This is a genomic window from Centipeda noxia ATCC 43541, from assembly GCF_000160555.1.
GTDB classification, from domain to species: domain Bacteria; phylum Bacillota; class Negativicutes; order Selenomonadales; family Selenomonadaceae; genus Centipeda; species Centipeda noxia.
In genome coordinates, this window is the sequence record NZ_GG749278.1 from 216337 (window position 1) to 268656 (window position 52320).

The 52320-nt window shown below is 57.9% G+C and carries 47 protein-coding genes and 1 pseudogene (1 of these 48 only partly in view); 10 read left to right on the forward strand and 38 right to left on the reverse strand.

The annotated features are described in order from the left end of the window. The 9 genes and pseudogenes from HMPREF7545_RS01110 to HMPREF7545_RS01150 form a co-directional block, all read right to left on the reverse strand. On the reverse strand, positions 1–350 hold the 5' portion of the coding sequence (locus HMPREF7545_RS01110) for a glycosyltransferase family 2 protein (protein ID WP_006693815.1). Its footprint begins 601 nt before the window's first position; 350 of the gene's 951 nt are visible here — the first part of the coding sequence; its start codon is at positions 348–350; its stop codon lies off the left edge, out of view. A gap of 22 nt (positions 351–372) precedes the next feature. Further along, entirely contained in the window at positions 373–1689 is a 1317-nt protein-coding gene (locus tag HMPREF7545_RS01115; protein WP_006693816.1) for a hypothetical protein, read from the reverse strand. Continuing rightward, on the reverse strand, positions 1689–3641 hold the full coding sequence (locus HMPREF7545_RS01120; protein WP_006693817.1) for a BamA/OMP85 family outer membrane protein: 1953 nt from the start codon (positions 3639–3641) through the stop codon (positions 1689–1691). The genes HMPREF7545_RS01115 and HMPREF7545_RS01120 overlap by 1 nt, the downstream gene beginning before the upstream one ends. Before the next feature lie 88 nt (positions 3642–3729). Then, a complete protein-coding gene (locus HMPREF7545_RS01125; RefSeq protein WP_006693818.1) occupies positions 3730–4275 on the reverse strand; it encodes a hypothetical protein in 546 nt (181 codons plus the stop codon). Between the two features lie 94 nt (positions 4276–4369). Then, positions 4370–5002: a sigma-70 family RNA polymerase sigma factor gene (locus tag HMPREF7545_RS01130; RefSeq protein ID WP_040571081.1), complete on the reverse strand. Its 633-nt coding sequence runs from the start codon at positions 5000–5002 to the stop codon at positions 4370–4372. 34 nt (positions 5003–5036) lie between these two features. Further along, positions 5037–9370, reverse strand: a pseudogene (locus HMPREF7545_RS01135) (translocation/assembly module TamB domain-containing protein). A 39-nt stretch (positions 9371–9409) separates the two neighbouring features. Beyond that, positions 9410–10945, reverse strand: coding sequence for a TolC family protein (locus HMPREF7545_RS01140; protein ID WP_040571082.1), 1536 nt, complete (start codon positions 10943–10945; stop codon positions 9410–9412). A 327-nt stretch (positions 10946–11272) separates the two neighbouring features. After that, on the reverse strand, positions 11273–12847 hold the full coding sequence (locus HMPREF7545_RS01145; protein ID WP_040571083.1) for a flagellar hook protein FlgE: 1575 nt from the start codon (positions 12845–12847) through the stop codon (positions 11273–11275). A 22-nt stretch (positions 12848–12869) separates the two neighbouring features. Continuing rightward, on the reverse strand, positions 12870–13244 hold the full coding sequence (locus HMPREF7545_RS01150; protein WP_006693824.1) for a TIGR02530 family flagellar biosynthesis protein: 375 nt from the start codon (positions 13242–13244) through the stop codon (positions 12870–12872). A gap of 165 nt (positions 13245–13409) precedes the next feature. On the opposite strand from HMPREF7545_RS01150, the gene HMPREF7545_RS01155 reads away from it, so the two are divergent. The 4 genes from HMPREF7545_RS01155 to HMPREF7545_RS01170 are packed head-to-tail and all read left to right on the forward strand — an operon-like array spanning position 13410 to position 15062. Further along, on the forward strand, positions 13410–13604 hold the full coding sequence (locus HMPREF7545_RS01155) for a ribbon-helix-helix protein, CopG family (protein ID WP_006693826.1): 195 nt from the start codon (positions 13410–13412) through the stop codon (positions 13602–13604). Positions 13605–13660: 56 nt separating this feature from the next. Further along, on the forward strand, positions 13661–13906 hold the full coding sequence (locus HMPREF7545_RS01160; RefSeq protein WP_040571084.1) for a toxin HicA: 246 nt from the start codon (positions 13661–13663) through the stop codon (positions 13904–13906). Position 13907: 1 nt separating this feature from the next. Further along, on the forward strand, positions 13908–14276 hold the full coding sequence (locus HMPREF7545_RS01165) for a type II toxin-antitoxin system HicB family antitoxin (protein WP_006693828.1): 369 nt from the start codon (positions 13908–13910) through the stop codon (positions 14274–14276). A gap of 12 nt (positions 14277–14288) precedes the next feature. Beyond that, on the forward strand, positions 14289–15062 hold the full coding sequence (locus HMPREF7545_RS01170; RefSeq protein ID WP_006693829.1) for an enoyl-CoA hydratase/isomerase family protein: 774 nt from the start codon (positions 14289–14291) through the stop codon (positions 15060–15062). 77 nt (positions 15063–15139) lie between these two features. Here the strand turns inward: HMPREF7545_RS01170 and HMPREF7545_RS01175 are convergent, their stop codons facing one another. From HMPREF7545_RS01175 to serS, 8 genes are all read right to left on the reverse strand, one after another. Further along, positions 15140–16435 (reverse strand): aspartate aminotransferase family protein, encoded by a 1296-nt coding sequence (locus HMPREF7545_RS01175; protein ID WP_006693830.1) that lies wholly within the window; start codon positions 16433–16435, stop codon positions 15140–15142. Positions 16436–16515: 80 nt separating this feature from the next. Further along, on the reverse strand, positions 16516–17796 hold the full coding sequence (locus HMPREF7545_RS01180; protein WP_006693831.1) for an MlaD family protein: 1281 nt from the start codon (positions 17794–17796) through the stop codon (positions 16516–16518). Beyond that, a complete protein-coding gene (locus HMPREF7545_RS01185) occupies positions 17793–18539 on the reverse strand; it encodes an ABC transporter ATP-binding protein (protein WP_006693832.1) in 747 nt (248 codons plus the stop codon). Before HMPREF7545_RS01185 ends, HMPREF7545_RS01180 begins: the two co-directional genes overlap by 4 nt. Positions 18540–18551: 12 nt before the next feature. Continuing rightward, positions 18552–19319, reverse strand: a complete 768-nt coding sequence (locus HMPREF7545_RS01190; protein WP_040571085.1) for an MlaE family ABC transporter permease — start codon at positions 19317–19319, stop codon at positions 18552–18554. Between the two features lie 124 nt (positions 19320–19443). Beyond that, on the reverse strand, positions 19444–20115 hold the full coding sequence (gene rnhA, locus HMPREF7545_RS01195) for a ribonuclease HI (RefSeq protein ID WP_006693834.1): 672 nt from the start codon (positions 20113–20115) through the stop codon (positions 19444–19446). Positions 20116–20126: 11 nt separating this feature from the next. Next, the gene (locus tag HMPREF7545_RS01200; RefSeq protein ID WP_006693835.1) at positions 20127–20828 is read right to left on the reverse strand and encodes an acyloxyacyl hydrolase; all 702 of its coding nucleotides are present in this window, start codon (positions 20826–20828) and stop codon (positions 20127–20129) included. Between the two features lie 2 nt (positions 20829–20830). After that, on the reverse strand, positions 20831–21385 hold the full coding sequence (locus HMPREF7545_RS01205) for a UbiX family flavin prenyltransferase (protein ID WP_006693836.1): 555 nt from the start codon (positions 21383–21385) through the stop codon (positions 20831–20833). Further along, the gene (gene serS / locus HMPREF7545_RS01210; RefSeq protein WP_006693837.1) at positions 21382–22653 is read right to left on the reverse strand and encodes a serine--tRNA ligase; all 1272 of its coding nucleotides are present in this window, start codon (positions 22651–22653) and stop codon (positions 21382–21384) included. Before serS ends, HMPREF7545_RS01205 begins: the two co-directional genes overlap by 4 nt. A 135-nt stretch (positions 22654–22788) precedes the next feature. On the opposite strand from serS, the gene HMPREF7545_RS01215 reads away from it, so the two are divergent. After that, a complete protein-coding gene (locus HMPREF7545_RS01215) occupies positions 22789–23895 on the forward strand; it encodes an A/G-specific adenine glycosylase (RefSeq protein WP_006693838.1) in 1107 nt (368 codons plus the stop codon). Between the two features lie 109 nt (positions 23896–24004). On the opposite strand, the gene hutW is transcribed toward HMPREF7545_RS01215, so the two are convergent. Next, complete coding sequence (gene hutW, locus HMPREF7545_RS01220; protein WP_006693839.1) at positions 24005–25660, reverse strand: heme anaerobic degradation radical SAM methyltransferase ChuW/HutW; 1656 nt, start codon at positions 25658–25660, stop codon at positions 24005–24007. Beyond that, positions 25657–26157: a flavodoxin family protein gene (locus HMPREF7545_RS01225; RefSeq protein WP_006693840.1), complete on the reverse strand. Its 501-nt coding sequence runs from the start codon at positions 26155–26157 to the stop codon at positions 25657–25659. The genes hutW and HMPREF7545_RS01225 overlap by 4 nt, the downstream gene beginning before the upstream one ends. A gap of 422 nt (positions 26158–26579) precedes the next feature. Between HMPREF7545_RS01225 and HMPREF7545_RS01230 the strand changes: the two genes are divergently transcribed. After that, positions 26580–26774: a hypothetical protein gene (locus HMPREF7545_RS01230; protein WP_006693842.1), complete on the forward strand. Its 195-nt coding sequence runs from the start codon at positions 26580–26582 to the stop codon at positions 26772–26774. 93 nt (positions 26775–26867) lie between these two features. On the opposite strand, the gene HMPREF7545_RS01235 is transcribed toward HMPREF7545_RS01230, so the two are convergent. Continuing rightward, the gene (locus HMPREF7545_RS01235; protein ID WP_006693843.1) at positions 26868–28136 is read right to left on the reverse strand and encodes a class I SAM-dependent methyltransferase; all 1269 of its coding nucleotides are present in this window, start codon (positions 28134–28136) and stop codon (positions 26868–26870) included. Positions 28137–28367: 231 nt separating this feature from the next. Here HMPREF7545_RS01235 and HMPREF7545_RS01240 point away from each other — a divergent pair, with 231 nt between their 5' ends. Continuing rightward, positions 28368–28721, forward strand: a complete 354-nt coding sequence (locus tag HMPREF7545_RS01240) for a hypothetical protein (RefSeq protein ID WP_006693844.1) — start codon at positions 28368–28370, stop codon at positions 28719–28721. Between the two features lie 58 nt (positions 28722–28779). Here HMPREF7545_RS01240 and HMPREF7545_RS01245 read toward each other — a convergent pair whose 3' ends face one another. Beyond that, entirely contained in the window at positions 28780–30777 is a 1998-nt protein-coding gene (locus HMPREF7545_RS01245; protein WP_006693845.1) for a methyl-accepting chemotaxis protein, read from the reverse strand. A 279-nt stretch (positions 30778–31056) separates the two neighbouring features. On the opposite strand from HMPREF7545_RS01245, the gene HMPREF7545_RS01250 reads away from it, so the two are divergent. Further along, the gene (locus HMPREF7545_RS01250; RefSeq protein WP_006693846.1) at positions 31057–31794 is read left to right on the forward strand and encodes a hypothetical protein; all 738 of its coding nucleotides are present in this window, start codon (positions 31057–31059) and stop codon (positions 31792–31794) included. 86 nt (positions 31795–31880) lie between these two features. Here HMPREF7545_RS01250 and HMPREF7545_RS01255 read toward each other — a convergent pair whose 3' ends face one another. From HMPREF7545_RS01255 to HMPREF7545_RS01275, 5 genes are read right to left on the reverse strand one after another with little or no spacing between them, the layout of a single operon-like run. Continuing rightward, the gene (locus tag HMPREF7545_RS01255) at positions 31881–32645 is read right to left on the reverse strand and encodes an amino acid ABC transporter ATP-binding protein (protein ID WP_006693847.1); all 765 of its coding nucleotides are present in this window, start codon (positions 32643–32645) and stop codon (positions 31881–31883) included. Positions 32646–32664: 19 nt separating this feature from the next. Next, positions 32665–33372, reverse strand: coding sequence for an amino acid ABC transporter permease (locus HMPREF7545_RS01260; protein WP_006693848.1), 708 nt, complete (start codon positions 33370–33372; stop codon positions 32665–32667). Continuing rightward, positions 33356–34126, reverse strand: coding sequence for an amino acid ABC transporter permease (locus HMPREF7545_RS01265; protein WP_040571086.1), 771 nt, complete (start codon positions 34124–34126; stop codon positions 33356–33358). The genes HMPREF7545_RS01260 and HMPREF7545_RS01265 overlap by 17 nt, the downstream gene beginning before the upstream one ends. A gap of 24 nt (positions 34127–34150) precedes the next feature. Next, positions 34151–35017 (reverse strand): transporter substrate-binding domain-containing protein, encoded by an 867-nt coding sequence (locus HMPREF7545_RS01270; protein WP_006693850.1) that lies wholly within the window; start codon positions 35015–35017, stop codon positions 34151–34153. Positions 35018–35032: 15 nt separating this feature from the next. Further along, positions 35033–36037: a uroporphyrinogen decarboxylase family protein gene (locus tag HMPREF7545_RS01275; RefSeq protein WP_006693851.1), complete on the reverse strand. Its 1005-nt coding sequence runs from the start codon at positions 36035–36037 to the stop codon at positions 35033–35035. A gap of 187 nt (positions 36038–36224) precedes the next feature. On the opposite strand from HMPREF7545_RS01275, the gene HMPREF7545_RS01280 reads away from it, so the two are divergent. Next, positions 36225–37379: a trans-sulfuration enzyme family protein gene (locus HMPREF7545_RS01280; protein ID WP_006693852.1), complete on the forward strand. Its 1155-nt coding sequence runs from the start codon at positions 36225–36227 to the stop codon at positions 37377–37379. Between the two features lie 5 nt (positions 37380–37384). Further along, positions 37385–38554, forward strand: coding sequence for a MalY/PatB family protein (locus HMPREF7545_RS01285; protein WP_006693853.1), 1170 nt, complete (start codon positions 37385–37387; stop codon positions 38552–38554). A gap of 96 nt (positions 38555–38650) precedes the next feature. Here HMPREF7545_RS01285 and cysK read toward each other — a convergent pair whose 3' ends face one another. The 12 genes from cysK to fdnG form a co-directional block, all read right to left on the reverse strand. Continuing rightward, positions 38651–39586: a cysteine synthase A gene (gene cysK / locus HMPREF7545_RS01290; RefSeq protein WP_006693854.1), complete on the reverse strand. Its 936-nt coding sequence runs from the start codon at positions 39584–39586 to the stop codon at positions 38651–38653. A 119-nt stretch (positions 39587–39705) separates the two neighbouring features. After that, on the reverse strand, positions 39706–40572 hold the full coding sequence (locus HMPREF7545_RS01295) for a MurR/RpiR family transcriptional regulator (protein WP_040571087.1): 867 nt from the start codon (positions 40570–40572) through the stop codon (positions 39706–39708). A gap of 39 nt (positions 40573–40611) precedes the next feature. Next, positions 40612–41859, reverse strand: coding sequence for a zinc-binding dehydrogenase (locus HMPREF7545_RS01300; RefSeq protein ID WP_006693856.1), 1248 nt, complete (start codon positions 41857–41859; stop codon positions 40612–40614). Positions 41860–41891: 32 nt separating this feature from the next. Then, on the reverse strand, positions 41892–42716 hold the full coding sequence (gene manZ / locus HMPREF7545_RS01305) for a PTS mannose transporter subunit IID (protein ID WP_040571088.1): 825 nt from the start codon (positions 42714–42716) through the stop codon (positions 41892–41894). A 13-nt stretch (positions 42717–42729) separates the two neighbouring features. Continuing rightward, a complete protein-coding gene (locus HMPREF7545_RS01310; protein WP_006693858.1) occupies positions 42730–43527 on the reverse strand; it encodes a PTS mannose/fructose/sorbose transporter subunit IIC in 798 nt (265 codons plus the stop codon). Positions 43528–43560: 33 nt separating this feature from the next. Next, on the reverse strand, positions 43561–44034 hold the full coding sequence (locus HMPREF7545_RS01315; protein WP_006693859.1) for a mannose/fructose/sorbose PTS transporter subunit IIB: 474 nt from the start codon (positions 44032–44034) through the stop codon (positions 43561–43563). A gap of 155 nt (positions 44035–44189) precedes the next feature. Next, on the reverse strand, positions 44190–44633 hold the full coding sequence (locus tag HMPREF7545_RS01320) for a PTS sugar transporter subunit IIA (protein ID WP_040571089.1): 444 nt from the start codon (positions 44631–44633) through the stop codon (positions 44190–44192). Positions 44634–44799: 166 nt separating this feature from the next. After that, on the reverse strand, positions 44800–46797 hold the full coding sequence (locus tag HMPREF7545_RS01325) for a penicillin-binding protein (RefSeq protein WP_040571090.1): 1998 nt from the start codon (positions 46795–46797) through the stop codon (positions 44800–44802). Between the two features lie 121 nt (positions 46798–46918). After that, entirely contained in the window at positions 46919–47614 is a 696-nt protein-coding gene (locus HMPREF7545_RS01330) for a formate dehydrogenase subunit gamma (RefSeq protein ID WP_006693862.1), read from the reverse strand. A 5-nt stretch (positions 47615–47619) separates the two neighbouring features. After that, positions 47620–48441 (reverse strand): 4Fe-4S dicluster domain-containing protein, encoded by an 822-nt coding sequence (locus tag HMPREF7545_RS01335; RefSeq protein WP_006693863.1) that lies wholly within the window; start codon positions 48439–48441, stop codon positions 47620–47622. 31 nt (positions 48442–48472) lie between these two features. Beyond that, a complete protein-coding gene (locus HMPREF7545_RS01340) occupies positions 48473–49345 on the reverse strand; it encodes a formate dehydrogenase accessory protein FdhE (RefSeq protein WP_006693864.1) in 873 nt (290 codons plus the stop codon). Between the two features lie 91 nt (positions 49346–49436). Then, positions 49437–52320, reverse strand: a 2884-nt coding sequence (fdnG, locus tag HMPREF7545_RS10210) for a formate dehydrogenase-N subunit alpha (RefSeq protein ID WP_006693865.1), incomplete at its 5' end; no start/stop codon positions are given.

Genomic DNA, 52320 nt, shown 5'->3' on the forward strand with positions numbered 1-52320 from the left:
ACAATCTCGAAGCCCTCTTCCCACTTTTCGAGCAATGCCGGCAAAAGCTCCGGCGGGTGCTGCATATCGCCATCCATTGTAATGACCGCATCGCCGTCTGCGTGATCGATCCCGCAGGTCAGCGCCAGCTGATGTCCGAAGTTGCGCGCGAGAAAGATGGACTGAACATGAGGGTCAGACGCACCCAGCGCGCGCAGGATTTCTCGGCTGCGGTCGCGCGACCCGTCGTCGACGAAAAGGAGCTCATAGTCATAGGGCAGCTCCGCCATCACCGCAGTCACGCTCTGCACAAAATGCGCAATATTATCCTCTTCGTTATAAACCGGAACGACAATGGAAATCCGCTTCACGATGCCCGTCTCACTCCTCTCGCTAAAAATTCCCGATCAGCCGCAGCCACGCGTCATTTTTATCGACGAGGCCTGCAATGCTGAGGAAGTCATGCAGCTTGTAGCGCAGTTCCCACTCGCCTTGCCCTGTATCCATCCAATGCTCGTAACGCAGCAGCCAGCGCGGGTGGAACGTATAAACGCCCGCAACGGAGAAGCGATCCCCGTACCCATAGCGCAGTTCTCCCGTCAGGCGCGGAAGGAGTGCACGCGCATACCCGACCCGCCAGTCAAAATGCAGATCCTCGGGGGTAACATCCGCCTCTGCATAAAGCTCGTCGCGTGCGCTGAGCATCTGTCCCGCATGCAGTCGCACATGCAGATCCCGCCGCTCCCCATGGGAGCGCTCCGACGATCTGCCGATATCCAGCCATCCCGTGAGGCGCAGGCGATACCGCGTCGTATCGGTACGGCTCATCACAGGCATGCGCTCCCCTGGTGTAATCGTCACCCGCGAGGAGAGGTGGAGGCGCCGAAAATCTCGGCCCGCATCAAGGCGTTCGGCGAGCCGCTGCTCAAACGACAGACGATGGCGCGCGACAAAAGCAACAGGCACACCGACGAGATGATTCACCTCCGCCTCCATCACAGAGCGTCGCGTGAGCAGAGTGACATTTGGGATCGTGTCGGAACGCATCGAGAGATCCACTGTCCGCACAACAGGCAGACGCGGATAGACAATGAGGCGCACCGCTGCCGCAGGCGCCACATCGATATCATAGTCCGCACGGAACTCCGGCAGATGCTCCTCCATATACGATGTCAAGCGGCGTTTCAAGGCACCTGCCGCCCAGTCCGTCGCAGCGACGGGCAGACCAACGAGCGCATCAGAAAAGACACTCTCCGCCCCCGCAAGATCTGCACGGACGAGTTCCTCCACCTCGGGCGGCATCCCCTCAACCGTCGTCTCGACCGTCACACGCTGAATGGTATCTGCCCACGGTGCGAGATGGATCTCCACCTCTGCACGTGTGCCGGGGCGGATCGTAACCCCCGTCACGGTGTAGCCGACGAGCAGTCGATCAAAGACCGCACCGATGATCTCCGCTTCCTCCGATGCAGAGATATCCGACGTATGCCGCCCCTCCATGCGCTCCGCCGCAATCGCTGCCACGGTACGCTCCATGCGTTCGCGGACAATGGCGGGGATCGGCTGATCGCCCACGACAATAGCCGCAGTTTCCTCCACGCGGGAGGCCTCTGCGGCATATGCGGAGGCGGAAAGCCCCCATCCGATAAAAAGTGCAGCCAGAAAAAACGCCAGACGCATCGGGCGTGACAGGGAAATCCCCTGCCGCATCAGAACGTTCCGCCGACGCGGAAATGTACGCGTCCGCCCTGCGATCCCCGCCCGTAGTCAAGACGCAGCGGACCGATCGGCGTATTGAGGCCAAGTCCGATGCCGACGCTCCCGTGCATATTCTCAGGTTTAAATCCGGTATCCCACGCACCGCCGAAGTCGGTGAAGATCGCTCCCGTCACCTTGGAAACAATCGGGAAACGATATTCGAGAGAGGCCAGCGCCATGCGATTGCCGCGGAACTGATCCTCGCGGTAGCCGCGGATCGTATCCTGACCGCCGATGCGGAACTGGTTGTACTCGGAAATAGATCCCTTTCCGATGCCGTACTGTCCGCGCAGAACAAAGACCTGTGCGTGGCCCGCCTTGAAGTAATGCGTGTCGCTGATCGTATACTTCTGAAAAGAGAAGTCCCCGCCAAAGCCGGCAAACTCCGCCGAAAGCGCGGCGCGCGCCCCCGACATCGGCTCATAGACATTATCGCGCGTATCTGTCACATGTTCAAACGTCACGCTGCGCGTCGTTCCGAAATTCTTGCCGAGCCACGCAGCATTGAGGCTGCGGTCGCCTGCATTGCCTGTCTCCGTATGCTTGACATACCGATCCTTGCGGTTGCGGAGCGTGATGAAATTCGTCGAATACTCACTCATGGGCCGGCTGAGCGTGAACTCGCCGCCCGAGTATTTGCGCATAAACGACTCCTTGTGATTGCCGTTGGAATCGTAATCGTCATATTCATAGGTGCGGTTGTAGAGGCGGAGCGTTCCCGCCGTCTCCTTCTTGTCGAGCCACGGCCGGCGGTACATAAACGTATAGCCGCGCGCATCCGTATCGTCGCCGCTCATCTCATAGCTGAAGCTGATCGTGTCGCCCATCCCGCGGAAATTCGTGTCGCTGATGCTCACCATCCCGACCATTCCGTCCGCGCTCGAGTAGCCGGCACCAATGCCGAACGATCCCGTCCGCTTCTCCTTGACGTCAATCTCCATGATGACCGCATTCGGCTCCACACCCGGATTCATCTTGACATTGACGTCCTCGAAGAAACCGAGATTGTAGACACGCTGCATACCGCGGCGCGCCAGATTTGCATTGAAGGGCTCCCCCGGTTTCTGCCGCATCTCGCGCAGAATGACATGCTCCTTCGTCTTCTTGTTGCCCTTGACCTTATATCCTTCGAGCAGGCCCTCACTGATCTTGATCGTCAGTGTCCCGTCCTGCGCGATGTTGAGATCCGTGATCTTTGCGAGAATGTAGCCGTCCGCACGGTACTTCTCCTGAATCGCCTGCACATTCTCCTGCAGGACGCGCGAGTTGAGCAGCTCTCCGTTCTTGACCGTAACGAGCCCCATCAGCGTCTCTGTCGACTCGACCGTATTGCCCTCGATCTTGACTTCCTTCAGAAGCGGATTCTCGAGCACGTGATAGGTCAGCACGACGCCCTCGGGCACCTGTTCAAAGACCGGATACAGATCGTAGAAATACCCCGTCGCATAGATCGCATCGCGATCCTTCACGAGGCCCTCCTCCGTCACAGCATCCCCAACATGCATCGTAAGTGCTGCCCGTGCCGTAGGCTCTGTCGCTGCCGACGCACCGCTGAAATTGATCTCCACAATCGTCTTGCCCACCTGAGCGGCAAGATCATTGGAGATCGCATCCTCTGCGGGACGCTTCGCCGCCCATTCGGCAGCGCGCTGATCCGCGCCGGACGGCGTAGAACCAGTCAACACAGGAGCTCCTTCAGCGGGAGCTGCTGCAGCGTCTGCAGGCGCTGCAGGCGCATCACTCAGGACAGGGGCCGGCGCCGCCGTCCCTGCCATCTCTGCCGCCGTATTCGCTGCTGCGCTGTCCATCTCCTCCGCGGCAAAGCCATGCGGCAGTGCCGATGCAGATACCCCCACGCCGAGGGCGACGGCAAGTGCAAGTCTCTGATATCTGTTGCTGTTCAAAGGCGAAACCTCCTAGACGATATACGCTCATTGCATTGAGCTGTTTCAATCCACGCGTTCCCGCAGGAGCATGGATCGAATTCCTAAACTACTCTCTCAGTATCTTCCCGCCGACCTGCATCAACCGCTGCATATCGGCATTCGGCATACGCGCGGCAGCCTTGCTGCGCGCCGGCTGCTCAGGTTCATTTCGCAGCGCTGCGGGCGCGGCGGCCGCGGTCTCGGGTACCTGCGTCGAAGAAGAGGATGCCGCAGATGGCTCTCCTGTCTCCGCCGCAGATGGCTCGACCGGCGGCGGTGCAGGCGCAGCAGCAACCATCTCCGGCGCAGGCATCTCCGCGCGCTCCTGTGCGGCGCGCACAGGAAACGGTTGTGTCTCCTCCTGCGAAGAGGGCGATTCCCATGCGATCCATGCCCAAACAGCAGCCGCAGCGATCGGCGGCACAAGCCAACCCGCCCACCTGCGCATCCGTGCGCGGCGGTGCGCGGCAATACGCGCAAGTTCCGCACGAGCGAGCATAAGTTTCAGGTCGCCTGCGAGATCATCCTCTCCCGCGAGTGCATCTTCTGCACCCGTCAGCCACGCGCGCGCCGCGCGAATTGATTTTTGTCTCTCCCTGCGTTCCCTGTCCATCACCGTGCCTCCTCTCCGCACAGATACATTTGATTATACTACACTCCATAGGACGGATTCAAGAAGTCCCGGATAAAATGAAGTCCCAAAATGATTAAACCTTCCAATGTTGGATAAAACGTGAAAGCATTCCGCGCACGCGGCGAATGCCCCTCTGCTGCAGGCGATAGATATGGGCAGGCGTAACGCCGAGCGATTCCGCCATCGTCTGCGCCTGCGTGCCGCCGATGGTTACGCCCTCGAGTACGAGCCGCTCGCGCAAGGGCAGCCGCTCCATCACTGCACCAAGTAAGTCGACGAGCGCATGATGCTCCGCAAGCTCCGCAACCGAAGCCCGCTCATCAACGAGAAGTTCCTTCGCCGTCTCCTGCGCCTCGGTCTCCGCCTCAAGGCAGGGCAGATCAACGCTCCCCTCGCGCCGCAGAAAATCGAGAATACGGCCGCGTACCCGATGTACGGCATAGAGACTGAACGCCACGCCGCGCGTCGGGTCGTAACGCTCCACCGCCTCGATGAGCCCGATTGTCCCCTCCTGCACGGCATCCATCACGACGGGCATTGTACGGTAAGGCATAACTTCGCGGAATACCAGCGGCTGATATGCCTCGATGATGCGCCGGCGCGCGGACTCGTCGCCCTCCTCCTTATAAGCGCGCCAAAGCGCATGCTCTTCCTCCGGCGTGAGTTTCCGTACAGCGGAAAGTTTTGTCATGTACTCCGAAAACACAGGCTCACCTCCTCATTTTCATCAAGAACACCTGCTAGAACCGTATGCGCGCCTCGACGCCGATCAGCTGATCAGAGCCCTCGCGGTCATACGAGATGCCGAATTTATCGCTGAAATCATACTGAATGCCATAACGGTGCTTGTCCGACGCGCCGCCGAGCCCCTGCACATACCGCAGGAGCACACGGTCACCGATATACTTGCCCACCTCGACATTGTACTCGTTCTCATTTTTTCGAATCTCCTCATCGTTCTTCGTCTCGAAGAGCGCCCCGCTCCCGCTCGAGAGACGCAGCACGTCAAGATGCAGGAAATTCTTCACGGAATCCTCCACCTCAGAGAGGATGCTCATCTGAAGCCCGATGGACAGGATATCCGCCGCTGTCACGCTGCTCTCTCCATTCCGGTAGGTGCTGCGCAGCGTCAGCATGCGGATGATCTCCTCCTCCGACATCTCAGGTGATGAGGTCAGTCCGAGCTTCATGTGATCGAGCGGCCCCTGCAGGGACAGGAATACGCGCGTATTCGTAAGGCGCGCTTCCGCGTAGAAGCTGATCTCCGGCAGAAACGACTCCATCTGGTTGAATGTCGCCGTCCCCTCGCGGATCTTGAATACGGTCCGCAGATAGCTGACCGTGTCACCGCGCCGCACAGCGATCTGTCCCGTCGTCCTCGGGTGCCGCGTTGTTCCTCCGAAGTGCACATGCCCGGACGGGTGCATATCGTAGAGATTCGAGCTGAAAAAGCGCACATGACGGCCAACGTTCAAATCGACATCCAGAATGATGTTCGGCAGCTCGTCGTCCGTCTCAGGAATCGACGGAATGGAGATAAGGGCACGGTCAATATCAATATGACCCGCGAGCTTTGGCAGCTGCTCGCCCCAGTATTCATCCTCCGTCAGCGTCAGTGAGCCGGTCAAGGGTCCCTCGAAGAAGGAGGTTTTGAGATCGAGTGCATTCATCACAAGGGTAAAATCATATGCCGACGGCCGCATGCCGGCAAGACCCATGCGCCCCGTCAGCAAATAGCTGCCCGTGCCCATGCGTCCCGTACACTCACGCACGGCGATGGAATCGCCGAGCGCGTCGATCTGTATCCGCATATCCGTCAGCGGATGCTCGACACCCTTGAACTTCACCGCGCCGCCGGCAACGCGCAGCGAGCCCTCAAGGCGCGGTGCGGCAAGCGTGCCGTGCAGCTTCAGATTGCCCTCGGTACGCCCGAGCGCCCACTCTACGCTGTTGGAGAATACCGGCAGCAGGGACAGATCGGCGTTGTCAAGCACAAACGTCAAGTCGATCTGCTCATAGGAGCTCAGCGTTTCATCGCTCCGCGCCGTGAGCGCGCGCAGAGGCAGCGTGCCGCGGACACTCGCCATATATGCAGTCCCGTCGATGTATTTCGTCACCGTGAGCTGGTTCAGATAAATGACAGAACCGCGCAGCTGCGCCTCTCCCTCCAGCTGATCGAACGAAGAGCCGCGTATACCGCCGTTCTTTGCCGTGAGATGCACATCCACCTCGGGATTTTGCGTGCGGCCGCCGATATGCACGGTCGCCGACGCCGTTCCCGATACTTTTTCTTCCACTCCGGCAAATCCGGTAAAGATGCCGAGCGCGATATCTGACGCCTCAATGTCTACATTCGCAGTGCCGTTGAAGTCCGCTGTGCCCGAGGCGGAGAACGTACCGTTCTCCTGTCGTCCCGTCAGTGTACGCAGTGTCAGCACACGGTTCTGGAGAGCGACATCGAGCGCGACATCGCTGATCGGATAGGAGGCAAGCGCCCCCTCCTCGATGCGCCCCGTCAGCGCAATGGACGGATTTTCGCGCGTCCCTCCGAGCTGCATGTGACTCGTGATTTTTCCCTCAACGCGATCCTCCTTCTGATTTGCAAGCGCCAGCAGCGCCGCCACATCCATCTGCTCAATATCCAACGTGCCGCGCAGCGCCTCCGTCTGCATATCATAATGCAGACGCGCCGCAACGGAACCGTTCTCCCCTTGGCGGAATCCCGTCCGGTCCATCTCAATGATGCCGTTTTCATAGTGCACGAACCCGCGAATATCCCGCAGCTCCACGCCGTTCATCGTGATCGTATCGGCTCTGAGCTCGCCGCGGAAGATCGGATGCGAAATCACGCCGCCAACCTTTCCGTTAAAGACACCATGCCCGGAGACCTCGTAGGGGAGCTTGTGCTCCAAGCGCTTCATATCGAGATCGCGCACCTCAGCGTCGAGATCGAGCACGCCCTGCGCGCTGATCGTACCGTTCAGCACCATATCCACCATCGGCGAATAGATGTGGAACACCTGCAGGCGAATGATGCCGTTGTCGAGGAAGTAGTCACCGTCCATGCCCGAGAGCAGTGCGCCTGCATAGCTTCCGCGGTAGAAATGGACATAGCCCACCGCATGCGGATTGTCGAGCGTCCCCGTGAACTTGATGATGTTATCAATATTGCCCGTAATCGGCTGATCCGGGGCAACGAGTGCGGCCACGTCCTCCATGCGCGCGCCCATCGTATCAATCTGCAGATCGATGCGGCGCTCGCCGGTGAAACCGATCGTGCCGTTCACCAGCCAGACCTCGCGCCCATTCCGCTCCATCGAGAAATCATGGATGCCAACCCCCGAGAGCGACCCCTCCGCGCGAAAGAGCAGACTGTCAAACGGCTGATGCATCAGTTGTCCCTTTGTTGCCGAGACCTTGATATCCACGTGCGGATCGTTGATGTCGCCGTGCACCTCACCGCTGAAATCCGAACGCCCCGCAAAGCTGAGCCGCTCGTCAAGGCGGTTCAGCAGGGAGAGATCGACATGTCCGCCGTAAAAGCGCAGATCGAGCGCAGAACCGTTCGTAATACTTCCCTCAAGGCCGAGATCCGTATCGTTCGGGAGATTGAGGCTGAGGAAGTCGATGGTCAGATCGTTCCCCTTGCGCATAAAGGACGCGCTCGCGCGCCCACGGGGATATTGCGGTATGTTCCGTTCAGGATATCGGCACTGCCGTAGACCGTGAGCACGGCAGGATCCGCCCCCTGTCCCGCGATGCCGAGATCAGCGTGCAAGGCACCGTCCATCCCCTCGGGCAGCGGCGCATCCGCATCCGTGCGCAGACGCGCAAGCTGCACGCCGTCCGTCACGAGATGCGCCGTATAGGAGCGGTCTCCCGTATCAAAGATCCCCTCGCCCGAGATCGTCCCCCCGAACGCCTTCGCATTCAAATTCTCGAACGAGATCGCACCGCCTGCATAGGAAACATCCGCAGACGCATCCGTAAAGGAAGCGCCGTACGCAGCCCCCTCCGCCGCCGTCAGCTGACCCGCCGCCATGAGATCGGCAAGGGTCCCCGTCACATGAATATCAGCCGTTACAGCCCCCGTATAGGGACTTTCCTTGAGGATTTTATGCACGTCAAAATCTTTCGCACGCACCGTAAGATCGAGATAGGGCGCATCCGTATCCATCCGGATCGTCCCGTCAATGCGCGCCGTTTCGCCCTCCGCCTCGGCCGTCGCCGCAAGGAAAAGCTCACGCTCGCTGAAAGTCAGCGCCGCACTCTCGATCTGCGTCTGCGTTCCGTAGACATCCGCAGCCGCCGTTACGCCTGCGGCGCGCCCCTCTGCGGTAAACGTACCGTCCACCCAGCGCAGAGATGCGTTCACATGCGCCGCGTGAAGTTCCTGAACGCGTACGTCTTCGGAAATTGCCCCCGACGGGAGGAGGTCAAGCAGAGGTGTCAATTCGCTGTCATCCAGCATCAGCTGAAGCTCCCGCGTCCCTCCGACATTCTCGCCGCGCACACGAACAGGAACGCCGGCAAGCGCCGCCGTAAGGTCATAAGAGAGATCGCCGCGGTCGATATCCGCGGTGCCGGTGATATCAGTCAGTTCATAAGAGCGCGCTCCCGTCTCGATCTCCGCCGTCGCATCCGCGAGACGAATGTGTCCCTCGAACGTGCTCGGCTCGGTATCGTCTGCAGCAAGATCGTTGTAGTTCCACGAGCCGTCCGCACGCTGTACAATATGAGCATGTGCTCCCGTGAGCAGGACCTCATCAACGGATGTTTCAGGCGACAAAAGCAGCGAAAGCAGACGAAGCGTCACCCGTGCCTCGTCGGCACGGAGAACGACATCCGCCTGCTTATCATAGACCACAATATCATCAATTGTCAGTTCATGCAGAGAGCGGATCTCCACCGTACCGATGTGCACATCCGTCCCGAGCTTCTGCGCCGCAAAACGCTCTGCCATCCTGCCTGCCTCGGCCATGAATGCCTGGGCCCGCACGATGTGGATGATAGCCGCCGCGCAGATAAGTATTGCTGCGAGTGCCACAACACCGATATACGCCTTCCGTCTCATAGAACTCCCCTTGCAGGAGCACCCCTGCAACACGCCCTGTTACTTTCTCATATCCGTTTCGTAGGCGGCGTGTGCCGTCTGCACACGCTGCACCGCAGCAGCGGCTTCCTCTGCCGCCGGCGCCGGAGATGTCGCACGAACTTCCGCACCTTTCGGCGTCTCAAAGAGGGCGTCGTCATGCAGCTGTGCCGCCTCCCGCGCCGCACGGGCACGCTTGCCGTCCTCCTCCGCCGCACGATAGCGCACGGCATCGAGGTCGACCGGCACGCCCATCGCGTTGTCGAGGTGCGCCTTGCTCGTATTATAGTTGTAGAGCGCCGTCGAGTAATTCATGCGCGCCGTCGTCAGATTATCCGATGCCCGCATTACCTCCAGATTCGTGCCCACACCCGCATTATAGCGAACGCGCGCAATGTTGTAATCCTCCTCCGCCTGCTGCACGGCCTTTTCCGTCGTCTTTATATTCTGCTCTGCCGCGTGCAGATTCAGATATGCCGTATGGACATCAAGGCGGATCTTCTCATCCGTCTCTGCAAGAGTCTCCTCCGCCTTGCGCAGCGTTGCCCTTGCTGCCTTTACCTGTGCCGCCGTCACGCCGTTGTCAAAGATATTCCACGACGCACTGACGCCTGCGGCCCATTGGTTGCTGCTCGTATGGTCGTCCTTAAAAGCACGCTCGCCCGCGATGGAACGCGTTGCTGCCGCATTCACCGTCGGATGATAGCCGGCCTGGGCCGTCCGCACCCCCGCCTCTGCCTGCTTCACCGCATAGGCCGCCGCTGCGCCGTCCGCGCGGTAGAGCAGCCCGTAGGCCGTGCAGTCGGGAAGCGAGAGATCATACCCCGTATAGCGGAGCTCATCATTGATCTCAAGGCTCGTATCCGTCGGCAGGCCGATCACATTGTTCAGCGTCGCGACGGCAACCTCGTAGTTGTTCCGCGCCGTCGTCAGATTCTGCTGCGCGTTCGCAAGCTCAACCTCAGAGGCGAGCACATCCGCGCGCGCCACTGTCCCCACGCGGAACTGCGCGTTGACATCGGCGAGATGCGTCGTCAGCGTCGCCACCGTATCCTCGCGCACCTTGACCAGATTGCGTGCCTGGAGGATGTTGAAATAATCCGTCGTCGCCGTCAGGCGAATCGTCTGCTTTGTCTGTTCAAGCGCAAAGTCGGCAGCGTTCAGCCCATAGCGCGCCGCCTTGCGCTGTGCGTTCAGCGCGGCATTGTAGACCGGCATCGAAACCGTGCCTGTATTGCCGTAGTTATAGTCGTACTTGATCCCCGATGCACGCGCCTGAGCATACGCCTCGCCGCCGATACGGTTCGCCGACGTCTCCCACGTGAGCTTCGGACCCATCGAGCGGTTCGCCTGCGAAAGCGACGCGTGCGCAGCGTCCACATCCGTCAGTGCCTCCTTGATCGTGCGGTTGTTCTCGAGCGCCATCTGCACGCTCTGCGCGAGATTGATCTTCACCGTCTCCGCCGACACGGAACTCGTAAAAAGTCCGACCGCGGCGGTCAGTGCCAGTGCTCGTACAAGGTGTTTGGCAAAACGTCCCCTCTTGTTCAAATCCATTTCCTCCTCGTCCGTTTCAAGGATGCACCCGAACGGCGGGCTGCTCCAAAATAGCGACAGCACAATAAAACTGTATTGACAGGTTCTCTCATTGTACCAGTTGTTGCGGGGTTTTTCAAATAAATTTATCGTTAGCGGTCCTCTGTCCCTGACAAATGATGCGTGCAGCAGTGGATCCTTATTCCTGCTTTATCCGCCCCATTACGATTTCCAACAAGCAATCCGTCTGATCTGTCATAAATAGCGGTATATGTATACGTACCATAAAACGCCCTCCGTCCGACCATAATGATCAGACGAAAGGCGTTTTCATGTTCCTCGGCGAAATTAGCGCTTCATATTGATGAGTGTCTCGAGCATCTCGTCACCGACCGTAATCACCTTTGAATTCGACTGAAAACCACGCTGTGTGATAATCATATCGGAGAATTGGTCAGCAATATCGACATTTGACATCTCGAGTGCAGAAGGCGTAATCTTCGCCCCTGTACTCTCAACTGTCTGCGCTCGAACAACTTTTGAATTGGAATTATTCGATTCTTGGTAAAGGCTTCCCCCTATTTTGGTAAGTCCCGATGGATTGGAAAATTTGGCAACACCGATCTGGGCCTCCGCTCTGCGAACCCCGTTCGTATAAGTTCCCGTAATCACACCGGTGGAGTCAACGGATACGGACGCCAGACTTCCGCTCGCATATCCGTTTGCAGCAGCCTTGACCGTATCATAGCCGGCATATTGTGTCAGCGGTGATTCGTTATTGGCAAACTGAACTGTAATAGACTGCGGGGAGCTCACTGCATTACTGTGTGTTGCTGTAAAAGTTGCATTCTCAATACTATTGGCTGATACAGCTGGAGGAACAGCAGGTGGTGTCACAGGGCTGTCAGTATCGTGTGTCAAGTTTGGACTAGTGCCCCCGAGTACGCCCGCACGCAGTACACCGTTTTCATCAAAAGCAAGCGTTGCAGAAGAAAGCGTGTGGGTCGTCGTCGATCCACCTGTATTGCGTGCCGTAGGATTCCCAACTCTTGCAATCCATGTGCTGGCCCGCTTCGTAACAGAATTCCCATCCGCATCCTGATAGGTTACAGTTCTGGAATCAGCCTTCTCTAAAATAAGAAGCCCTTCATGCTTATTTCCCGACGAATCATAGTATCCGAAGGAGGTTACCTTCGGCATAGAGCGTCCGATCGTATACGTACCGGATGTGACCGTCTGTTTCGTCCCGTCACTCAATGAGAGCGTAACCGGCTGTGCCTGGCTTGCGGTAATATACATACCACTGGTTGTGCGGGCATGTGGTGTGGGCGGTGTTGTACGCGGATCAGAAAAACTATATCCCGTTATTATCGGCGTATTCGCATCCAAGTTCTCAGAATAGGAAACCGTATCCGTCTGCTCCGGGCCCATTATTCTCCCCGCATCTATGACAATGTTCTCTGCAGCACCCTCTGTAGATACTTTGCTGTTATTCGTCGTCTTATTCATCCAACCTTGCACATGAAGCCCGGAGCTCGGCAGGACATAGTTTCCCTTCGCATCAAACTCAAAGGCCCCATTGCGCGTGTAATAAGTCTGATCCCCACGTTTTACAACAAACAGGGCATTGCCCGTGAGGGCCAGATCCGTATTCTTGCCCGTGCTCTGTACAGAGCCGTCACTGAAAATGGTATCAATGCCGCCCACACTCACGCCAAGCCCGACCTGCTTTGGATTCGTACCGCCAATTGTCGTCCCCGGGCTTGCCGCTCCCGAGAGCGTTTGTGAAAGCATGTCCTCGAATGTAACACGGCCGGCTTTGAATCCCGTGGTGTTGACGTTGGCAATGTTGTTGCCGATAACATCCATACGCGTATTATGGCTCTTGAGTCCCGATACCCCCGAAAACAAAGAACGCATCATAATAAATCTCTCCCTCAAAAAATTATAGAATTGCGGCGCTGTCGATATTGGTAAAGATGTTTTCCTTCGCACTTGCCTCGTCGAGCGCTGTGATAACAGTGCGATTCTTCACGCTGACGACCATCGCAAGGCCCCGGCTCATATAGACGAGTGCATCGCGCACGCCCTTAGCCGCCATGCGGTCAACTGCATCGTCCAAGCGCGCAAGATCATCTGCCGTGAGACTGACACCGCGTTTTTCGATGCGCGCTTTTGCGTGCGCCGAGAATTTCGTGCGCCCGCCAACCTCGTCGAGCAGCGCTTGGAAAACATTCTTGGATAGAGACATTCCCTGTCCCCCGCCGACGCGTGCGCTTCCCTGCTCGGCGCCCCCATGTACAGCAGGATGTATCTCCATTCATTCACCCTCTATTTTATATAACATATTTTATAATATATTTTTACATACATTGTATCGTTAATTTTGTATTTTGTCTTAAATATTTTATATATGCTTATGTAATATATCTGTAATATACATGTTTTTTCTATTCTTATATACACTGCAAAAGAGGTGATATATATGAACACAAAACTGATGATTACAAAAAGAAAACGCGGAGAGGACGGGCATAAAATCCTATCCATCCGCGTAAGAGAAGATATTATCAAACGGCTCGACACGCTCGCCGATCAGACCGGACGCTCACGCAATGAACTCATCGGCCTCCTGCTCGACTTCGCCATCGAGAACAGCGAAGTCGTCTCCGAGAGATAATTCGTTCTTGCACCACGGTACTAAATGCGGTACTATTGGATGAGGAGGAGAGTGTTGTGAGCAAGTGGGAGAAACTGCTTAAACGAATTCGCCGCAATCCAAAAGCTGTGCGATTCAACGATGTGGCAAAAATTCTTGAAAGTATGGGCTATGAACAACGGCAGCCAAATCGCGGTTCAAGTCATTGGACATTTCGTAAACACGGCTGTATGCCGATCACGATACCGCGCCAAGAACCGTATGTGAAGGAAACCTATGTTAAAATCATCATAGATATGCTCGGTGAGGAAGAAGGTGTGTGAAATGAAAAAGGATTTACAGTACTATATGTCTCTGCCGTACCGCGAAGTCATCGAAGCCGATCCGAACGGCGGCTTTGTCGGTCATATTGCGGAACTGCCCGGATGCATCACACAGGCAGAAACAAAGAACACACTTCTGGATATGCTGGATGATGCAAAGCAATCGTGGCTCGAAGCGGCGCTTGCGGATGGTATCTCGATTCCGGAACCAGCACGTGAGGAGGATTACAGCGGTCGCTTTAATCTGCGGCTGCCAAAGAGTCTGCATAAGGATTTGGCGTTGACTGCTAAGATGGAAGGGGTCAGTCTGAACCAACTTGCGATGTGCCTCATCGCAGGCGGACTGAAAGCCTCTGGCGTAAAACAGTAAAGGAGGTCTCTCATGTACGAGCACATTAAACTCAGTATCGAGGGCGGCATTGCAACGATTACGATTGACCGTCAGTCCTCGAACAATGCCCTCAACGCGCAGATGTTCCGCGATCTGATCAGCACGGTGGAGCACTGTGATGCGGACGATGCGGTGAAGGTTGTCATCGTTACGGGCGCAGGCAAGAATTTTTCAGCGGGCGGCGACATCAAGGAGATGGCAACGTTCGAGTTCATCAGCTACGAGCTCTCGATGCTGACCGGTCAGGCGGCACTCTCTCTGCGCAAATGTTCAAAGCCCGTCATCGCGATGATCAATGGTGCGGCTGCAGGCGGCGGCTGCGGTATTGCGCTCGGTGCGGACTTCCGCATTATGACGGAGGAGAGTTATCTCCTCACGGCGTTCTCGAATGTCGCACTCCCCGGCGACACCGGCTGCATTTACAACCTCCATCAGATTGTAGGTCTTGCCAAGACGATTGAACTCATGGCATTCAGCAAGCCTATCTACGGCGAGGAGGCGGTTCGTCTGGGACTCGCGACGAGACTCGCGCCCGAGGGGAAGCTGCTTGAGGAGACAACTGCGTTCGCGGCAAAGCTCCTGCGCCGTCCGCTGGGTGCGATCGCGATGCAGAAGCAGCTCTACTATGAGGTCTTCTATCGCGACTATATGACATACAACCGCATTGAGGCGGAGAACCTCGCCAAGGCAGGCGCATCCGCCGATCACCGCGAGGCCGTGACTGCGTTCCTCGAAGGACGGAAGCCGCAGTTTAACCAATCCTGAAAATATTTTCCCGCACGCAAAAACCCCCGACACTTTTGAACCGTGTCGGGGGTTTTTCTATGCATTTGCAAAATTGCTTATCCGCGGACGATTTTCAGCGGTTTTCCCTCCATATAGCTTGCCGGATTGCCGCTCTCAAGCGCCTTTTTATAGACGCGCATCGCGTCTTCAAAGACATTGAGCGTCACGTTCAGATCTTCCTGCGTATGTGTATAGCAGGGGAAAATGCTCCAGCCGAGGAGCACGCCGCGCTTCGCGCACTCCTGCATAAAGATCGAGTTGTAAAGCCAGTCGCGCCGCCCCTCGTAGTCCGTATAGTCAAACTGCATACGGCACGGATAGCCCTTGAGATCGATGGGGACATCGATCTCCTGCGCCAGCTTGCGAAAGGCCCCCTGCAGATACGCCCCTTTCTCCCAGATGCTGCGGATCACCTGACCGGATGCAAGCAGCTGCATCTCAGCGATGGCCGCGGCGAGAGAGAGGCATTCCCCGCCGAACGTCGTGGAGATGAATACCTTCGGATCAACCGTCTCCATCACCTCGCGCCGCCCGGCAACAAAGGAGAGCGGCATGCCATTCGCCGTCGCTTTGCCGAAGGTGGAGAGGTCCGGCGTAACGCCGAAATATTCCTGTGCACCGCCGATGCTGAAGCGGAATCCGTTCACGACTTCGTCGATGACGAGCAGTGCACCGTTCGCATGACAGAGCTCCTTGAGCTGCGCAAGATAGCCTTCCTTGGGAATTTCGGTCAGTACCGCCTCGGTGATGACCGCGGCGACTTCCCCCTTGTGTTCATCAAACAGCCGCTGCACTTCATCCAGATCGCCATAGGCGAACGCATGCACATAGGCACGCGTCTCATCGAGGATACCGCCCTGGCGGACGCCCTCTGCCGCCGCCGTCCACTCATGCCAGCCATGATAGTTGCCGCGCAGGATATGCTTGCGCCCCGTAAAGGCACGCGCGATGCGAATCGCGGCCTCGGTTGCTTCCGATCCGGTCTTGAGGAAGCGCACCATGTCCGCGCTTGGAATATGCTTCACGCAAAGCCGTGCATATTCCACCTCCTCCGGCGCCATAAGGGAAAAGCCCATGCCGCGCTGCATCTGGCGAATCACAGCATCGTCAATGGGCTTGTAGCAATAGCCGAACAGCACGGGGCCGAGGCCCATATCATAGTCGATGTATTCGTTCTCGTCCACATCCCAAACGTGCGCATCCTGTCCGCGCTCGATGTAGATCGGAGAAACGCCCTGGACGTGCGTTTCCGGTCCCTTGCTGTACAGCTGACAGCCGGATAAGATGATCTCCTGCGCCTCCTTCCAAAGAGCATCCGACTGCTGAAGTGTTCTGTTTTGAATTTCTGCCATACTTCGTACTTCTTCCTAACTTACTTTTGTACTGCCGTTCCGCTGTAAAATCGACACCCTCCGCACGGATGCGGCAGGACTTAAAACTCCTGCCGCACGCCCGTGTAGAATGCGCGGTGCCTGCTGTCGTTCACGTCGTTCCACTCACCGAAAAGATACGTTCCGCCGCGCAGCTGATACTGTGCGCGCAGACGGAGGGTCACGTCATTCGGATCGTAGGCGTCAGCGGAGAACTTGAACTTTTCCCCCGCATAGGCGTCAAGTCCGATGCCGGCCGCGCCCGCCACGACGCCCGCACGCGCGCCGAACGATGTGCCGCGCGTACCGACCTGCGCGTTGAACTTGTCTCCGCCGCCGATGTCGTCAACGCCAAACGTTGCATACAGCCCCTTTGCCTCTCCGATGTCGAGGTTAAAGTTCGTCCGCCAGTCATCCGCTTTGCCGCTGTATATCGCGTCTACTTTCGGCGTCACCTTGATATTGCCGAGGCGTCCCATGAGACCGTTCGTCTTATCCGTCATTGTGCGTGCGTTGTGGATGAGCGCACGTGCATCCTCCTGCGTCTTCGGATCGCCGGCGACGGACTCGATTCCCTCGGCAATGCGTGCAATGCGCCCGGATGCCTCGGTGATATTCGCGAGTGTCTTTTTGAGGTTCTCCGCCGTCGCGGGGTCGGCGCCGACGGTCTCGAGGTTCGACACGATGCGCTCGACGCTCGCCGTTGTCTGTGCGAGGTTCGCAGCCATCGTGTTCATCTGTGCGAGCATCCCCTGCAGATTGCCGCGATTCTCCGCCGCCATCTGCTCAAGCGTTGCGGTCAGCCCGTCAAGATGCGCCGTCATATGCTCCATGTTGGACACGAGCTGCACCACCGATGTCTGGAATCCGGGCGCTCCTACGATGGAATTGATGGAGGTGAGCATCTCCTGGACGAGGATAATCATTTTATTCAGCTCGGTGAACATGGCATCCATGCCCATCTCGTCTGCGCCGTAGAGATAGTCACCGTTCCCATAGTAATCCGTCGCGGAGGACGGCGTGATGATGACGAATTTATCCCCCATGATGCCGGGCTGCGCGATGGTGACGGACGAGCCGCGCGGAATCTTCACGCCGTTCTGGATCACCATGGAGACGGTGACGCCTGTGCCGTCGCTCGCGATATCCTCTACGCGCCCGACGGGAACGCCCGCAAGGAGCACCTGGGCCTCGGGATTGAGCCCGATCGCGCGGCCAAAGCCGGCGTACAGCGTATAGTCATGGCTCCCGCTGAAACGCAGTCCGCCGAAGAACACAACAACCGCGATAAGGAGCGCTGCTCCCCCCAGCGTAAAGGCGCCGACCTTTGCCTCAGCACTCATGCTCCTGCCTCCCTTCGGTGATGCAGCGTACGGAAAAATGCCTGTACGCGCTCATCCACTATATTCTGAAAACGCTCGACGGTATCCACCGCTATCAGCTCTCCATCGTAAATCATGGCGATGCGGTCGGCGATGCGGCTCGCGCTGACCATATCATGCGTAACGACAACGGAGGTCACGTCAAGTTTCCTCTGCATGTCGATGATGAGCTCGTCGATCTTCGCCGTCATGATCGGATCGAGCCCCGAACTCGGTTCGTCATAGAAGATGATCTCCGGATCGGTCGCGATCGTCCGCGCGAGCCCGACGCGTTTTTTCATGCCGCCGGAGAGCTCCTGCGGCATCATCTCTTCCACGCCGGGGAGTCCGACAAGTTCCAGCTTTTCCGCGACGATGTGCCGGATCTCATCATCCCCCTTGTCCGTATGCTCACGCAGTCCGAACGCAACATTTTCGCCCACGCTCATCGAGTCAAAGAGCGCAGAGTACTGGAACACCATGCCCATGCGCAGGCGCACGCGGTCGAGCACATTCTCGCTCATCGCAGTGATGTTGTCGCCGCCGATATGGATCTCGCCCCCGCTGGGGCGGTCCAGTCCGATCATCAGACGCAGGAGCGTGGACTTGCCCGAGCCCGAGCCGCCGATGATGGCGATGGTCTCTCCCTTTTCGATCGTCAGGCTGATGTCCTTCAGCGCCACTTTTTCCCCGAAGCGCTTCGAGACATTTTTCAGTCGTATCATAGCGCCCCCTACCTAAAACAGGAAAAACGTCAAAACGGCGTTCAGGATAAAGATGACGATGATGGACGTGACGACAGTATGCATCGTTGCTTTGCCGACGCCCTCCGCGCCGCTCGGCGCGTTCAGCCCGTAGTGGCAGCCGAGAACGGCGATGACATTGCCGAAGAAGATCGCCTTGATGAGGCCGCCCGTCATATCGTAAATCAGCGCAAACTGCGTGATGGAGTTGGTAAAGGTATATGCGGAGATCCCCGAGTAGTACACCGCCGTGAGATAGCCGCCGAGAACACCGATCACGTCGCCGAACACGGTGAGGATCGGTACGACGACCATACACGCAAGCATGCGCGGCACGATGAGATAGTTGACGGGACTGACGGCCATGACGCGCAGCGCATCGATCTGCTCCGTGACCTTCATCGTCGAGACCTCGGCTGTAATCGCCGCGCCCACGCGCCCTGCACAGACAACGCCGACGAGAACGGGGCCGAGCTCGCGCCCGATGCCGATCGCAATGACTGCGCCGACCGTACTCTGCGCACCGTAGCGGATAAACTCATGCGCGATCTGGAGCGTCAGCACGACGCCGGTAAAGAGGAGCGTGAGCCCGACGATAAGGAGGGAGTCCGCGCCGAGATGTGCCATCTGATAGATGATGCTCCGCACGCGCAGACGGCGCGTAACCTGCCGGATCGTCTCCCCATAGAGTAGGGTAACACGCCCGATATTCGCCAAATGCGTGAGAACGAACGCCCCCACTGCCTCTAATATGCGCTGCACCGTCTTCCCTCCTCCCCCAGTTTTTATATATGCCTCGACCGCCGCAGGCAGCTGCCTTCCCTCGTCACTGCAGGGCCTGTACCCGGCAGCGGGCAGAAGCAATGCCCGATAGGGACGCTCAGCATCAGCGTCTGTACTGCTCCGCCTCTGCGCGGGCGAGTGCATCACAGCGCTCGTTGCGCGGATTTCCCGCATGGCCCTTCACCCAATGGAACTGCACATGCCGCTCTGCGAACGCTGCATCAAGCTGCATCCAGAGGTCCTGATTGAGCACGGGTTCGCCGTCCGCTTTTCTCCAACCGCGCTTTTTCCATGCGGGCAGCCAGAACTTCGTGAATGCATTCTTCAGATACTGACTGTCCGTATAGAGCGCGATGCGCGCACCTGCCGGCACGGATGTGACCGCCGTCAGCGCCGCAGTCAGCTCCATGCGGTTGTTCGTCGTCTCCGCCGCGCCGCCGCTCCGCTCCTCGACATCGCCTGTTGCAACCGTCTCAATGACGGCAGCCCAGCCGCCCGGCCCGCCCGGATTGCGCAGGCAGGAGCCGTCCGTGTGGATGATGTAATCCGCATCAAGCGGCCTCGATGTCTCTGCCGCAGCGCTCTTCTTCACGGTGCGCTCACCGGCCGCGGCAGTATTGTCTCCCCCCGCAAGCCAGGCGCGTGCCTCATCCTCTGTCATAAAGCCCTTGTAAACAGCGCCTTGAAAGCCCTGCACCTGCGCCGAGCAGTCTGCCCACGCCGTGAAGATGCCGTTCTTTCGCCCGTGCTTGACCGCATAATATTTCTTTGCCACAAATACGCCCTTTAGTACGAATAGCGATAGCCGATCGAGAGCCCCACGCCGTTGTACCCCGGATTTTTCGTCCGCTGTCCGTTCGACACATGGTGTCCGAGATACGCGATGCTGAGCGCGTTCCGATCATTGAAGTTGTAGGTCAGACGCGGCCCGACACGCCACATAAAGCCGTAGTTCCGCGTATGCGCGGGATGCACCTTGTTGTAGACGAGAACAGCGCCCGTCGCGTCGAAGGACGCCTCCCATTTCTTCCCGAGCGGTTTCGTCCAGCGTACCATATAGGCAGGTCCCGCGCCGACGGCGGACGAGTCGAGCTCGATGTCCGGCCGATCCTTCTCCGCCCACGAACCGACAGGCCGCGAGACCGTCACGCCCCAATGCAGCGACATGCCGTGCATCTCCTTGTACTGGCGGAATACGTGCAGATTGTAAAGATCAATATGCCGGCGCGCACCGCGCTGCTTCAGATAGTCCATCTGGATCTCCGCCTTGCGGTTCTTTTCCTCCGCGGAGCCCATGTGCATCTGCGTTTTCTGCGGCTCTTCCTTTGTCTGCGGCTCTTCCTTTGTCTGCGGCTGCTGCTGTACCGCAGCCGCATGTCCGCCCTCGCCGATACCGACGGTGTTTTCCGCCGCCTCGGTCACAACGGGTATCGAGAGTGCTCCCGCGAGCAGCAGAGCAGCAACATATCCTGTTTTCTTCGTCATCATAGTTACCTCCAGCGTGTAAAGAGTTCCGCCTCTATGCCGAGGCGGTCGAGTATCTTTCCCACCATCATGTTGACGAGATCGTCCAGCGTCTCCGGCCGATGATAAAAGCCCGGTGCGGCCGGCATCACAATCGCGCCCGCACGCGCCAGGCGCAGGAGATTTTCAAGGTGAATCTCGTGCATTGGCGTTTCCCTTGGCACGAGGAGGAGACTGCGCCCCTCCTTGAGTGTTACATCCGCCGCGCGCGTGAGAAGGTCGTCCGTAACCCCGTGCGCGATCGCCCCCGCCGTCTTCATTGAGCAGGGCAGAACGACCATCGCGTCTGTGCGGAACGATCCGCTCGCGAGTGCCGCACCCACATCCTCGTTCGGATAGAGGACTGTGACGCGGCGCGCGAGATCCTCCTCCGTGACGCCGCACTCATAGTCGAGTACCTGCCGCCCGCTTGCCGTCAGAACGGCATGCACCTCCATGCCCAGATCCCTGAGCACGTCAATGAGACGAACGGCGTAGCAGCTGCCGCTTGCGCCCGTGATTCCAACGATCAGCCGCTTCATCGGATGACCGTCACCCCGCCCATATAGGGCACGAGCGCTTTCGGCACCAGAACAGAGCCGTCCGCCTGCTGATTGTTCTCGAGGATCGCCGCCACCGTCCGTCCGACAGCGACGCCCGAACCGTTCAGCGTATGCAGGAAGGCAGGCTTTGCCCCGCGTTCCGGACGGTACTTGATATTCGCGCGGCGCGCCTGGTAGTCCGTACAGTTCGAGCAGGATGAGATCTCGCGGTATTTATTCTGTGCCGGCATCCATACCTCGAGGTCGTAAGTCTTCGCCGAGGTAAAGCTCATATCGCCCGTGCAAAGCTGAATGACGCGGTACGGGAGCTCGAGTATTTTGAGCACATCCTCGGCTGCCTCCACCATACGCTCGAGCTCGTCCCAGCTCGTCTCCGGCGTGACAAATTTGATCAGCTCTACTTTGTTGAACTGGTGCTGGCGAATGAGTCCGCGCGTATCGCGGCCCGCGCTGCCTGCCTCGGCACGAAAACACGCCGTATAGGATGTGTAGTATTCCGGCAGCTGCTCCGCCTCGAGGATCTCATCGCGGTGATAGTTCGTCGTCGGCACCTCCGCCGTCGGCACGAGGTAGTAGTCAAGGCCGTCGAGCTTGAACATATCTTCCGCAAATTTCGGCAGCTGCCCCGTGCCGATCATGCTGTCCTCATTCACGATGTAGGGCGCGAGCATCTCCGTATAGCCGTGCTTTTCCGCATGCAGATCCATCATGAAATTGATGCAGGCGCGCTCAAGGCGCGCGCCGAGGCCCTTGTAGAACATAAAGCGCGCGCCAGTCACCTTGGCCGCGCGCTCCGCATCGAGCACACCAAGTTTTTCCCCGATGTCCCAATGCGCCTGCGGCTCGAAATCAAACGTGCGCGGCGTGCCCCAGCGGCGCACCTCTGGGTTCTCCGTCTCGTCCGCACCGATCGGCACATCCGCCTTCGGCATATTCGGGATCTGGAGCAGGAGTTCACGCAGCTTCAGCTCCACATCGCGCAGATCCTCATCGAGCGCCGCGATCTCATCGCCGAGCTCGCGCATCTCCGCGACCGCTGCATCCGCACTCTCGCCCGCTTTCTTGCGCACGCCGATCTCTTTCGAGACCGCGTTGCGGCGTGCCTTCTTCTCCTCCACATCCTGCAGGATCGCGCGGCGGCGCTCATCGAGTTCCGTAAACGAGGAAAGGTCGAGCGCGTTGCAGCGGTTCTTCAGCATCGTACGCACCGCATCCAAGTTCTCGCGCACAAATTTCATATCCAACATCAGAAATCACTCCATCATGTAGATTTACTATGTGCCATGATAATACAAAGGCCGCCGTTTGTAAAGAAAAGTCCATTTCTTCATTCGCGTTTCACACATCTGTGGTAAAATACATATAAAAAGGAGAGCCTCTGAATGAAAATTCTACCGTGGGCGGAGAACTCCATCTTCCCCGTTCTCTGCAATACACTGCTTGCGTGGCGCAAATCTGCGCCCGACACGCGCGATCTGCCGTGGCGCGATGAGCCGACGCCCTATCATGTCTGGATCTCGGAGATCATGCTCCAGCAGACACGTGCCGCCGTCGTGCGCGCCTACTATCTCCGCTTCCTCGATGCCCTGCCGACGATCGCCGACCTCGCCGCATGCGATGACGATGCACTGATGAAACTCTGGCAGGGACTCGGCTATTACAGCCGCGCGCGCAATCTCAAACGCGCCGCCGAAACGATCGTCCGCGAACACAAGGGGCAGCTGCCCAGCGACTTCGATGCGCTGCTTGCCCTTCCCGGCATCGGCCGCTATACCGCGAGCGCCATCGCGTCCTTTGCCTACGGTCAGCCGCGCCCGGCCGTCGACGGCAACTTTCTGCGCGTCGCTGCGCGCGTCACGGCAAACGGTATCGATATCGCAAAGGACCCAAGCAAGCGCGCTCTCGAAGCGGCGCTCGCTCCCTCCTACCCGACGGGAAGAGATGCAGGATACCTCAACGAAGCCTTTATGGATCTTGGCGCGACGATCTGCCTTCCGAACGGCGCACCGCTCTGTCACACATGCCCGGCCGCCCGCCTCTGCCTTGCGCATGACCGCGGCACGGAGCAGGACTATCCCGTAAAAGCCGCGCTCAAAGCACGCCGCAAGGAAAGCCGAACCGTCCTCATACTCTCCTGCGGCGACCGCATCGCCATACGAAAAAGGCCTGCAAAGGGACTCCTCGCAGGCCTTTGGGAATATCCGAATATCGACGGGAAGCTGACAAAGCGCGCGGTGCGCGAACAGCTCACAGCCGAAGGCTTCCGCGTCCGCAGCATTATGCCGCTTCCTCCCGCGCGCCACATCTTCAGCCATATCGAATGGGAGCTCACCGGCTGGGCGGTCAGCGTCGCGGAGCGAAACGAATCTCCGCTGCTCGCGGCCGAGAGCGATGCAAATGCTCCGTCCGCCCTTCTCTGGGTACGCCGTGAAGAACTCGCCGCGGCGTACAGCATTCCCGCTGCATTCGGCTACTTTACGCCGCAGTGAAATATACGGCAAAATACAGAGATATATTTTCGCATGAAAACAGGTGCTGCGCCTCCCCTTCAGGAGAGACACAGCACCTGTTTTAACGCAATGCGTTTTTTATAATATATTACACAGCTTTTTCCATCTCACGCGCAGAGGTGCGCATGACGGTATTGAGGTCGGGCGCAGAAGCATCACTTGCGGCGCGCTCTTTCTCCCGACTCTTTTCGATGAGATTTTTCAGCATCTGCATATGCGGATGGCTCTCCAGCTCCGGCGTGAGCTTCCCCTGCAGCGCCGCCGCCATCTGCGGAGGCATGCCGTCGGGGAACATTTCCTCGAGCATGGAGCGCACTTCCTTGGGGATCATATCCTGCAGCGCAACATTCTCCTTGCGGAGCTTTACCGCGTCCTCCTGCGTGAGAGCATAGGCCTCGAGAAAACTCTGGATGAGATTGTCATGCCAGAATTCACCCGCGAGGGTCGAACGGAAGCCCGTCGCCGTGCGCATAACAAGGCCGTTCTCCTCCCATGCGGCGAGGAGTGGCGCAAGAGAGGAAAGGAGGTCGACGCCGTATTTCTTTTCGAAATAGGGCGCGTAGAAATAGCCGTGCTCGATCTGATCGCCGATCTCGCTGTGCATGCGGTGCGCATCCGCCTGCTCGCCCATGAACTGGAACGGCTTTGCTCCCTCCTCGACCATCTTTTCATACGCGGCGAGCGCACCGTGGTTGCGCCACATCACGTCCCCGACAAAGCCGCCCCCGCCCGAGCCGAAGGCAAGGACATCATTGCCGCGCTTTGCGAGGGTGTTATAGATGCTGCGCTCGCGGTGATCCGTTGCCCAGTGTGTAATATCAATACGCCGTGCCATCGGGTTTTCTGCAATAATCTCGACGCCGCGCCGGAAATATTCCGACTGCTCCTCCGTCGTCGGGAGGATCGGCAGATCGCCCGACTCGATGCGGCGCGCCAACTCGCTCGCAGGGAATACGTTGAGCTGGTAGAGATCACCGCCCGCAATTCCAATCTCGAACTGCGTGCGCACATCGTTCTCCCAGACCTCCATCGACTGATACGGCAAGCCGTAGATGAGGTCGGCAATGACGACGGCGCCCTGCCGCTCCACCATCCGACGGAGCGTTGCGATAACCGTCTCACGGTCGTCGATGCGTCCGATCGACTGGCGGACGCGCGTGTCAAAGGACTGCACGCCAAGCGAGAACCGGTTGACGCCCGCATGCATCGCCGCCTCCACCTTGCTCTCCGAAAGGTCGTGGATACGACCCTCGAGGGTGATCTCACAGTCGCTCGTGAGCGGCAGGCGTTCGCGTACCGCACGGACAAGGCGCACCAGATCAGCCTCACTGAGCGCCGTCGGGGTGCCGCCGCCAAAGAATACCGCCTGGAAGGGCGCGCCCATAACATAGGGCGTATCTGCCGCGGCATCCAGCTCCTCCAGGAGAACATCAACGTAATGATGCGCCGCCTCCTCCCGTGTGAAGTTTTGGAAAAATCCGCAGTAGCTGCATTTCTTATCGCAGAACGGGATGTGGATGTATACCGCACGCTCATCCGCGGGATCCGGCGCCGCTGCCATGTGCTCCTCCCAGATGCGCGCCTGCTCCGCCTTGTCCATGATCATGCGCTTGCCGCCCGCGCCGGGATGCACAACGCGCTTTTTCGTGAAGGCACAGCCAAGCGGGTTCTCCGACTTCGTTCCGAGCAGCCAGCCGCGCGCCTCTTCCGAGAGGGCGCCGATCTTATCCTGCAGCGTATTCATGCGAGCGCCTCCTTTGCAGCTGCGATCACCTTTGCAAAGTCTGCTGCATCCGGATGACTTTCCGCTGCCGCATAGCGCGCCGCACTCTCCGCGGTATAGGCGTGCACATTGTCCTTCGGCATGCTTTTGAACATTTCGATAAGCGCGGGATCAATCGCGCCCTGCACGAGAATCGCGCCGAGGATCTCATTCGACGGATCGAAGAGTGCGCGGATGTTCGCGATGCACTTTTCCGCATGCTCTGAGTCCGGCTCTGCGCCAAGGGTGCCATAGATGAATACGCGCCGTCCGCGCAGCGTCTCAATGTACTTCTTCGCCGCAGCGTCCGCTGTGCCTCGGTCAACCCACATGCCGACACAGAGATCGGCATTCTCCGGTACACCTGCCGTATCCTTTACGCTGCGGCAGGATGCGCCAAGTGCCTCCGCAAGATGCTCAGCGACTTTCTGCGTGTTCCCCGTACGCGAGGAATAGATCACAGCAATTTCGTTCTTCATAATAATATGCTCCTATATATCAATATGAATATATTCTCTTCTCGATTCACATATATAATATAACAGCTCTTCAAAAAAATCAAGTGTTTTCCATAAAAGTCATAAATAAAAATTATGAACTGCATTCAGTTTTCCAGACGGTATGCTTTTGCATAATATAGACAGATATTCTATATCAATTACATCTCTTTATTTTTCATGATATTGAGTTGGATTTTACTTCCTGCACATACTATTTTCCTTTTGTCAATTATAAATGAATATACAGGCTCTATGTTTCACTCCAATCTTTTATCAATAGTTATAAGTTATTCCATTTACAGATTGTTTTCATCGTGCAGGCGAGATATATGAGCGTGAAGATATTGACACCCATGATAAAATAATTATGGAATGCAGACACATTGATAGGAGGGTACCCTATGAAGAAAATCATTGCCGGTCTGTTCGCCGGCCTCATCCTTGCGGCCGGTGCACAGGCACTCGCATACGCCTGTGAGGACGGCGCATGCACTCTGCCGGAGCGTGAGGACAAGGCATACTGCTATGACAACAGCAGCGCTTACTGCTACGGCGACCGTGCACCACAGGCACGCGGCGGCGGCTGCGGCTGCTGACGCGAAGCGCTGAACGAACGAAAAAACGGTTCTATGTTGAAAGGTTGACACTTTCCAACATAGAACCGTTTTTTTATATTTACAATAATAAGCTCAGCGCTTCACCAATACGACGCTGCCCTTCATGATGGAGACAAGCTCCGTTTCCATGCCGATTTGATTGATATAATCCGCATATAAGCTGTCATCATCGGGGACCTTCCGCGCCGCAATACGCGCAATGCGTGCGCAGACCTCATAGGCATCGAGGGGCGCATCACGATAGGCAGCCTCAAACTGCTCCGGATTCAGCGAGGTCTCCAAGTCCTCCAAAATATAGATGCCGCCGCTCGGCAGCACATCGAACAGGGTAAACAACGCGAGGATCTGATGGCTGGTCATATGAGATGCATCGTCTATGATAATCTGAGGGCGTATATCTTTCAAACGCGAAACTGCATCCGTATTCGAAAGATCCGCCTGCAGAATATGAATCCGTTCATCCGCATATTGACTGCAGTGCTCCTCAATATCGACGCCGAAAATTTCTGCCTGCGGGAAATACTCCTGCCACATCCGAAGGCTTGCGCCCTTGAAAATGCCAAGTTCCAGCAGCCGCAGCGGGCGTGAGCGAAAGCGCTCCAAAAAGGACTCATACTTGCGGAGGTAATTGTGGATCATGCTGCACTTGTCCGTGCGGTATTTGATGCCGACAGCGTCAAGTCCCGAAGCATCGCGGAAATACCCTTGCGGCAAAGCCCCGTTCGGATTGATGCGTCTTTGGCTCCACGCATGGAGCAGGGAACTGCACGAGGTTTCGGCACGTCCCGCGCTGCGCGTAAAGACGGCGGCAGCAATCTCCCCGGCTGCGTCACTTGTCATCATCTCTAAACTGCATCCGGCAAACAACCTGGGAAGGTCATCCGCATCATAACGCCATACATCCTCATACGCATTGATCTCATGCCGTGCAGAGAGTTCCTGCGGAGTTCGTGCCGCCACAAAAATTTTCCCGCCCGGGCGGCACACCTCTTGGAGCTGTCGGACACCTTCGCAGATGTTGCGCGTCTTTTCCATCCCGCCGAGCACAATAATATAGCTATAGCGCGATGTGCCGACCGCCTGCTCTACATCCGTCAAATCGCAGAGCGAGTCCAGATCGTCCGAGTTAAAGAGCACAATATGGTCACATTTCGCAGCCCCTGCCTGCATGAGGCTTTCTTCCACGGCCTGTGCGTAAATCTTTCGCCAAAGTCCAACCCCGCCCATCGCACAGATGACCAGGCACTCTTTTCCTGCGATATCTTCCGGGGACAGTATGCCGCCGGACTGCAGTTTGATAAAAAAGATCTCTTCCGCTAAAAGTTTATCATAGGATTCCATCTGACATTCCCCACCACTTCTTTTGCCGCTGCTGTCCCAATTATTTTATCATCATATGTCCAAAATGCCAATCTCTCTCCTTATATCTGTTGCTGCGGAACAATGTGCCGAAAAACTGTGTGATCATGCAGGGTCTTTTCCGGATCAATGCAGCAGGATATATGCGCCTGACAGCGAATAGCAAAGAGAGAGAACTCTTTTGAATGCACAGTGAAACGGAGGCAGTGAGAAATGCCCGCACAGAAAAAAATCGCCCGGCAAACGTCCGCATCTCGATCAAAACCTCTCGCATGGTGGAAGAAGCTGGTGCTTGCGGTGTTCGGCACGTACATTGCAGCGAAGCTCTTCGGCATTCTCGTACCGGATAACGGCACCGCAGAATTTCCATCGCACACAGACCGGGATCGTCAGCAAAGCATACCGAACGGCCCGGCAGACGAATCCCCCGACGATACATGGGACCTCCCTGCGGATGACCGCTGCGAGGAGGAACACATCCATGAGAACGGCACGCCTCCCGGGTTTCATCTCTATGACGATTGGGATGACTGGGGGGAGGGCTACGACGACGACCATTTCAACTGATATAGAAGCAAAAACAGCTCATCCGTGCGGATGAGCTGTTTTCAGTACCGTATGTGATTTAGTTGAGCTTAAATGTCGCAACAGAGGCCTGCAGCTCATCTGCCATTTCAGAGAGCTTCTTGCTCGCCGAGGCGACCTCATGTACAGATGCGGTCTGCTCCTCGGTCGCAGCGGAGACGGTCTGCGTCTCATCTGCCAGGGAGGCCGCGACGCTCTCGATGCTGTGAACCGATTCGGTAATACGGCGGCTGCCTTCATTCGTCGCCGTAATCGCAGCGGTCGAGTACTCAATCTGCTTCATGAGCTCCGAGATCTGTGCAACGATCTCACGGAATGCGCTGCCCGCTTCGTTCACGGACGCCACGCTGTCAACGGTCATCGCCGTACCCGACTGCATGGAGACGACGGCCTCCTGCGTACGCTTCTGGATCTCGTTGATGATGGTCGTAATGTTCTCTGTCGCGCTGCCGGACTGTTCGGCAAGCTTGCGGACTTCCTCCGCAACGACCGCAAATCCGCGGCCGTGTTCTCCGGCACGTGCCGCCTCGATCGCGGCGTTGAGTGCGAGAAGGTTCGTCTGATCGGCGATACCGGAGATGGTATCGACGATCTCGCCGATCTGCTTTGACTGCTCGCCGAGCGCGCGGATAATGCTCTCGGTCTCCTTGACGGTCTGCTCGAGCTGGCTCATGTTGCCGACCGCATGCTCAACCTTGTCTGCGCCGACAGTTGCCGCGCTGTGCGCCGATTGCGACGCTTCCGTGATGCTCTTGGAGTTGTCGGACAGGATGGTGAGCTGACGGCCCATCTCTTCGACGACACGGATGGTATCCTGGACGGCTTCCTGTTGTTTTACCGTACCCTCTGCCACCTGCATGATCGAGTCTGCAACGAGGTTCGACGCCTGCGAGGTCTGCTCCGAGTTCTCCGTAAGCTGCTCGGATGCCGACGCCACGGACTCAGCGCTGTTCTTTGCGCCCCGCAGAACAGCAGAAAGGCGCTCGGTCATGTGGTTGAATGCCACTGCCATGCGGCCGATCTCATCGTTCGAATCGACAGCGAGCTTCTCGATCGTGAGATTCCCGCCTGCGATCTGCTCAGCAGCGCCGCCCATGCGAATGAGAGGCTCCGTTGCCTTGGCCGCGAGGAAGTACGCGAGCAGACCGGCACCTGCAACGAGAATGATGCCGAGGATAACAATGGGGATCGCCGCTTCAGCACCTGTGGAGATGACGTAGGAGCGCGGCGTCGCCGTCGCAATGACCCAGCCCGTGGTGGGGTTCTGCGCATAGCTCACATAGTACTGATTCCCGTCGAGGAGCTCGACCTCGGTTGTTCCCGACTTTCCTGAGAGTGCATCCTTGACAAAAGCAAATTCATTTTCATCTGTGCGGTCTTCTTCTTTCTCAACTTTTCGCCCGGAATGGGAAAGGAGTTTCCCCTGCCGGTCGATGATGAGGACGCTCGTATGATCATCGGCCGCCGACTTCACGAAGTCCGCCAGGACGCCGAGGTCATAGTCGCGCTGCGCCATGCCGATCGGCTGCTTCTGCGCGTTCAGTACGGGCACGGCAATGACGGAGATAAAACGCCCCGTCGCCTTGCTGATGACGACATCGGAGATGCTCTCCTTGCCCGCCATCGCATCCTTAAAATAGGCACGGGTTGACGTATTGACCGGCTCCTTGTGGTCGCTGCGCAGGAGCTGCTGCCCGTTCGTATCCGTGATAATAGTTGGATTGGAGTCCTTAAAAATCTCGTTTGTACGCACGAGCGAGCCGTCCATCTCCTCTGCCCCGACCGTCGGCTCCTGCAGATAGCGGATGGTCTCAGCGTTCACGGCGAGAGAGCGAATGCCGTTGCGGTTCTGCTCGAAAAGCCCCGTGATGTTGGAGTCGATCACGTTGACGCGCTGCTGGCTCACGAGCTCCAACTGTTCGATGCTTTTCTCCATCGTGCTGTAAAAATTGACACCAATGCTGATCAGCAGCGGAACAGCACTGATGAGGACGAGGATGGCAACCATCTTCGTCTTGACGCTTGCATTCTGAAACATCCCAACACCCCTTTTATTTAATAACCCCTACAATATTACACTTATATTATATCTATACTTTTATTAAATGTCACGCACTTTTATTTTGAAATATATTATTGTATATTACTGAATTATTGTATTTTTACAACATAATAGAGATTTATATTTTTGCTTTTCGCTTCCTTCGGATGATAAAAGCGGCACTGCCCGTCTTCTCTTCGCCGAATGACTTAATATGAAAGCATAGACGCCGATAATGTTATTAGGAAGAATCGTCCATGGATTGGAGATGACGGCATGAGCACGGTACATATTTCAAATAAGCTCTCGTTCCTGCACGGAGAAAATTCTGCGGCAGCGGGAAAATCTCCCGAGCGCAGACAGAATCCGGCAGCGGAAATTCTAGGCCATGCGGCCGAGGTCTATATCAGTGCAAAGGGAAAAGCCCTCAGCGAAAGCGACGATAGGGATGCGGATCTGACGCCTGCAGAGGCAGCTCTTGCGGCAAACGAGCGGGAACGTGCCGATAAGCATGCGAAGAAGGTGCAGGCGGAGGAGATCGAGAAACGCATCCGCACGGATACCGACCTCACGGACGAGGACAGGGCAAAGCTGCAAAAGCGTGCGGACGAACTGAAGCACGCAGGCATGACGGACGAGGACAAGCTGAGCGAACTCTATGCAAAGGCGAATGAACTTGAAAAGCGCGTGAAGGACGGCATCGTGACCGATCGGGAAATAGAGGAGCCGCTCAGCCTGTATCGTCAGCAGATCGGGCAGCTGAAAGGCACGATGCGGGAGAAATCCCTGCGCGATCTGAGGCTGCGCGGACAGGCCGTACAAGAGCGCGCCGACCGCGACGCGGAGATCACAAAGGCGCAGGAAAAGGAAACGGCAGAGCTTGAAGCGCTGCAGCCCGGCGATCTGTCCGCTCTTGCCGCGCTCAAAGAATACCAAAAAACCGCCGCCGGCAAGAAGAACGCCGATCGGAGCGGCATCGTCATCCCGACCAATAAGAACACGAACGACACATGAGCCGACTGCATCGCAAACGGCGGCAGCCCGCCGAGGAATAACCTCGGCGGGCTGCCGCCGTTTTTATTGATTTTCACACCGCCGGCTCAGATCAGAGCGGCCGGCTCATAGTCCTCGGGGAGGATGCGGCGGAGGAAGCGGCGCGTGCGGTCCTCGCGCGGCGCGGTAAAGATCCTGTGCGCGCTGCCCTCCTCGACAATAACGCCGTCCGACATAAAGATGACGTGCGTTGCAACATCCTGCGCAAACTTCATCTCATGGGTGACGACGATCATCGTCGTCCCCTCCTCGGCAAGCTGCTTCATCACCTGCAGCACCTCGCCGACGAGTTCAGGGTCAAGCGCAGAGGTCGGCTCATCAAAGAGGATGACGTCGGGCTTTGCCGCGATGGCACGCGCAATGCCGACGCGCTGCTGCTGCCCGCCCGAGAGCTGCGCGGGGTAGTAGTCGGCGCGGTTTTCCATGCCGACCTTGCGCAGCGCCTCCATCGCGGTCTCATGCGCCTGTGCTTTCGGGATGCCGCGCCCAACCGTGAGCCCGAGCGTTACATTCTCGAGCGCGGTCTTATTGGCAAAGAGGTTGTAGTTCTGAAAGACAAATCCCGTCTTCTTCCGCACATCCGCGACCGCCCGATGCGATGCCTCCGCAAGGGAAAGATGCACCCCGTGAAAATCCATCACGCCGCCGTCAGCGCGCTCGAGAAAGTTGAGGCAGCGCAGGAGCGTTGTCTTGCCGGAGCCGCTGGGCCCCAGGATGACGACGACGTCTCCCTTTTCGACGCTGAGGCTGACATCCTTCAGTACCTCCGTCTGCGCAAAACTCTTGCGTACATTTTGAACGTGCAGCAGCATATTCTCCCCTCCCAAAGCTCTAATTCTGACCGCGGAAAGCTCCGACGCGCCGCTCCGCTGCCGCAAAGAGCAGCTGAACGACGGTGCAGAGCACAAGATAGACAAGGAACACATCGAGATACGCCTCGATATAGTTGTAGCCGTAGGATGCGGCGACCTTTCCGACCGCCGTGATGTCCTTGACCGTCATGAGGAACGCGAGCGATGTTCCCTTGATGAGATTGACCGTAATGTTCGCGATGCTCGGCAGCGCCACGACGAGCGCCTGCGGGATAATAACGTGCAAATAGGTCTGCAGCTCGCTGAGCCCGCCCGCCAGTCCCGCCTCCAGCTGTCCCTTCGGGATGGCAAGGAGTGCCGAGCGGAACGCCTCCGTCAGGAGCGCGATCGTATTGATCGTAAAGATGAAGACGGCGTACCAGAAGGGATCGACCGCCTCAAACACATTGATCTCAAGCCCTATGTCCTTCACGAGCACGTTGAGCAGACTCGGCAGGAGGCTGTACAGCAAAAGAATCTGCAGAATCAGCGGCGTACCGCGGACAAACGAGACATAAAAGCGCGCGATGCTCCCGCCGACGCGATAGCCGCGTACGCGCAGAACGGCGAAATAAAACCCAACGGGCGCCGCAAAAATGAGTGCGAGCGCTGTCAGCGAGAGCGTGACGCCTGCTCCCTGCCATACAAGCAGGAAGGTCTCCTGCATAAAGTCAAGATCCAGCTCCAACGGCGTCCCCTCCTCTCAGCTGCGTTCCCCCGTGCTTTTCGGCAGACGCTGCGCGCAGACTCGTCCCTTTGTCCAGACGCTTCTCCAGCCAGTGAAAGACTTGTTCCAGGAGGAGCACCATCACCCAGTAGACGAGCATGCAGGCAAGATAGATCTCAATGCCGTACGCGCCAAAATTCTGCGCGATGATGAGATTTCCCTTGCCGATGAGATCAATCAGACCTATCGTATAGGCGAGCGATGCCTCCTTGAGCAGATTGATCGCCGCGTTGCCGAAGTTCGGCAGCGCAATGATCGCCGTCTGCCCCAGCATCACGTGGCGGAACGCCTGAAACGGCGTGAGTCCTGCGCTTACCGCGGCCTCATACTGTCCGCGCGGGACAGCGGAATACGCTGCACGAAACACCTCCGAGATGTATGCGCCAAAGAGCAGCGTAAACGTGATGATCGCAAAGACGGCCCGGTGCATCGCATTCATATCGTAGCCGAACATCGTATCCAGCAGTTTCGGCAAACCATAGAATACAATGAACAGCAGGACAATCGACGGTGTACAGCGCATGACATACACATAGCCGACAACAAGCCAGCGCAGGGGTGCCGGGCCGCCGAGATTCGCCCATGTGATCAGAGCGCCGAGCAGCGAGCCGAGTGCTATGCTGACGAAACCGACGAGCAGAGTCACATCGAGATAGGAAAGAAGATCCGGCATCACCTGTCCGATCATGCCAATGTCAAATGCCCGTGTGTCCACCCTTCGTCCCCCTCAATTCACAGCTTACTTCAGATAATCAGAGAGGCTCTCTCCAAAATATTTCTGCTCCAGCTCCGCGATCTTGCCCTCGGCGCGCAGTTCCTCGATCGCCTTGTCGTACTCATCCGCAAACGCCTGCTCCTTCTTGTTGAAAATCGGGTAGGTCGGAATGCCCTTGTAGCGGATATAGGTCAGCCTGTCGTTGAACTGATGATAGGGCGCATCCGCGTTCGCGATGTTGTTCTTGTAGCTCAGCTCAACCTCGAAATAACCGTCATACCGTCCCTCCAAGACCCAGCTGTATGCGTCCGCAACTTGGAACGACTCGGATGAGGTCAGCTGGATCTGGTTGTCGGGGTTCTCCTTATTATAGGTGTCAATGACCATGTAGCGCGCATCCTGCGGCGCGATCGGCACAAGCTTTCCGCTGAACTTCGCAAAGGACGGGAGATCCGTGATCTCACCCGCATTCTCCTTGCGGATCGCAAGGCCAATGACGCTGGCGCCGATGTTATTCTTCGGGAAGACATATTTCTTCTTGCGCGCGTCCGTGATCCAAATCCCCTTGGTACCGACCGTGTATTTCCCCGACTCGACGCCGATCAGCAGATCGTCGTCCGAGGTCGGTACAAACTGGAACTCGTACTGCGGCAGCTTCTTTGCCACTTCCTTCATCACAGCGACCTCAAAGCCGTCGGATTCCCCCTTCTCATTGACGAAGTCATAGGGCACATAGTAGTTCGTATGTGCGACGGTAATGACCTTCTTGCCGTCCGCAGACTTCGCGCCGCCGTCTGCACCGCTCTCCTTGCCGCAGCCGGCGAGTCCTGCAGCAAGTGCCGCTGCGATCAGTCCCGTAAGTGCCGCCTTGCCGATTTTCTTGAAATTCATCGTACTTCCTCCCTCTTAGGCCCCGCGCGCCGCGCTGCGCACCCACTCAAACCGCTGCCAGTCCGTATCCGAAGGTACGGTGCAGTCTGCACCGAGGATAACGCCGGTACGCCCCGCCGCCGCAAGAATGCGGCGCGTCTCCGCCTCGACCTCTGCGCGCGTGCCGCTGCAGAGGACATCATTCGGCAGATTGCCGAATCCGCCGAGCAGCGCATGCTGCGGGAAAATCTTCTTTCCCTCTTCGAGCGGAACGCCCTCGACAACCGCCGCCCAGTTGATCGTCTTCGCCTCGTAGTCCTTGTACCAGTCGAGCTCATTGCGATGCCCGAGATAGCCGCAGATGTGCAGAATGTTGTACGCACTCGCATGATTCGCCGCACGCAGGATCTCCTTCTCGCCCGGCGCAAACACTTCATCGTAAAGCGCACGATCCGCACTCCCCGCAAGGTTCTGAAGGCTGAAGTAGACGCCCGTCGCGCCGCCTTCTTTGATAATGCGCTCTGCGAGTTTTGCAATATCGGCGGAGATGACATCGAATGCGGCGCGCACCGCAGCCTTGTCCTCCTGGATCAGTTGGGCAAGGAATTTCTCATTCTCAGAGATTGTGCCCGGGCGGACGAACTTCAAAATCGTCCCCGCGCAAAAGAGGTTGTAGAACATGGCAATATCGCTGCCGTAACGCCGCGTGAGCTCCTTGGCATAGGCAACCTGGCGGACAAAATACGGATCGTCGTCCGAAAGCGGCTGTATCTTTGCAAGTTCCGCCGCCGTCGTCGCCTTTTGGATCGCGGGATTGCGATAGGCGAAAAAGCCGTCCGTCATGATCTTTACAAAATCCGGCTGGACCTCGTCAATGTAGCGAATCTCGCCCTCGAGCAGCTGCTTTTCGAGCTCCGGATGCGTGAACGCGTCCGCATGCGTCTCATCTTTGAGGAAGTGGAACCAAAAGCCCGACGGCACACGTTCCACCTCTTTGCGGTCCATTGCATTCAGAACCAGCTCTTTCTTCGATAGCGCCATAATGTTACTCCCTTTCGTAAAACATTGTTTGTATATAGGTTTTTACTTTATTGTTTCGTCATCATACAACAGATTAACATAGTTGTCAAGCAGGTTTTATATATTTTTTGATTGACAGAGTGTCCGCATGGCTATTATAATGTCATCAACCATATGATAGAAGCAATGCATCAGGGGAGGATATATTATGAAAGATTTCTCTGCAGAGGTACACGGCTGTCACCGCTACGATGCGACGGGGGCACTCAGCAGCCCCGTCTATCTGTCGGCGACGTTCCGCCATCCCGCATTCCGTCAGAGCACCGGCTATGACTACGGCCGCGTCGCGAATCCGACGCGCAGTGCTCTCGAGCAGGCAGTTGCGCTCCTCGAGGGCGGGGGGCGCGCATGGGCGCTCTCCTCGGGAATGGCCGCGATCAATCTTGTCTTTGCCCTCTGCAGTCCGGGCGACCACGCACTCCTGCCCGAGGATCTCTACGGCGGTACCGTACGCCTCGCAAATGATATATACAGCCGTTACGGCATCACCTTCGACTATGTCGATATGCGCGACACGGCGCTCGTCCGTGCGAAGATGCGCCGTGAGACGAAGGTCGTCCTCATCGAGACGCCCTCCAACCCGATGATGTTCATCACGGACATCCGTGCGCTTGCGGATATCGCCCACGAGTACAAGGCTCTGCTTGTCGCAGACAACACATTTCTCTCTCCGCATTTCCAAAAGCCGCTCGATCTCGGCGCAGATATCGTTGTCGAGAGCGGCACGAAGTATCTCTGCGGCCACAATGACGTGATCTGCGGCTTCCTTGCGGTAAAGGATGCAGAATCCGATCTCGCAAAGGAACTCGAACTGCTGGTCAAATCCGAGGGGCCGAATCTCTCCCCGATGGACTCCTGGCTGATGCTGCGCAGTCTCAAGACGCTGGGTGTCCGCATCGAGCGCCAGTCAGAGAGCGCTCTTACGATCGCAAAGTGGCTGCCCTCCCTGCCCGAGGTTACGGACGTCTACTATCCGGGTCTCTCCGATCATCCGGGCTTCGCTCTTCAGCAGAGCCAGAGCAAAGGATTCGGCGGCATGATCTCCTTTAAGGTGCAGACAGCCGCGATTGCGCAGAACGTCCTCGCACATCTGAAGCTCATCGCGTTCGCTGAGAGCCTCGGCGGCGTCGAGAGTCTCCTCACCTATCCCATCGTCCAGACCCATGCAGAGATGCCGCATGAGCTGATTGAGCGCACGGGGCTCGACGATCGCCTCCTGCGCCTGTCCGTCGGTCTTGAGGACGCGGACGATCTGAAGGACGATCTCGCGCAGGCACTGCACGCTGCCGCGCAGAAAGGATAACGATCATGCCTGCTAATTTTGACGAAATCATCGACCGCCGCAATACCTCGAGCATCAAATATGACTTTGCCGCCGAGCGCGGCTATCCGAAGGATGTTCTGCCCTTCTGGGTCGCCGATATGGACTTTCGCACGCCGGCCCCCGTCATCGAGGCGCTGAAGCAGCGTGCCGAGCACGGCATCTTCGGCTACACGCAGCCAAAGGACGATTACTTCACCGTCCTGCAGAACTGGTTCCGCACACGCCACGACTGGGAGGTGGAGCGGCGCGATCTCGTCATCACACCCGGCGTCGTCTTTGCCGTCGCAACGGCGATTCGCGCCTTTACAGAGCCGGGCGACGGTGTGCTGATCCAGCAGCCGGTCTACTATCCCTTTGCCAATATGATTCGGCAAAACAAACGTGTTCTCGCCGACAATCCCCTGCAGCTCACGGACGGCTGCTATACAATCGATCTCAGGGACTTTGAGCAGAAGATCCTCACGCACAAGGTCAAGCTCTTTATCCTGTGCAGCCCGCACAATCCCGTCGGGCGCGTCTGGCGTCGGTCGGAGCTTGAGCAGCTTGCCGCCGTCTGCCTGCGTCACAACGTTATTGTCATCGCAGATGAGATTCACGAGGAGTTCATACGCCCGGGCTTCCGGCACATCCCGTTCGCCTCGCTTTCCCCGGAGGCTGCAGCCGTCACCGTCACCTGCACCTCGCCGAGCAAGACCTTTAACCTCGCGGGGCTTCAGATCTCGAATATCTTCATTCGAAATGAAGATTTGCGCAGCCGTTTCAAAAAGGAGCTCAGCGCAACCGGATACGATGAGCCGAATACGCTCGGCCTTGCAGGCGCAAAGGCGGCATACGAGCACGGTGCCGCCTGGCTCTCGGAACTCCTCGCCTACGTGGAGGAAAACTATGCGCGCACGAAGGAATTCCTCGCGGAACACCTGCCGAAGGTAAAGATCATCGAGCCCGAGGGCACGTATCTCCTCTGGCTGGACTTTCGCGCCTGCGGACTTTCGGATGAAGACCTCAACGGGAAGATCATCCGCGAGGCGCATCTCTGGCTCGACGACGGTCCGATCTTCGGCGCAGGGGGCAGCGGCTTCCAGCGCATCAATATCGCCTGCCCCTGGGCGACGCTCGAAACGGGACTCAGAAACCTCGCGAATGCATTTCGCTGAGTATCTTCCTGCACAAAAGCGTCTCATCCGTATTGGATGAGACGCTTTCCTTTTGCCCGAAACGATGCGGCGCAGGAGCCGCACCATTTCAATTTTTTATTTATCCTGGAAGAGATCCGTCGAGAGATAGCGGTCGCCGCTGTCCGGGAGGAGGACGACGATCGTCTTGCCGGCAAAGTCCGGACGCTTGGCGAGCTCTGTCGCCGCTGCAAGCACCGCGCCGGAGGAAATGCCGACAAGCACGCCTTCGCGGCGCGCAAACTCTTTGCCGTAGGCAAAGGCATCCTCGTTCTTCACCTGGATGATCTCGTCGTAGACCTTCGTATCGAGCGTCGCCGGGACGAACCCCGCGCCGATGCCCTGAATCTTGTGCGGGCCCGGCTTGCCGCCCGAAAGCACAGGGGAGTCCGCCGGCTCCACAGCAACCACGTGAACAGAGGGCTTCTTGCCCTTGAGATAGTGACCGACACCCGAAACCGTACCGCCGGTACCGACGCCGGACACGAACGCATCCACACTGCCGTCCGTATCCGCCCAGATCTCCGGTCCCGTCGTACGCTCATGCACCGCCGGATTTGCAGGGTTCTCGAACTGCGAAGGGATGAACGAGTTCGGGATCTCCTTATGCAGCTCCTCGGCGCGTGCGATCGCGCCCTTCATCCCCTGCGAACCGTCCGTCAGGACGATCTCCGCCCCATAGGCCTTGAGGAGGTTGCGGCGCTCCACGCTCATCGTCTCCGGCATCGTGAGAATCGCGCGGTAGCCGCGTGCCGCAGCGACGGAGGCAATGCCGATGCCCGTGTTGCCGCTCGTCGGCTCGATCAGCGTCGCCCCCGGCGCAATCTTGCCGTCCTTCTCCGCCTGCTCGATCATCGCGATCGCAATACGATCCTTGACCGATCCCGCCGGATTAAAATACTCGAGCTTCACGAGCAGATTTGCCCTGAGGCCGTGCGCCTTTGCAAAGGATTTTGCCGCGAGCAGCGGGGTCCCTCCAATGAGCTCCGTAATACTCTGATAAACATTCGCCATAATGCACTTCTCCTTTATTCCCCAGACAGCGATATAGTAAACATATCTAAGAAGTATGTTTGTATATTACTCCGTTTTTCCCATTCTGTCAAGACATGAAAGAAGAAAAAGCAGAAGCGTTACAGCTTCTGCTCGGAAAGTCTCTGTTCATGCGTGTCGACGAGGGCGGAGGAGTCTCGCTTCACGCTGAGCAGCATGTAGTAGACCGCCTCAATCACTGCCGTCATGCTGAGACGCGTCGAGGAAAAACTGAAGGTGCGGAAAAACATCCGCTCCTGCGACACGGCATGGAGCACACGATCGCTGACGCGCGCAATGGAGGAGTGCACCTGATTCGTCACGAGGACAATGTACGCTCCCCTGCCGCGCGCCGCCGAGACAATACGCATGAGGTCCTTGGTCTCTCCCGAGGCAGAGATCGCGAGAAGCACATCATCGGGCGTCGCCGTGTGCATCATCGCGAGCATGTTCTCCCACACAGGCGCGGAGATTGCCGTAAGACCGAGCTCGTTGAACTTGTAGGCGGCATCCATGGCCACGGGAATGGTGTTGCCCATCGCCGCGCAGAAAATGAACCGTGCCGCCCGGATCCGCTCGACCACGGAGCGAAATACGGCGGGATCGATCTCCGCGAGCGTCTGACGCAGCTCCTCCTGTTTGCTGGCGAAGATATTGCGCAAAGACACATCCATCCGCGCGCAGTCAAGTTCATTGGAACCGACAATAGGCGCCCCGTCCGAGGGTTTTGTCGCCATCTCCTTTGCCATGTTGATCTTCAGGTGGTGAAAGCCGTTGCAGCCGCATTTCTTGCAGAAGCGGACCACCGTTGCATCGCTCGTTCCGCACGCCGCAGCGAGATCTGAGACCGTCATGTCGACGACCTTCGCCTCGTTCTGCAGCACATAGTCCGCAAGGCGCTTCTCCGCGTCAAAGAGTACGGGATAGATCGAAAAAATTTTCTCCAAAATGCTTACTGGCTCAGACAAGGGTCTATTCCTTTCCCTCTCGGCTACACATAAATAGGCCTACGGTTCCCCAAGCAGGACACGCTCCGCCGCGGCGCACCAAAATCCTCCGTTGTCCGCAACAATCTCGCCAAGGCGCGCCGCATGCGGCAGCTGCGAGAGATCCGTCAGCGGGGAAAGCGGAAAATCCAGATGCGTATAGACCAGCTTCTTGCCGCCCGGAATATTCTTGAGATTCATCGTCGTCTCCGGCACGGCATTCAGTCCGAGGATATGCGAGACAATTTTCTCAACCCGAACGGTCTTATTCTCGATAAGAGCAACCGCTTCCTTCATATCCTCCGTGTTCCCGCCGCTCGTCCCGACGATGTGCGTCACGTTGTAGTGCACATCAAAGAAGTTGATCGGCGCACTGAACACGCTGTCCACCGGTCCCGCGAAGAAGTTCAGGCAGCCGTCAAGCGCCAGCATTGCGCTTGCCTGCGTTACCATATTTTCATCCGCTGCCATAACGAACACATCGTCAAAGCCCTTCCCATCTGCGGGCAGGAGTGCGCGCAGCTCTGCCGCGTAGTTCGGCGTGTCGCTCGTGTTGACATAGTGCAGGACAACGCCGTGTGCCGCGGCCTCCTCCACTGGATAAAGACGCCTCACATGATCGAGCTTCGCCTGCGTACGTCCAGTCACAACGAGGTGACGCGGACGCTCCGGTCCGTGGATCGCGAGATCAACGGCGAGGAAGCCCATCGGTCCCGTCGCGCCGAGGAGCGCCATCGCGCCGCCCTGCCGAATTCCCATAATATGCTCATGGCTGTACTGGTCCCGCAGGTGGTACTGCGCGCGAAAGGCGCCGACAATGCACGAAAGCGGCTCGACGAGGGAGCCTTCGAAATAGGAGTCTCCGTTGTAGGCGAGCAGGCTCCCGTTGTCCATCACCTGCCGATGAAAGATCCCGAACGTCGCGTCGCCGCCGATATGGGGGAAGGAATAGCCTGGAGCATAGGCGCGCACATCGCCGATATTCGGCTGGATGACGAATTTATCACCAACATGGTACTGTCCCTTCCACTCCGCGCCTACCGCGCGGATACGCCCGCAGAACTCATGCCCCACGATGATGGGGTGCTCTGCGATGTCGGACGGGACCTTGCGGTGCTCCGCGCCATTGAACACCGCCTTGAGCGTAGACATGCAGAGGCTGTCCGTAACGATCTCGGCCAGGATCTCATCCGGCTGAATCGGCGGCAGGTCGAACTCCTCCAGACGCAAGTCATTCTTTCCATACAGGCGAACCGCTCTCGTTTTCATAGAAGTCCTCCCTTTCCCCTCGAAAATCCTGCTCAGGCGAGAATACCGAGCCAAGCGCCGATGATTCCGACGGCAAAGAGCCCAAAGATCAGCGTGATGGGGTTGATGTTCTGCCGGAGCAGCTTGCACAGGAGCAGCGTCAGCCCGAGGCCGAGCATGCCGGGCATCAGCTGATCGAGAATGTTCTGCACCGTCGTCACGACCACCGTCCCGTCCGGGCTCATGATCTCCGAGACTACGACCGGGATGTCGATGTGCGTCCACTTGGCGATGAGCGCGCCCATGACGAACATGCCGAGGATGGTCGCGCCCTCCGTGATCTTCTGCAGCAGATTGCCGCCGAGATCGCGCACAACAAGATCGATGCCCTTGTTGTAGCCATAGACAACACCGAAATAGAGTGAGGCAAGGCGTACGATGTTGAACAACAGAAAGAAAATCACCGGGCCGAGCAGGCTGCCGCCGATGGCGAGACTCGCGCCGAGCGCCGCCGTGATTGGGCGGAGCGTTCCCCAGAACACGGGGTCGCCGACACCGCAGAGCGGTCCCATCAGACCAATCTTAATGCTGTTGATCGTGCCGTCCGATACGTCTGCGCCGTTTGCGCGTGCCTCCTCCATCGCCGCCGTAACGCCTAGGACAGGCCCTGCGCACGCGGGCGTCACATTGAAAAAGTTCAGATGGCGCTTGAGCGCCGCCGCCTGCTCCGCCTTGTCGTGATAGAGCCGCTTGATGGCCGGCACCATATCGAAGCAGAAGCCCAGTGCATGGATGCGTTCGAAATTAAACGATGCCTGCTGGAGATTCGAACGCATGAAGATCCAGAACAAATCCGATTTTGTCAGCTTCTTTTCCATGATTCCGCCCTCCTCAATCTTCCAGTTCATCGTCCGCAACGGATGCCGGCGCAGCAGCAACGGTCTGGGGCGCCGCAAAGCGCGGGTTCAGCTGCACGTAGATGATGGCGAGCACCGTGCCGATGACGCCGAACGCCACGAGGTTAAAGGACGTGAACGCTGCGACGACAAAGCCGAGATAGAGAAACGGGCGGAGGTACTTTCCGCCCATCATGTTGATGACCATCGCGTAACCGACGGCGACGACGAAGCCGCTCGCGACCTGAAGGCCGACCGTAATGGTCTTGGGAATCGCGTCGAGCATCGCCTGGATCCCTTCGGGGCTGGCGAATACCGCCACGAGGAACGCAGGAACCGCAACGCGCAGTGCCTGAACAGCGAGCGCGGAGACATGGCAGATGTCGATCATGCGGAAATTCGCATCCTCCGCATAGCGGTCCGCAGCATGCTGAAAGAACACGGTAACCGTACGCGCAATGACGGTGAGCACCTGTCCCGCGGCAGCCACGGGAAGTGCGATCGCGATGCCCGTACCGATGGACTGGCTGCCGACGATGACGAGAATCGTCGAGATGATGCTCGCGAGCGCCGAGTCCGGCGACTGTGCCGCGCCGATGTTCATCCAGCCGAGGGCGATGAATTCCAGCGTGCCGCCGAGGATGACGCCGGTCGTCACATCGCCGAGAATGATGCCGACGAGCGTGCAGGCGATGAGCGGCCGATGCGTCTGGAACGAATCCAGTACACTGCCCATGCCGACAACAGCGGCGATGATAACCAGCAGGAAAATTTGAACTCCCGTGATTTCCATAATATTCTACCTCCTCTGCACATCGATAACATTTTACAGCTTCGGCATAATGTCCACTTTGCTGTCCGTTGCAACGGGACGAATCTCGAGCTCGATGCCGCGTTCGTGAAGCGCGCGGAACGCTGCACGGTCCGAATCATCAACAGAAACCGCCTTCGTGATCTGCTGTTTTCCCTCGCGGAACGCCATGCCGCCGATGTTGACGCTCGTGATCGGAACGCCGCCCTCCACCATGCGGACGATGTCCTGCGGACAGATGAACAGGAAGAACACCGTCTCCTGCTCATATTTTGGATTGTTGTAGACGCGGATTGCCTTGTCAATGGAGACGACGTTCACCTTGATGCCCGGAGGCGCGACTTGCTTGAGCAGCTTCGTCCGAACCTCATCCGCCGCAACCTCGTCGCTGCAGATGATGATACGCCCCGCCCCCGCCTCATGCGCCCAGACGGTCGCGACCTGCCCATGAATCAGACGGTCGTCAATGCGTACCAGCTTGATGATCATAGAACACCCTCCTAAAAAGATAGAGCCACCCGATATGAAGTTCTTTTTAAATTATAAGGCGAAAATTATTTTTCTGTCAACAGCTTGTACAAAAAATAATTTTATCCCTGCGCAAAAAAACTGTCCATCGCTTCGGATGGACAGTCATTATCTTCTTAGGAGGCAAACCCGCTCGTCAGCCCTTCATCGTCGAGATCCTCCATATGCAGGCTCGCAATGCCGTCACGCGCCATATGTTTGATCTCGATCAGGAGATCGCGCATCGGAATCGATCCGTCAAGCTTGCGCCGGGAAGTCAGCAGATCGATGAGGAGCGGCAGATTGATGCCGGTGACGAGGCCGTAGTCGTCATGCGCGGCAACCAGTCGGCTCGCCTCGTTGAAGGGGCTGCCGCCAAAAAGATCGCAGAGGAAGAGCACGCCGTCTGCGCAGTCCAGCTCCGCAATCGCCTCCTCATAGCGCCGACGAATGACAGCAGTGTCTTCCCATATCTGAAAGGAGATCGCATACACGTTTCTCTGCACACCGCAGACCATCTCTGCGGCCCGCACGAATTCCTGCGGAAGATTTCCGTGCCCGCAGACGATAATACCGACCATAAAGGATGCCTCCCTGCTTTTGTTTCTTATGAAATACAAATCTATTATATCTTTTTCTTTTATTTTTTCAAGCGTTTTCAAATAATTTACTCATAAATCTACAGCAATAAAAAACCTCCGCATGTTATGCGGAGGAAAAGTCTCGACACATGCAGCGGATCAATTGCTACGTCGGTTGAAAATAAACTTTGACGCGCGTTCCCCGCTCGACAATATCGTTCGCATCGATGCTCTGCCGCACAGCGGCGCCTGTGCCCTCGCTCTCGAAAAACAGACCGCGCTGCTCGGCAAGACGTGCAGCCTCGCGCATGGAGAGTCCCGTGAAGTCGGGCACGAGTACCTTGCCCTCAGGCGGTACGGTGCCGGTTTCCGCGTGCTTTTCCCCGCTGCCTGCATGCGCGGGGGTGCTCTCCTGCTCCTCCGCCGCAAACGGATTGCTCGAGGGCTCGACATGCGCGTAGCGCAGGAGCTGGGAGAAGATGCGCGAGGCAACCGGCGCGGCGATCTGCCCGCCGTAGAAATTTCCGCCGTGCGGGTCGTCGATCATGACAAGCACGGTAAAAATCGGGTCCTCCACGGGGGCAAACCCACAGAACGAGGCGATGTAACGTCCCTCAAGATAGCCCGAGGTCTCGCGGCGGATCTTCTGCGCCGTGCCGGTCTTGCCCGCAATGCGGTAACCCTTGACCGCAGCCTTTGAACCGCCGCCAGCCGCAACCACCTGTTCCAAGAGGCCGATCAGCGTGCGGTCCACCGTGCGCTGGAGCGTTGTCCGGATCTCCTGCGGGCCGCGCTCTTCGTAGACCGATCCATCGGGATTTTTGATTGTGCGCACGATATACGGACGCATGAGCGTCCCTCCGTTGGCAATGGAGGACATCGCCGTCACGAGCTGCAGCGGCGTCACGGCAATACTCTGCCCGATGGCGGTCGTCGCGATATCGGAGTCGCGCATATCTTCGGCGTTGAAGAGGATGCCTTCCTCCTCGCCCGGCAGATCGATGCCCGTCAGCTCACCGAAGCCGAAAAGGCGCGTATAGTGCATGAGCTTTTCCGCGCCGAGCGAGAGCCCGACCTGCGCAAAGCCCGTATTGAGCGAGTTCTTCACGATATCTGTGAAGGTGACGGCACCATAGCTCTCGTTGTTCCAGTTCTGAATGCGGCGCCCGGACACCATGACGTAGCCGGGATCAACAAATACCTGATTCGGCGTGACAAGGCCCTCCTGCAGGGCCGCGCCGGCCACGATCGCCTTGAACGTCGAGCCGGGCTCGTAGATAAAGGAAACCGCGCGATTTTTCCAATTCTCCTGCGGGTAGTCCCAAAACCGGTTGGGGTTGTAGGAAGGGCGCGATGCCATGGCGAGGATCTCGCCCGTCTTGGGGTCCATGACGATCGCCGTGATCGAGGCCGGTGCGTTCTCCGCCATCGCACGGTCAAGCTCCTGCTCCACCATAAACTGGATCGTACTGTCGATGGTCAGTATCGCGGTCTTGCAGTAGTCGCCGCGATAGACGCGCCGCCCGAAGAAGATCGAGTCCAGGATCGGCCGCCGCTGCCCGTCAACCGTCAGCCGTTCCTCGCGCACCTCGCCTTTGAGCAGCGGATCGAGGGCCTGCTCTACCCCATCAAGGCCCTCGTCGTCCGTGCCGACAAAGCCGAGTACATTCGCCGCAAGCGCATCGTTCGGATAGTAGCGCTTTGCCTCATTCTGAAACCCGAGGCAGTCGCTGTATCCCTTCTCGCGAATAACGGCGCGCACCGCCTCATACTCCGAATGCTCAAGGCGGCGCTTGACCCAGACGAAGCCGCCGCCGAGCGCGATATCATCAAGGATATCCTGTTCTCTCAGCCCAATGAGCGGGGCGATATCGGCGGCGATCTCCTCCGGCGTATGCGCGTCGAAGACGTGATTTGGATCGACAAAGAGCGATTTCGTCATGCTGCTGACGGCGAGCTCCTTGCCGTTGCGGTCGAGGATTGCACCGCGCAGCGATTGGATGCGGAACTCATAACCGCTCTGATCGCGCACGCGCTGTGCGAGCGCATCCCCCTGAACGACCTGCAGATAGGCATAGCGGAACGTCAGTACAATGAGCAGGGTGAACATCAAGAGGGCGACGATGCCGATGCGGCCCTGAACAATCGATCGAACATTTTTCATCTGCGTTTGAACTGCCTCCGTTGTATCTTTCCTTACCGTGTCATCATACCATAAAAGGGTGTGAAAAAAAAAGGCTGGTGCAATGCACGGCATTGTACCAGCCTTTATTCAGATCAGCGAATCAGTGATGGTCTTCCCTTTTCGCCTCTTCGATCTCCTCACGCGTCACAACGCCCTGCGCAATGAGTTCCTCGACCCATGCGCCATGGTGATGTGCGGCGTACGATGCCTTGATCGTGCCGTCCGTCATGCCGTGCAGGGAGTCGGGGTTGACGCCCGCCGCGAGATAGATATGCCCGAGCGCAGCGGCAAAGCAGACCGCCGCCGCAATACTGTGGACGGGAATGGCATACGCTGTGATCGTTGCCGGCAGGATACTGTCGCCCATCCAGAGGATGAGACCGGAGACAACGATGACGACCGACAGCGCAAGCTGCAGGGCGATGTTCATCTTCTCGCCGCCGTTGTAGAACCCCTGCGGGGGCATGTGGGGATCTTTGCCCATCAGCTCGAGGGGGAATTTCTGCATGAATTCCATGTCCTTCTTGCCGAAGCTGAAGATCTCCTTCAACATGATGATGTAGCCCTTGCGCGCGATGATGAACCCGATGATCGGGGTCAGGATGAACATGACGCCGAACACACGGTGCGCATACATAAGCGTCTTATCGCCGAAGATGTTGTAAAGGAAGCGGAACGTGTCCGTGTAAAGCGGGAGTGCCGTGAGGAACAGCATGAAGAACGCAAATGCGTTGAGCCAGTGGCACATGGCAAACGCCTTTTCATGGCGCGGCACATATTTCTTGTTGATCAACATCGTGCTCACCCCTTCTCCTGTTCCTTCGCCGTGCTCTTACCCGATTTCATCATCTTGCTGAGCACCATAGCGCCAACGATACCGGCAGCAGCGCCGCCGATGGCGAGTTTCGTGAAGGCGCGGCCCGCCTTCCAGAGGTCGATTGAGAGCGGTGTAACGGGGTTCGCCGGGAGGCCGAACACCTCGGGCTTCTCCGGCAGGACATAGATCATGTGCGTGCCGCCGACGCCCGATGGGCTGTAGATGTTCGCATCGGGATGCGATGCGCGTGCAAGATCCACGCGTTCCGCCGCGAGCTGCTTCATCTCCTCCAGCGTGCCGAACTCAAGCGCATGCGCGGTACAGGTCTTGGCGCAGGCAGGCTTCAGCACCTCGCCCGTCGTCTCATAGCCATGCGCAATACGGTCATAGCAGAGATCGCATTTGTACGACTTATGCTTCACATCGTCGATCTTTGGAATGTGCCATGGGCAGTTGTGCTCGCAGTAGTGGCAGCCGACGCATTTGTCCTGATTGATGACGACGGTGCCGTTCTCGTTGCGGTCAATGGCGTTCTCCGGGCAGCCCTTCGCGCAGGCGGGGTCGCCGCAGTGGAAGCAGTTCTTCTTGAAAAAGTCCCAGTGGAACTTCCCCTTGTCGTCAACGCGCTCTTTCATCTCAATGAGCGTGTAGACGGTTGAGGTCAGATCTTTGTGCGACTGGTACTGCCCCTCGAAGGGCGTACTCATATCGGGCGGCAGATCATGCCACTGTTTGCAGGCAACCATGCAGCCGCGACACGCTGTGCAGCGCGTCATATCATGCAGCATTGCGATTTCCTGTGTCATGACGCTTTCTCCTCTCTTTTATCTGATGGTTCTATTCCAGAATCGGATTGCCCTTTTTCTGAAGTCCCTGTTCCTCCGCGAGGAGGTCGAGGTGCACCGTTGCCCAATCCTGCCGATAGATGAAGTCGCTCGTATCGTCGTCGACAGGACCTCGATAGGTCTTGATGTAGTGATGGCAGGCATCACAGACGTCAAGGCGCATGATATCGCTGCCTTCCGGCTCGAGCGTGTGCATCTTCTGGAGATCCGTGTTGCCGCAGTAGACACAGCCAACGCGCGTGTAGTGCCAGCGCGTGCCGCAGCCGCCGCAGACGAGGTCGCGTGCGCGCCCCTGACGGTACTTCCTGAGATCGGCGATGACGGGCTGCCGTCCGCAGACGGGACAGTAGTTCTCACTGAAACGCGGACGGTCGCGGTCGGGATTCCACATGTCGGGATCCTTCATCTCCGCAGGAACGAGCGCGGCAATGATGCGCCAGATCGTGCTGCGGATAAAGCCCTCGTTCAGGTCATAGCGCTGGCAGAGTGCTGCAAATGCCTCTTTGTCCTGTGTGAGCACGGCGATGATGAATTCTTCCTTTGCCGCCTTGCGCAGGGGCTTCAGTACGGCGAGATAGCCGCGCGCCGACTCCTGCATGAGGGGCGGAACGTCCGCCTCTGCAATCCGCGCAAAGACCTCCTCCTGCATCATGTAGACCGCGCGCACCATGCGGCGGCGGTAGGTCTCCTGCTGCAGGATCGGCAGCTTCTCCGCGATCGTCTTCGTGACGGCACGCGCGGGGAGCTGTATGGGCTCCGGCGTGCCGACCGCTGCGTCGACGAGGCGATGGACACGCTCGGTCTCGGCGAGGAACGGATGCTTCTTCAGGAAGCGCTTCATCGGATCGGTGTTCTTCGATTTCATAAAAAGGGGTTCTCCTCGTCTTTTCAGACGTTACTTGTTGTGAATGTTCGTTCTGCGGTCAGCCTCCATACGCGGCGCAGCCGCAGGGAACTCATACGCGTTCGACGTTCGCGAGGCAGGCCTTGAACTCCTGCTCCTGCACGTTCGGATCGAGTGCGTCGATGGTCAGATAGTTGCCGGAAGGGCCCGTCGAGAGCCCCTTGAAGCCCCAGTTGTAGGGCATCCAGATCATGTGCGTCTCCACGCCGTTGATCATGAGCGGCTGAGCACGCTTCGTGACCATCGCCTTGACCTCAATTGCGGCACGCGTCGTGCTGACACGGACACGGTCGCCGCCGCGCACGCCGATCTTCGCGGCAAGCTGCTCCGAGATCTCGACGAACGGCTCCTTGACCAGCTCGTTGAGGTACGGGATGTTGCGCGTGATCGTGCCCGAGCACCAGTGCTCCGTCAGGCTCGACGTGCAGAGCACGTACGGATACTGATCCGGCGTGCCGATCTTCTGCAGCTCGGGGACACGCGGATAGATGACGCAGGGGTTGAACTGCGCCTTCTGCCCCTCGTTCATCATGTTCTTCGTCGGGCTCTCAACCGGCTCATAGAACTCGGGCAGCGGGCCGTCTACGGGGACGTAGGAGTGATCGCGCGTCTCGCCGTTCTCCACGTCGCTGTACTCAGCGGCGAAGAGGCGGCCGATGCCCTCGCCGTTCATGCGGAACGGCTTCTGTCCGCCCGGAGTGTTGGGGCCCTGCGTGCGGTCGCCGACGTCAGGAACATCGTAGCCGTCCCACATTCCCTTTGCCTCATCCCACCAGACGAGCGCCTGATCGGGGCGAACAGGCTTTCCGTTCTCGTCACAGGACGCGCGGTTGTAGAGCATGTGAATGTTGTCGGGCCAGACCCATGCGTAGTTTGGGTAGATGCCCATGTTGCCGTTGTCTTCCTGTCCTCGGCGCTTCGCCATGTGGACACCGTCGCCGTAGATGCCCGTAAAGATCCACATGCCCGCCATCGTCGTGCCGTCGTCGCGGATCTCGCGGATGCCGCGCAGGAGATGTCCGTCCTTCAGGTCGTAGCCGTTGCACTCCTTCATGATGTTCTCGACATACGCCTCGCCGTTCGCCTCTGGATCGCCGTAGTTCCATGTGAGGAGCTTGATCGTGTTGTCCTTCGGGTCGGTCGAGTCCTTGTAGAGCTCCACGATGCGCTTCCAGAGCTTGTCGCAGATCCAGTAGTCCGGACGCGAGTCGTACGTGGGATCGGGGCCCTTCATGCGCCACTGGATCATGCGCATGGAGTTCGTCATCGTGCCGCAGCGCTCAAGGTAGGAGGCCGCCGGCATGAAGATGACCTCGGTCTGGATGTCGGCGGGGTTGTCGCCCGGACGCTCCCAGAACGCCGCTGTCTCGTTGACAAAGACATCCTGCACGATGAGGGTATTCAGATTCTTGAGCCCTTTGTTGACAACCGTGAGGTTCGCATTCGTCACCTGGGGGTTCTGCCCACAGACGTAGATGCACTTCATCTTCCCCTCGATCGCCTTCTCAAACATGACGTAGAGCGAATCGTTGTGCGTACCGTTGCGGATCGGCAGGGCGTTGAACAGATAGTCATTTCCTGCATTTGCCGCATCACCGAACCACGCCTTGAGGAGGTTCTTGAGGAACTTCGCACGGAACGTGCCGTTGTGGTGCGTCCACTTCGCGAGCGTATCGTCCGTATGCGTCGGATACGAGAGGTAGGCGGGATAGTACTGGAACATGATGCCGTAGTCCGTCGAGGACTGGACGTTCGGCTGCCCGCGCAGGGCGTCAATGCCGCCGCCCGAGACACCGATGTTGCCCATGAGCAGCTGGATGATCGTAAAGCAGCGGATGTTCTCCACGCCGATCGTGTGCTGCGTCATGCCGAGTGCGTACATCATCACCGTCGGCGTAATGCTCGAGAAGAGCTCCGCTGCCTTCTTGATGTCCGCAACGGGCATGCCCGTGATCGCCGAGGCCTTCTCGAACGTATAGCGCGAGAAATGCTTCGCGAGGCGGTCCATGACCGTGCCCGGCTCCGCCATCGACAGCGCCTTTACCGGCTTGCCGTTTGCGTCGACCTTGTAGCCCCACGTCGTCTTGTCATACGTGCGCGTCTTCTCGTTGTAGCCGGAGAAGATGCCCGCATCGAATTTGTAGTCGTCACGCAGCAGACAGTAGGCATTCGTATTGCGGCGCAGATAGTCGGCATCGTATTTCTTGTTCTGAATAATATAATTGATAAGTGCTCCAAGGAAAACGATATCGGTGCCAGGCCGCAGCTGGAAGAAGTGGTCGGCGACGCGCGAGGTGCGTGTATAGCGTACGTCCACGTGAACGATAGTGGCTCCGTTGTCCTTTGCCTCCATGACGCGTTTCATCGCGAGCGGATGGCATTCTGCGAGGTTCGACCCCTCGATCCAGATCAGCTTCGCCTTCTTGAGGTTGTACCACGAGCCTGTCATCGCGCCGCGCCCAAAGGCGGCGTTCAGCGCCGGCGGCGTCGTCGCATGACAGACGCGCGTCTGGTTGTCAATGAATACGACACCGAGTCCGCGTGCCATCTTGATAAGCTGGTAGCACTCCTCGTTGTTGACCTGCGAGCCGCCAATAAAGCCGATGGCATCCGTACGGTTGCTCATGAACTTGTAGCCGTTCGCCTCGTCCTGACCGACCCAATTCTCGTCACGCGCTTTCTTCATGGCACGTGCGGAGCGGTCGATGGCCTCCTCCCAGCTGATCTCCTCCCAATGGTCGCTGCCGGGTGCGCGATAGAGCGGGCACTTCGGCCGCAGTTCCGCGTTCGGGATGTGACCATAGCCGATGCCCTTCGGGCAGAGACCGCCGCGATTGACGGGATTGTCTGCCGCACCTTCGAGGTTGATCAGCTTGCCGTCCTTGACGTAGCCGATCGTTCCGCAGCCGCAGCCGCAGAAGTGGCAGACGGAGGTA

What these genes read in the sequence shown, in the direction of transcription:
- HMPREF7545_RS01115 (WP_006693816.1), bottom strand. Translation starts at nt 1,689, where the DNA reads ATGCGGCAGGGGATTTCCCTGTCACGCCCGATGCGTCTGGCGTTTTTT.
- HMPREF7545_RS01125 (WP_006693818.1), bottom strand. Translation starts at nt 4,275, where the DNA reads ATGGACAGGGAACGCAGGGAGAGACAAAAATCAATTCGCGCGGCGCGC.
- HMPREF7545_RS01140 (WP_040571082.1), bottom strand. Translation starts at nt 10,945, where the DNA reads ATGGATTTGAACAAGAGGGGACGTTTTGCCAAACACCTTGTACGAGCA.
- HMPREF7545_RS01145 (WP_040571083.1), bottom strand. Translation starts at nt 12,847, where the DNA reads ATGATGCGTTCTTTGTTTTCGGGGGTATCGGGACTCAAGAGCCATAAT.
- HMPREF7545_RS01150 (WP_006693824.1), bottom strand. Translation starts at nt 13,244, where the DNA reads ATGGAGATACATCCTGCTGTACATGGGGGCGCCGAGCAGGGAAGCGCA.
- HMPREF7545_RS01155 (WP_006693826.1), top strand. Translation starts at nt 13,410, where the DNA reads ATGAACACAAAACTGATGATTACAAAAAGAAAACGCGGAGAGGACGGG.
- HMPREF7545_RS01165 (WP_006693828.1), top strand. Translation starts at nt 13,908, where the DNA reads ATGAAAAAGGATTTACAGTACTATATGTCTCTGCCGTACCGCGAAGTC.
- HMPREF7545_RS01170 (WP_006693829.1), top strand. Translation starts at nt 14,289, where the DNA reads ATGTACGAGCACATTAAACTCAGTATCGAGGGCGGCATTGCAACGATT.
- HMPREF7545_RS01175 (WP_006693830.1), bottom strand. Translation starts at nt 16,435, where the DNA reads ATGGCAGAAATTCAAAACAGAACACTTCAGCAGTCGGATGCTCTTTGG.
- HMPREF7545_RS01180 (WP_006693831.1), bottom strand. Translation starts at nt 17,796, where the DNA reads ATGAGTGCTGAGGCAAAGGTCGGCGCCTTTACGCTGGGGGGAGCAGCG.
- HMPREF7545_RS01185 (WP_006693832.1), bottom strand. Translation starts at nt 18,539, where the DNA reads ATGATACGACTGAAAAATGTCTCGAAGCGCTTCGGGGAAAAAGTGGCG.
- HMPREF7545_RS01200 (WP_006693835.1), bottom strand. Translation starts at nt 20,828, where the DNA reads ATGATGACGAAGAAAACAGGATATGTTGCTGCTCTGCTGCTCGCGGGA.
- HMPREF7545_RS01205 (WP_006693836.1), bottom strand. Translation starts at nt 21,385, where the DNA reads ATGAAGCGGCTGATCGTTGGAATCACGGGCGCAAGCGGCAGCTGCTAC.
- serS (WP_006693837.1), bottom strand. Translation starts at nt 22,653, where the DNA reads ATGTTGGATATGAAATTTGTGCGCGAGAACTTGGATGCGGTGCGTACG.
- HMPREF7545_RS01215 (WP_006693838.1), top strand. Translation starts at nt 22,789, where the DNA reads ATGAAAATTCTACCGTGGGCGGAGAACTCCATCTTCCCCGTTCTCTGC.
- hutW (WP_006693839.1), bottom strand. Translation starts at nt 25,660, where the DNA reads ATGAATACGCTGCAGGATAAGATCGGCGCCCTCTCGGAAGAGGCGCGC.
- HMPREF7545_RS01225 (WP_006693840.1), bottom strand. Translation starts at nt 26,157, where the DNA reads ATGAAGAACGAAATTGCTGTGATCTATTCCTCGCGTACGGGGAACACG.
- HMPREF7545_RS01230 (WP_006693842.1), top strand. Translation starts at nt 26,580, where the DNA reads ATGAAGAAAATCATTGCCGGTCTGTTCGCCGGCCTCATCCTTGCGGCC.
- HMPREF7545_RS01235 (WP_006693843.1), bottom strand. Translation starts at nt 28,136, where the DNA reads ATGGAATCCTATGATAAACTTTTAGCGGAAGAGATCTTTTTTATCAAA.
- HMPREF7545_RS01240 (WP_006693844.1), top strand. Translation starts at nt 28,368, where the DNA reads ATGCCCGCACAGAAAAAAATCGCCCGGCAAACGTCCGCATCTCGATCA.
- HMPREF7545_RS01245 (WP_006693845.1), bottom strand. Translation starts at nt 30,777, where the DNA reads ATGTTTCAGAATGCAAGCGTCAAGACGAAGATGGTTGCCATCCTCGTC.
- HMPREF7545_RS01250 (WP_006693846.1), top strand. Translation starts at nt 31,057, where the DNA reads ATGAGCACGGTACATATTTCAAATAAGCTCTCGTTCCTGCACGGAGAA.
- HMPREF7545_RS01255 (WP_006693847.1), bottom strand. Translation starts at nt 32,645, where the DNA reads ATGCTGCTGCACGTTCAAAATGTACGCAAGAGTTTTGCGCAGACGGAG.
- HMPREF7545_RS01270 (WP_006693850.1), bottom strand. Translation starts at nt 35,017, where the DNA reads ATGAATTTCAAGAAAATCGGCAAGGCGGCACTTACGGGACTGATCGCA.
- HMPREF7545_RS01275 (WP_006693851.1), bottom strand. Translation starts at nt 36,037, where the DNA reads ATGGCGCTATCGAAGAAAGAGCTGGTTCTGAATGCAATGGACCGCAAA.
- HMPREF7545_RS01280 (WP_006693852.1), top strand. Translation starts at nt 36,225, where the DNA reads ATGAAAGATTTCTCTGCAGAGGTACACGGCTGTCACCGCTACGATGCG.
- HMPREF7545_RS01285 (WP_006693853.1), top strand. Translation starts at nt 37,385, where the DNA reads ATGCCTGCTAATTTTGACGAAATCATCGACCGCCGCAATACCTCGAGC.
- cysK (WP_006693854.1), bottom strand. Translation starts at nt 39,586, where the DNA reads ATGGCGAATGTTTATCAGAGTATTACGGAGCTCATTGGAGGGACCCCG.
- HMPREF7545_RS01300 (WP_006693856.1), bottom strand. Translation starts at nt 41,859, where the DNA reads ATGAAAACGAGAGCGGTTCGCCTGTATGGAAAGAATGACTTGCGTCTG.
- manZ (WP_040571088.1), bottom strand. Translation starts at nt 42,716, where the DNA reads ATGGAAAAGAAGCTGACAAAATCGGATTTGTTCTGGATCTTCATGCGT.
- HMPREF7545_RS01310 (WP_006693858.1), bottom strand. Translation starts at nt 43,527, where the DNA reads ATGGAAATCACGGGAGTTCAAATTTTCCTGCTGGTTATCATCGCCGCT.
- HMPREF7545_RS01315 (WP_006693859.1), bottom strand. Translation starts at nt 44,034, where the DNA reads ATGATCATCAAGCTGGTACGCATTGACGACCGTCTGATTCATGGGCAG.
- HMPREF7545_RS01320 (WP_040571089.1), bottom strand. Translation starts at nt 44,633, where the DNA reads ATGGTCGGTATTATCGTCTGCGGGCACGGAAATCTTCCGCAGGAATTC.
- HMPREF7545_RS01325 (WP_040571090.1), bottom strand. Translation starts at nt 46,797, where the DNA reads ATGAAAAATGTTCGATCGATTGTTCAGGGCCGCATCGGCATCGTCGCC.
- HMPREF7545_RS01330 (WP_006693862.1), bottom strand. Translation starts at nt 47,614, where the DNA reads ATGTTGATCAACAAGAAATATGTGCCGCGCCATGAAAAGGCGTTTGCC.
- HMPREF7545_RS01335 (WP_006693863.1), bottom strand. Translation starts at nt 48,441, where the DNA reads ATGACACAGGAAATCGCAATGCTGCATGATATGACGCGCTGCACAGCG.
- HMPREF7545_RS01340 (WP_006693864.1), bottom strand. Translation starts at nt 49,345, where the DNA reads ATGAAATCGAAGAACACCGATCCGATGAAGCGCTTCCTGAAGAAGCAT.